Genomic DNA, 57671 nt, shown 5'->3' with positions numbered 1-57671 from the left:
GCCTGGATCGAGTCGACCAGGAGCAGCGAGCCGTGGGCCAGTGTCAGCTCACGGGCGGCGGCGTAGAACTCCGGCGGCACGCTGCGACCCGGGTCGCCCTCGCCCATCACCGGCTCGAGGAACAGCGCCTCGATGAACCACCCGTTGCTCTCGGCGTCCTCGAACACCTGCGTGAGCTGGGCGATGTCGTAGGGCTCGATCGCGATCACCGAGCTCTCGCCGCGGAAGCTCGCCAGCATCTCGGTGTAGGTGGTGCGGCTGGAGTCCGAGAAGAGCGCAGGCTTCTCGGTACGCCCGTGAAAGCTGCCCTTGACGACCACACGCTTGATCTCGTGCCCGGCGTGGCGACCACCGGGGTCGGTCATGGTCTTGGTGTGGATGTCGGCGATCCGCGCGGCCAGCGACACCGACTCGGACCCGGAGTTCAGGCACATGAAGCTGGCGTACGGGCACTCGCCGCGCGTGTGGCCGATCTCGGCCCGCAGCGCCCGGTCGGCGCGGAGCTGGGACAGGCTCGGCGTCATGATGTTCGCCATCGCCTGTGGCTTGGCCATGGCGTTGAGAACCGCCTGCGGGGCGTGGCCGAAGCCGAGCATCCCGTAACCGCCGGTGTCGTAGAGAACCGCGCCGTTGAGGGTGACGACCCAGGGCCCGCGCGCAGCGAGCGCGACGTAGGGGTTGATGCCGTCCTGCGGGTAGAAGTTGACGTAACCGGCCTGCACGGTGGCCACCTGGTCGTCCTCGTCGAGATCGAGGATCGCCCGCAGGTCGGCGGCCTGCCGCACGGACGCGTACTCGAGGACCGCGGCGTCCACGGCGGCGACGAGGTCGGAGTCATGGGCGGCGAAGCGCTCGATCGTGGCATCGTCGAGCCCCACGGTGCGGCGGGCACCGCGATGAGCCCGCAGCGGTGCGAGCCGGTCGATCAGGGCGATGGAAGTGTCGGGGTGCGCCATCGTCGTCCTCCTGTGCGCAGCGAGGGACCACGAGGGTGGGTCCGATCCCAGCATGCGGGACGCCGTCGGCGATTGGTAGTCTCGAAATGCACAAGTTCGTGGCCTATCTCGGCGATCCGCCGAAACGGAGGACCGATGAGGCTGACACCGACCGATGAGCAGCTGCTCTCGATCCTCCGCGAGGACGCGCGCGCCTCCACGGCCGAGATCGCGCGCCGGCTCGAGCTCTCCCGCACCACGGTCCAGAGCAGGATCCAACGCCTCGAGCGGGACGGCGTGATCCAGGGCTACACGGTGCGGGTCGCCGAGGAGGCCGAACGAGATCGGCTACGCGCGCACATCCTCATCACGGTGGGCCCGAAGCAGACGCATGCGGTGGTGCGTGCGCTGCACCAGCTCCCTGAGGTGCGCAGCCTGCACTCGGTCAGCGGCACGCACGACCTGGTCGCGATCGTCGTCGCCACCGGGGTGCAGGACATGGACTGGCTGACCGACCGGATCGGCGCCCTCGACGGCGTCGAGCGCACCACCACCTCGATCATCCTGTCGACCAAGTTCGAGCGCTGACACGGCCGGCGTCAGACCAGGCGCTCAGGCAGGCGGCGCCGGCGGGTCGGTCGGGCGGTTCTGCTCGCGGAATCGCCCGGAGTCGTCGATGGACCGCGGTGGCTGCTGCGGCGGCGGTGGCTGCTGCGGCGGCTGAGGTGGGGGATCGCCCGCCCAGTCGTTCTTCCTGCGCCCGAAGACGAGCAGCAGCACGATCACGATCGCGACGACCGCAGCCGCCGCGATGACGAAGAACGCCAGCGAGCCGTACATGGACATGGGCGATGCCTCCTTGCCTGGCGGACCGCCATCGTAGGCACAGGAGCCGCCCGAGCGCTGGCCCACAGCTCGTTCACCGCCTGGCCATCCGCTCGATGCCCGGCTGCCCTAGGTTCCCGTCGTGCCGACCTCGACGCCCCCACGCTCGCCCGCCGCCCGCCGCCTCGCGGTGACCGCGGTCCTCGCGCTTTCCCTCGCCGCGCTCGCGGCTCCCGGGCTCCTCGACGCGGCCCATGCCGTCGATGCGCCGATCGTCTCCGCTGCCGACGACGCCGCCATCGAGCTCGCCCCCCTCGGTACCTATCGCACCGGCGTCATCGACCAGGGTGCCGCCGAGATCGTCGTCTTCCACGCGGGCACCGATCAGCTGTTCGTGGTCAATGCCGACAACGGCACGGTCGACGTCCTCGACGCCTCCGACCCGAGCGCGCCGGCCCACCTGGGCGAGCTCAGCCCGGTGGGCACCACGGCCGGCGACGGATCGGTGATCGAGATGGGGGCGGTGGCCAACTCCGTGGCCGTGCGCGCCGACGGCCTGATCGCCGTCGCGCTCGAGGCCCCCGACAAGGTCAGCCACGGCTGGGTCGCGTTCTTCGACGCGAACGCGATCGCTGCCGGCGCGCTGGGCGCGGTGCGCGTCGGATCGCTCCCGGACAACGTGGTGATCTCGTCCGACGGCGCCCGCGCCGTGGTCGCCAACGAGGGCGAGCCCGACGAGGACTTCGCGGTCGACCCCGAGGGTTCGATCGCCGTCATCGACCTACCTGCCGCCCTCGGAGCACCCGGTCAGAGCGACGTGCGGATCGCCGACTTCCACGCCTACGAGGCCGAGGGCGCACTGCCCGAGGGGGTGCGGGTGTTCGGCCCCGAGGTCAACACCGAGTTCCCGGTCTCGGCGAACCTCGAGCCCGAGTATGCCGCGATCGACCACACCAGCACGATGGCGTACGTGAGCCTGCAGGAGGCGAACGCGTTCGCCGTCGTCGACCTGGCCTCCGCGACGGTCACCGACATCCTCCCGCTAGGCGCGAAGGACCACTCGCTCCCCGAGAACGCACTCGACGTGAGCGACCGCGACGGACCGGACGGCGAGCCCACCATCACGATCGCCCCGCAGCCCGCACTCGGGCTCTACATGCCGGACACGGTCGCGCCTTACACGGTGGCCGACCAGACCTACCTGGTCACCGCGAACGAGGGTGACGCCCGCGAGTGGGGCGACTACGTCGAGGGCGCGCGCGTGAAGGACCTGGGCGACGACGGCCTCCTGCCGATCTGCGGGGACTCGATCCTGGCCGGCATGACCGGCGACGACCAGCTCGGCCGCCTCAACGTCACCACAGCCGAGGGCCTCAACGCCGACCGCACCTGCTACGAGCAGCTCTACTTCTTCGGCGGCCGCTCGTTCTCGATCTGGAGCACCGACGGCGACCTCGTGTTCGACTCCGGCTCCCAGCTCGAGGAGATCGTGGCCGGCGCTGCACCTGAGTTCTTCAACTCCAACCACTCGGAGTCCAACCTCGAGGGGCGCAGCGACGACAAGGGCCCCGAGCCCGAAGCCGTCACGGTAGGGGAGGTCGACGGTCGCAGCTACGCGTTCGTCGGTTTCGAGCGCGTCGGCGGCATCGCCGTCTTCGACATCACCGACCCCACGGACGTCTTCTGGGTCACCTACATCAACAACCGTGACTTCTCGATCTCGCTCGAGGACGCGGACGATCCCGCAGCGGTGCTCGACGACGCCGGCGACCTCGGCCCGGAGAGCATCGCCTTCATCAGTGCCGCCGACTCCCCCACGGGCGAGCCGATGATCGCCGTCGGCAACGAGGTCTCCGGCACCACGACGCTGTTCGCCATCACGCCCACCGTGACCGAGCCGCCCACCACCACGCCGACCACCGAGCCGACGACGGATCCCACCACGGACCCGACGACCGAACCGACCACGGCACCCAGCACCGATCCGGGTGAGCCGACCTCGGAGCCGACAGGGTCGACGGCGAAGCTCGCCGTGGTCATCGACGGTCCCGTTCGGCCCGGGCAGACGGTGGCGGCGCAGATCTCGGGCGGCGTGGCCGGCGACGAGCTCACCGGGACGATGTACTCCGTCCCGGTCGAGATGGGCACCGTGACCGTGACCGCCGATGGCACCGCCACCCTGTCGTTCCGGGTCCCGGCCGACACCGAGGTGGGCAGCCACCGCCTGGTGGTGGTCGGCGCCGAGTCCGGCACGGCCGAGGTGTCGTTCCAGGTCACCGCCGCCACCGGCGGCGCGGGCGGCGGGCTCGCCGACACCGGCGTGGCCGGCCTCACAGGACTGATCGCGTTCGTTGCGATCGCAGCGGGCGCTGGTGTCCTCCTCGTCCGCCGCGCTCGGGCCTCCCAGGCCTGAGCAGACGAGCGGACTGACCATCAGCCTCACTCTCGCGCTGCGAGAATCTGCTCCCGAAGGATGTCGGCGTGCCCGCAGTGCTGCGCGAGCTCGCGCAGCATGTGGGTGTAGATCGCCCACAAGGCACGCGGACCGCGACCGCTGACCTCATCCTCCAGCGCGAGCTCAGCGGCGAGCTGCCGAGACGTGGCGCACGCGGCCGCGTAGCCCGCCTGAATGCTCTCGATCGTGTCGCTCGTGCGGAGCATGAAGGAGCGGTCGGGTGTGGACGGTGCGCCCAGCTCCTTCAGGCTTCGTCCGGTCAGCGCCTGGTTGAACCAGACGTGCTCGACATAGGTGACGTGCTTGACCAGCCCGAGCAACGTGGTGCGTGACGGCACGAGAGAGCGCCGAGCTTCCTCCTCGGTGAGGCCGTCGAGGCTGCGGTGCAGCATCGCCCGGTGCTCGTCCAACAGCTCGTCGAGCCGCTGCCGCAAGTCGTCGGTCCAGACGCCACTCGCCATGCCGGGCATCTAGCTCTCTCCGACGACCTGGGCCAGCACATCGAGCACGTGGCGGTAGGGCTGCCCGGTCGCTCGGCTCATCCCCATCTCGCAGGTGCGGTTGGCGCTCACGTAGGCATCGACGCCCTCGATCGTGGCGACCTCGCGGGACTCGTCACGGGTCGCACCCTCGGTCAGCTCGGGGTGCAGCATGCCGCGGTCGCCCGCGAAGCCGCAGCAGCCCCAGGCCGCCGGTACGACAGCCTCGCGTGCGGCCGCCTGCGCGAGCGCGACCAGGTCAGGCGTGGCGCCGAGGTGCTCGGTACCGCAGGTCGGGTGGACCACCACGCGGTCCAGACGGCGGTCCTCCGGCACGCTGAGGCGCGGCAGCACCTGCTCTCGCGCCCAGGCGACGGCGTCCATCACCCGCAGCTGAGCGAAGCGCTCGGCATGGGTGCCGGTCAGCACCGCGTCCAGGCCCTCGAGCCCGTGCGTGCAGGAAGCCGCATCCATGACGACGGCGAGCTCACCCTCGCGACTCGCTCGCCACAGCGCGTCGACCACCCGCTCCCCCATGGCACGGTGGCCGTCGGTGAAGCCCTTCGAGGACCACGGCGTGCCGCAGCAGAGCGAGTCGACCCGCTCCGGCATCGTCACCGCCAGCCCCGCTGCCCGGCACAGCGCCAGCAACGACGAGGCCGGCCCGCCGAACAGGGCGCCGGTGCAGCTGGGGAACAGCACGACGTCGGCGACGGCCGGCTCGACCGCCCCGGCCAGCGAGCTGCGCGGCCGGCCCGGGGCGGGCAGATCCCGCCCGACCTCGGGCACGACCTCAGTGGGCAGCACCCGCCTGGCCAGCCGACTCGCGAGGGGAGCGACGCCGTCGGGAAGCGCGTCGGCGACCCCCAGGCCCAGCCGGGCCGCGCCCTCGAACGTGTCCCAACGCCCTGCGACGGCCACGCCGCCACGTTGCGCGAGCGAACCCAGCCCACCGGCGCGGCGGCGCTTCATCACGGCCCCGGTGTCGATCGACACCGGGCACGAGCGCACGCACATCGAGTCGGCGGCGCAGGTCTGCACCGCCTCGTACTCGAAGTCGTCCTGCAGCCCCTTCGCATCCGCGTGCCGCCCCTCGGACTCGGCACGGCGGATCTCACGCATCAGCACGATCCGCTGACGTGGGGTCGTGGTGGTGTTGCGAGAGGGGCATGCGGGCTCGCAGTATCCGCACTCCACGCAGGTGTCCACGGCGATGTCCACGGTGGGGAAGGTCTTCAGGTTGGACACGTGCGCATGCGGGTCCTCGTCGAGGACGACGCCCGGAGCGAGGATCCCGTGAGGGTCGCAGAGTCGCTTCACCTCGCGCATCACCTCGTACAGGTCCTCGCCGTACTGGCGCTTCACGTAGGGCGACATCATCCGGCCGGTACCGTGCTCGGCCTTCAGCGTCCCGCCCTCCCCCAGCACGAGCTCGACCAGGTCCTCGGTGAAGGCCTCGTAGGTGGCGAGCTCGCTCGGGTCGTCGAGATGCGGCGTGATCATGAAGTGAAGGTTGGCATCGCGGGCGTGCCCGAACGTGACGGCCTCGCGATATCCGTACCGCTCGAGCAGCGCGCCGAGCCCGGCCACGCCCACGCGCAGCCGGTCGGCCGGGAACGCGATGTCCTCGAGCAGGTTCGTGGTCCCGGCAGGCCGCGCCGCAGCCACCGCGGCGTACAGCCCCTTGCGCACCGCCCACATCGCCGCACGGTCGCCGGCATCGGTGGTCAGCGCGGTCGGCAGCGCGAGCGGCAGCCCGCCGATCGCCGTCCCCAGCACGGCAGCCGCGTCGCTCAGCTCGGCCTGGGTCGCGGCCTGCGCCTCGACCAGCAGCGCGGTGTGGTTCTCGACGACGATCGCCCGCATCTCGCTCGGCGCGGCCGCGAGCCCCTGCGCCACCCGCAGCGAGGAGGGATCCATCAGCTCGACAGCGACAGCACCCGCCGCGAGCAGCGCGGGCACCGCGGCGGAGGCGGCGTCGATGCCGTCGAAGACCGCGAGCGCGGTCGCCACGTGCGGCAGCGCCGGCACCGTGTCGAGCACGACAGAGGCGACGTAGCCGAGCGTGCCCTCCGAACCCACGAGCAGGTGAGCGAGGATGTCGGCGGGTTCGTCATGGTCCAGGAACGCGTTGAGGCCGTAGCCCATCGTGTTCTTCATCGAGAACTGGTGCTCGATGATGCCGCGCAGCCGGGTGTCCCCACGGAGCCGGTCCCGGATCGCCAGCAGCCCCGCGACCAGCTCGGGCTCGGCGGCAGCCAGCGCGCGCGAGGCGTCGGGGGCCGCGGTGTCCACCACGGTGCCGCTGGGCAGCACGAACCTCATCGAGTGCAGCGTCCGGTAGGCGGTCGCGGTGTGCGAGGAGGTCATGCCCGAGGAGTTGTTCGCGACGACCCCGCCGATCGTGCACGCGATCTCGCTGGCCGGGTCGGGACCGAGCCGGCGGCCGTGGCGGGCCAGCACAGCATTGACGCGGCGAAGCACAGCCCCGGGTTCGCACCGAACGCGAGCACCGCCGTCGAGCACCTCGATCGAGGAGAACGAGTGGCGGGTGTCCACGAGGACACCAGCGGTCCCGGCCTGGCCGGAGAGGCTGGTACCCCCCGAGCGGAAGGTGACCGGCGTACGGGCGCGGTTCGCCGCGACGAGGAGGGCGGTCAGCTCGCCGAGATCGGCGGGCGTCGCCAGCGCGGAGGGTGTCAGCAGGTAGTGCGAGGCATCGTGTGCCGCGGCGATCAGGTCCACGGGGCGCGTGGACCAGCCCTGCGGGGCGACGACGCGGCTGAGCTGATCCAGGTCCGGTGGCACCCTGCGATTCTGCCGCACGACGGCGCTCGGTCAGGTACCCGTGCACGGGCGACCGGCAGCCCATAGGCTCAGGGCATCGCGCGGAAGGAACGTCATGTCGTACGGCCAGCACCCCGACCCGAACACCCCTCCCCCGTACGGGGCGCCGCTGCAGGGCCCCGGGTCGCAGCCGCCTGGCTACGGCGGCCAGGGGCAGTACGACCAGGCGGGCTACGCCCAGCAGCCGAGCTACGGGCAGCCACCGCCCTACGGGCAGCCGGGTCAGTACGGGTACGGCGGCACGCAGTGGAACGGGACGATGCCGCGCCCGGGCTCGGTCACCTCGGGTTCCGTGCTGGCCATCATCGGAGGCGTCATCGCCGTCCTGATCGGCGGGCTGTTCCTCATCGTGGCGGGTATCGAGGACGCCGACGAGGTCCTCGCGCAGGCGGGATTCCCGTCCTCGTGGTTCGTGACGATCGGGGCTGTCGTCGTGGCGGTCGGTCTCGTGGTGCTCGTCCTCGGCATCCTGGCGCTCCGCGGTCAGTGGTGGGCCGCGATCGCGCTGGCGGTCGTGGGCGCGCTGTACATCCTGCTCGCGATCTGGAGCATGATCCAGGGCCAGAGCGGGGTGCTGGTGGGAATGATCTGGATCGCGCTCTCGGTCGGGCTGCTCATGTCGCGGACCTCGCGCGCCTGGTTCCAGGCACAGCGCTGACCTCACCTAGGCTTCCTCGCACAGGTCGAGGGAGGCGCATGAACGCACGGCAGCGGGTCGAGGCGCGCGCCGGCTACCTGATGCTCGTCCCGAGCTTCATCGGGGTCGGGGTGTTCCTGCTGCTGCCGGTGCTCGTGGTGCTGGGACTGAGCCTGACGAAGTACAACCTCATCAGCCCACCGCAGTGGTACGGCCTCGAGAACTACGCCTACATCCTGGGCTGGGACAGGTTCCGCAACTCGCTCCTGGTCACGCTGCTCTTCACCGCGATGACCATCCCGGCCTCGATCACGATCGGGCTGCTGCTCGCCGTCGCGGTGAACCGGCGACTGCCGGGCACCAGCTGGTTGCGGGTGCTGTACGTGCTGCCGTGGGTGTGCGCACCGCTCGCGCTGGGGGTGGTGTGGCGGTGGATCCTCGACCCCACCAACGGCGCCCTCAACGCGATCCTGGGGCGGCGGATCCAGTGGCTGGCGGACGTCGATCTCGCGCTGCCCTCGGTCGCGTTCGTGCAGGTGTGGTCGACGGTGGGCTACATCTCGCTGTTCTTCCTCGCCGGCCTGCAGCAGATCCCCACCTCGGTGTACGAGGCCGCGAAGCTCGACGGCGCCGGCCCCGCCCGCACGCTCTGGTCGATCACGCTGCCGCTGCTGCGGCCCACGATGTTCTTCGTGACGGTCACCTCGATCATCTCCAGCTTCCAGGTGTTCGACTCGGTCTACGCCATGACCGGCGGCGGCCCCCGGTTCACCACCGACGTCATCGCCTCCCGCATCTACGACGAGGCCTTCGTGGCGCTGCGGCTCGGCCGCGCAGGCGCCATGGCTGTCGTGCTGTTCGTGGTGCTGGTGGCGATCACGCTGATCCAGCAGCGCTACTTCCGCAAGCGCATCACCTACGACATGTCATGAGCACCGACCGAGCCCCGACGGCGTCCCGGCAGCCGAGCGCAACGCGCTCGGCGGGTGCCGCGCGCCTGTTCGCCAACGCGCTCACGTACGCGTTCCTGCTCGCGGCGGCGCTGCTGATGGTCGCGCCGTTCGTGTTCTCGGTGCTGACCTCGCTCAAGACCCCGAAGCAGTTCAACACCAGCTCCCCGCTCGCCGCGCCCGACCCGGCCACGGTGGAGAACTACGTCTCGCTGTTCGGCGAGCGGTACGACTTCGTGGTGCCGATCGCGGTGACCGCGCAGGTGGTGCTGGTGCTGGTGCTCGGGCAGATGATGACGTCGATCCTGGCGGCGTACGCGTTCGCGCAGCTGAGGTTCCCTGGGCGGGACGCGATCTTCTGGGTATACGTGTCCACGCTGATGATCCCCGCCGTCGTCACGATCATCCCGCTGTACTCGATGATGACCTCGCTCGGGCTGAAGAACTCGTTCGCCGGGCTCGTGGTGCCGTTCATGTTCGGGTCCCCGTACGCGATCTTCCTGCTGCGTGAGAACTTCCGGTCCACGCCGTCGGACGTGCTCGACGCCGCCCGCATCGACGGCGCCGGCGTGATGCGACGGCTCTGGCAGATCATGGTCCCGATGAACAAGCCGATCCTGGCGACTTTGCTGCTCATCACGGTGGTGAGCCAGTGGAACAACTTCATGTGGCCGCTGGTGATCGCGCCGAAGTCCGAGTGGCACGTGATCACGGTCGCGACGGCGGCCCTGCAGACGCAGTACAACGGCAACTGGACGCTCGTGATGGCCGCGACGACGCTCGCGCTGGCGCCGCTGGTGATCCTGTTCCTCATCTTCCAGAAGCAGATCACCTCCAGCCTCGGGATCACCGGGGTGCGCTGAGCCGCTCGGGGAGGACAGCGGCGAGCGCGATCGCGTCGCGCGGCGCGTGGACCTTGGCGTCGTTGTCGAAGTACACGAGGACCTGCTCGACGCCGTCGTGCGCCGCCCAGCCCCGCACCCGGGCTGCCCAGTCCTCGATCTCGGTGGCCGAGTAGCCGCTGGTGTAGAGCTCGTCGCCGCCGTGGAGCCGCACGTACACGTGATCGGCCGTGACCGCGTCGATCGTGGGCCACTGCCCGGCGCCGTCGGAGACGACGACGGCGACCCCGTGGCGGCGGCACATCGCCAGGAACGCCTCGTCCTCATACGACGAGTGGCGTACCTCGATCGCGTGCCGCAGCGGCCGGTCGGCGCGAGCTGCCCGGGTCCAGGGGGTCTCGGACCAGCGCTCGATCTGGGCCAGCCGGCCACCCCGGGCGAGACGCGCCGCCTCGCGCTCCGTGCGGGGCAGCAACGCGAAGAACGCCTCGAGCCGCTCGGGCTCGAACGCGTCGCGGGCGGGCAGCTGCCACAGGAACGGCCCGGTGAGGTCGCCGAGCAGCAGCGGGCCGCTCGCGAAGAAGGTGCCGAGCGCCTCGCGAGCATCCCGCAGCCTCAACATGTGCGTGATGAAGCGCGGCCCCTTGACCGCCATCACCGTGCCGTCGGCCACCTGCGCGGCCCAGGAGCGCCAGCTGCTGGGGCGTTGCAGCGAGTAGAACGATCCGTTGACCTCGACGGTCGCCATGCGCTCGGACAGGTAGGAGAGCTCGTCACGCTGGCGCAGCCCGGGCGGGTAGAAGACACCGCGCCAGCCCGGGTAGCGCCAGCCCGAGACACCGGTCCGGATGTCGGTCATGGTGTCAGCGCGCGAGGTCGTCGCGCTCGGACTGCGAGTAGGCATCGGCCATCGCCGCCGGGTTGACCGCACGCGCGGCACGCAGGCCTGCGACCTTGGCCGACGTCGCCGCCATCGCCTCACGCGCCTTGCCCCGACCGTAGGTGACCGCGTGCTCGGCGCTCACCCCGATGGAACGACCGACCTCGATCGCGTCCTGGTCGGCGCCCATGTACATGAACTGCCAGCGGTACTGCTCGGTCTGCTGCTCGACCAGGGACTTGATCGCCGCGTGCGTCCACTCCCTGGAGGCGTTCTCATGACCGTCGGTCATGACGGCGACCACGACGGTGCCCGGGCGCTCCTCCTCGGGAAGCGCAGCGAGCTTCGCGCCCGCCTCGGTGATAAGCGTGCCCATCGCGTCCAGCAGCGCCGTGCTGCCGCGCGGCGCGAGGTCGAGCGGCGGCACGTCGCTGAGCGGGATGTCGGAGTAGACGAGGTCGTAGGTGTTGTCGAACTGCGCGAGCGTCACACGGCACTCGCTCGTCGCCGCGCTGCGCGCCTGCTCGTCGATGAAGGCAGCGAACCCGCCCTCGGTGTCGGCCTTGATCGACTGCATCGACCCGGAGCGGTCGAGCAGGAAGTACAGGTGGGTGAGATCGGGACGGGTCATGGCGTCCTCCTTCGTGGTGTGAAGCGCATCGGCTTCGGTGGGTGGGCGGGCGCGCGTGGCGTCCCTGTCTCCAGGTCGTAGCGCGCCCTCTCGACACCGGCCGCGGTGACACGGCCATCGGCGTTGGCGTACGCCGCGAGCGCCGGGGTCCGAGCCAGACGCGGCCCGACGGCGTTCTCGCTCAGCCCGGCCTTCTGGCCGGCGGCACGCAGGCTGTCACCCTCCTCCAGCACGGCCTGCGCCATCGAGGCGTCGAGCAGCTCGGTCAGCCGATCGGCGGCGTCACGCAGCCGCGGCAGCGCGTCCGCAATCCGGTCGGCACCGGCCCGCTCGGCGTCGTCGAGCGCGCCGCGGATCGCCGCGAGGGTGGTGGGGTCGAGGGGCATGACCCACCGTACCGCAGAAACTGCGGCTCCGCACGAAGTGCTGCCAGCGCTCAGGCGGTGGCTTCGTCGGACGGTGCGGGCTCGACCGGGTTCTGGCAGTAGAACAGCGGCCCGTCCCCCTCGCCGTGGTAGGCGTACTCGGTGCCGTCGACCGTGAGGATCAGCCGGGCGCCGGGCACGAGCGCCTGCGTGTACATCTGGTCGGGCTCCGGGCAGCCGATCGAGCCGTCGCTCCAGGTGACCTCCTCGAGCTCACCGGGCGTGATGGCGGCCGGGTCGACGTCGAGCTGCTGCGCCAGATCCGTCACCGCCGCCTCGACGCGCTCGTCCATGTCTCCCGACGGCGACCCGTCAGGCTCCGAGGTCTCGCTCGTCGGGTCCTCGGTCGCCTCGTCCGTGGGTGTGAGCGTGGTGGCGTCGCCCTCGCCCGGCTCCGGGCTCCGGCCCTGATCGGGTTCCTGGCAGGCGGCCAGGCCGAGCATCAGCAGAGCGGCAGCGACCACCCCGCTCGTTCGTCGCGCCCAGGTCGTCATGCTCCACTCTAAGCCGAGATGGCACCCCGCGGGCTCGTCCATGAGTCGCGCCCTCTGCCCCACGAGTGAGCGCGGCCGGGTGTGACGCGCGGCCCGCGCCTGCCACACCCGGCGCACCTCAGGCGGTCGAGAGCGCGAGACCCTCCCGTACCGAGGGCCAGCCCACCAGAGCAGCGCGGACGTCGTCACGGGACTCCGACGCGAGCGCCACCTCGTGGGCGCGCTCGAGCACCTCGTCGATACTCACGCGCACTCCTGTCTCCGCCGATGCCACGGCCGCCTCGACCATCGCGAGGCTCAGCACGTTGTCGGCGGCCTCGCACATCATCGGCGCGCGCTCGCGAATCCCTGCCACGAACGCGGCGAGCGATCCGGCGAGCTCCCGGCCGGGGTCGGCCTCCTGCGGTACCGCGAGATCGCCGCCCGCGTCGTACGACGGCGCATGGTCACCGTCCCAGGTCGCCGCACCCTTCTCGGCCGAGAGCCGCCAGGACCCGTTCCAGGATGTCTCCAGCCCCGGTGCGCACCAGCAGCCGGTGTAGCTGAAGCGGGAGCCGTCGCTCATCTCGAACGTCGCGACCGCCGAGGCGTCGCCGGCGTACCAGCTCCACGGCGGGTTGAAGGACTCGGCATACACGGCGACCGGGTCGGCGTCGAGCACGAACCGAGCGAGGTCGAACTGATGGATCGCCATGTCCACGAGGAGCGGCTGCGGCATCTCCTCACGGAACCCACCGAAGTGCGGTGCCTTGAAGAACTCGCACGCGAGCGAACCGGAGGAGCCCAGCGCACGGGAGTAGGCACGGAGCTGGAACGCCTGCTGGTTGAAGCGGCGGGACTGGCTGACCACGAACCGCCGCCCCGTCACCTGTGTGGCCGCGACCAGGGAGAGCGCCTCGGCCACGGTCTCGGTGACGGGCTTCTCACCCAGCACGTCGAGTCCGGCGAACAGCGCCGCCGTCGTGATCGAGTGGTGCGCGATCGGGATCGCGACATCGACGACGGCGCTCGCCTGCGTCGTGGCCAGCATCTCGCCGAGGTCGGTGCCCACCGCGACATCGCCGTCGGCGAGCCCGCCCGGCGCAGCGGCCAGGGCCGCCCGCGCGACGTCGAGATCGAGGTCGACCAGCCCGACGAGCACGGCGTCAGGGTTAGCCGCGATCGTGCTCAACCACGCCCGGCCCATGCCGCCGGCGCCGACCTGGAGGATGCGTAGCGGCTCGCTCATTCGCCGCTGGCCTGCTCGGCCTCGAGCTCCGCCTGCGCCGCGGCAGCCTCGGGACTCAACGCACCCTCGTAGTCGGCGCCCACGTAGAACTCGCCGGTGCGGTAGCGCAGCAACGTGGGGATCTCGCGCTCGGGACGCAGCGTGACGGCCCACTCGGCGGCGTTCGAGATGACCCTGCGGACGCCCTCGTGGAAGTAGGTCGGGTACTCCTGGTCGCCGGGGCGGAAATAGAAGATCTTCCCGTGGCCCCGCTTGAAGGTGCAGCCGGAACGGAACACCTCGCCGCCGGTGAAGGAGGAGATGAAGACCAGCTCGTCGGGCGTGGGGATGTCGAAGAACTCCCCGTACATCTCGTCCTCGTCGATGATCATCGGGTTGGGGATGCCCTGGGCGATGGGGTGCGTGGGATCCACGGTCCAGACGAGCTCGCGGTCGTGCTCGGCTCGCCAGCGCAGCGTGCAGGTCGTGCCCATCAGCTTCATGAAGAGCTTCGACCAGTGCCCGGAGTGCAGGACGATCAGGCCCATCCCCTCCAGCACGTGCCGGTGCGCGCGCTCGACGACCTCGTCGGAGACCTCGCCGTGCGCGGCGTGGCCCCACCAGATCAGCACGTCGGTGTCGGCGAGCACCTCCTCCGTGAGCCCGTGCTCCGGCTGGTCCATCGTGGTGGTGCGGACCCGGGCGCGCTCGCCGAGGTTCGCCTCGATCCCCTGCGCGATGGCGCCGTGCATGCCGTCCGGGTATCGCTCGGCGACACTCGGCTCCAGCTGCTCGTGGCGGTTCTCGCCCCAGACCAGGATGCGGATCGGATCGGTCATGGTGGTGCTCTCCTCGAGGTGGTGGGTGATGTGGATGATCGGGGTCGGTCGGTGCTCGATGGTTCGCGTGCTCAGGACTTGACGGCGCCTCCTGTGACGCCAGCGGCGACGTAGCGCTGGGCGACGATCAGCAGCGCGATGGCCGGCAACGACGAGAGTACGGCGGTCGCCATGACCGGCGACCAGTCGTTGACGAACCCGCCGATGTAGCTGTACAGGCCCAGCGTGATCGGGCGCATGCTCTCCGTCGTCGTCAGCGTCAGGGCGAACAGGAAGTCGCCCCACGCGAACAGGAACGTGAACAGCGCCGAGGTGATGAGTGCGTTCCTGCTGATGGGCAGCACGACCGCCAGGAACGCGCGAATCGGACCGGCGCCGTCGACATAGGCCGCCTCGATGATCGATGCGGGAATGCCCATCATGAAGGCTCGCATCAAGATGATCGAGAACGGGATCCCTGCTGCGGAGTCGGCCAGGATCAGCCCGCCGTAGGTGTTCAGCAGACCCAGGTCGCTGTAGGCGCTGTACAACGCGTTGGCGACGACGATGCCGGGGACCATCTGCGTGGTGAGCACCGCGAACAGGAGCACGCTCACCCACGTGCCGAAGCGGAAGTGAGCCAGCGCGTAGGCAGCAGGCGCCGCGATGGCGAGGCTGAGCACGACGGCGCCCAGGCTGACGATGAGGCTGGTGAGCAGGTTGCCGCCCTGCTCGGCGATCGCCGTCTCGTAGCCGCGCAGCGAGAAGTCGAACGGGAGCCACGGAGTGGCCGCGGCATTGCCCGCCGGCTGCAGCGAGACGTTGAGCATCCAGTACAGCGGGAACAGCATGATGGCGATGATGACGACACCCAGGATCGTGTGGCCGAGGCGTCGTGGGGGCCGCGAGGTCGCGGCGCGGCGGGCAACGCGCGTGGGCGCCCGCCGGGTGATCGGAACGGCAGTCATGGTGGCCTCCTGCCTCTACTCGTCCACCGCGCGACGATTGACGCGCAGGTAGACGACGGCGAACACGAGCGAGATCACCACGAGGATGTTGCCCAGCGCGGCACCCACCCCGAAGTCGAACTCGCGGAACGACATGTGGTACGAGAACGTCGAGATCGTCTGGGTGGCGTTGGCCGGCCCACCGTTGGTCAGTCCCAGGATGACGTCGAGCACCTTCAAGGTGTAGACGACACCCAGCACCAGGACGACGGTCACCACGCCGCGCAGCTGCGGCCACGTGATGCACCAGAAGGCTCGTGCGCCGGTCGCGCCGTCGAGCGACCCTGCCTCGTAGAGCTCCTCCGGGATCTCCTGCAGACCGCCGTACAGGATGGTCGCGTTGAAGGGGATCCCGAGCCAGATGTTCACCACGATGACGGCGACCAGAGCCAACGAGGTCGACGTCAGCCAGGCGGGCCGGCCGTCGACGAACGGCAGCAGTCCCAGCGTGCGGTTCAGCACGCCGTTGTCGGTGTCGAGGATCCACCGCCACACAGCCGAGGCCGCGATCATCGGGATCAACCACGGCAGCAGCAGCAGCGACCGCAGCACGCCCGAGAGCAGGAAGCGCTTGTGGAAGAACAGCGCGATCAGCAGCCCGATCGTGAACTGCCCGGCGATCGAACCCACCGTGAAGAGCCCGGTGTTGAGCAGCGCCCGGTCGAACACCGGGTCCGAGATCGCGGTCGCGTAGTTCGCCAGGCCGACCCAGGGCGCCTCGCCGGTGTAGAACGTCCGCGTCGTGTACTCCTGGAAGCCCATGACGAGGTTCTTGACCACCGGGTAGCCGAAGAAGAGCAGCATGTAGACGATCGCGGGCACCAGGAACGCGGCCTGGACCACACGGTGCCGCGCGACCGGGCGCCTCCGACGGCGACCGGGCCGCGGCGGGGCCAGCCCGCCGGAGGGACCGGTCGCCGTCGCGACTGAGCGGCTCTCAGCCATTCTGCGCCTGGTCGAGCGCGTCCTCCGGGCTCATGCCACCCACGAGCGCGTTCTGGACGGCTTCGTAGATCGCAGTCGCCTGGGCCGGCCACTCGGCGCCGAGCTTGCCCGTCCGGGAGCGCAGGTCGGGCACCTGGACCGCGAACGACTCGAGGCTCGGCACCTGCGCGATGACATCGGGGGCGAGGGCCGGGTCGGTCGGCACCGTGTTGGTCCCGACGGCGGCCGCGACCACTGCCTCCTCGCCGACCAGGCACTGCACGAACTCGGCTGCCTTCTCCATCCGCGCCTCGTCACCGGTCTGCGGGACGGCCCACGCCTCACCGCCGAACGGAGAGACTGTGGTGCCGCCGGCCTCCGGCACGGGGATCGGGACGATGCCGTAGTTCAGCCCCTCGACCGCCTCGAGGGTGCCGAAGTTCCACGGGCCGTTGATCATCATGGCCGCGTTGCCGCCGGAGAACTGGTCGGCTACGTCCCCCTGGGACCAGGTGACCACCGACTGCGACATCGAGCCTGCGTCGAGCAGGTCCTTCCAGAGCTGGAGCGCTCCGGCGACCTCCGGGGTGGCGATGTCGGCCTCGTCGCCACCGTTGGACCACATGAACGGCAGGAACTGCCACGTGCCCTCGTAGGTGTTGATCGCCGACAGCGCCATGCCGTAGCGGTCACCCTCGGTCAGCGTGGCGGCCGCCGCCTTCAGCTCGTCCCAGGTGGTCGGCGGCTCGACGCCGGCCTCCTCGAGCATCGCCGTGTTGTAGAACAGCGCGATCGTGTTGGTGACCGGCTGCAGCGCGTACAGCTCGCCGTCGTACGTCGACGCCGCGAGCACCTCCTCGGTGATGCCGCCGGGGTCCAGGCCGAACTGCGAGAGCGGCGCCAGTGCACCGCTGTCGGCGATCTGCTGGACCTCGGGGTTGTCGAGCATCAAGACGTCGGGCAACGTGCGGGAGGAGCTCATCTGGAGCACCTTCGCGATGAGGTCATTGCCAGGGACGGTCTCACGGTTGAGACTGACGCCGATCTCGTCGGCGCATCCGTCGAGCACACCCTGCCAGGCCGACTTGTTGGGATCGGTGTTGTAGTAGTCCAGCACGTGCAGCTCGGTGACCCCGCCGTCGCCGGTGCCGCCCCCGCCATCACCTCCTCCGCACGCCGCGAGGAGAAGCAGTGGCGCGGCCGCGGCTGCGGCGATCAGGCCTCGGGACCTGGTGGGCTTCGGCATGTCGAGTTCCTCCCTTTCTTGTCCACGGCTTCGTGGACGCGGCCGCCTCGGGGTCGTTCCCGAGGCGGATCGTTGAAGACTGTCGATACGCATCGATGTTGTGAGGGTGTCGGGGACGGACAAGGGACACCAGCGGTCAGCCGGCGTGACGGACGGAGCCGCGCCGGGTCAGGCGCGCCTCCACCAGACGCAGCTCTGCGGGGATGTCCCCGTCGAGCAGGTCGAACAGCCATGACATCGCCAGTCGCGACACGTCGCGCGGCTGGGTGGACACCGCTGTGGGCGGAACGGGTTGGACCTCGGCCTCGGCGTCGGTGCACAGCGACACCAGGTCGAGGTCGCGGCCGGGGACGAGACCGCGCTGCTGCAGCGCGGCACCGACCTCGTGCGGACTGTGGACGGTGAGCAGCCCGGGGCGGCGGTCGCCGTCGGCGAGAACGCCGTCGAGATAGTCGTCGACACCCGCCCGCGTGTGAGGTGCGCTGATCCAGCGCATCGCGATGCCGCGGCTGCGCGCGCGTGCCTCCGCGCGCTCGCGGAACCGCGGCACGTAGTTCATCTTCTGGGCGACGCGCTCGGCCGACCAGCCCAGCACCGAGATCTCCTGGCACTCGACGTCGGCCAGCTCGTCGACGAGCAGCTCCGCAGCGGTCTCGAAGTCGAAGTCGATGCAGTGCAGGCCGTCGCGGTCGTCGGGCACACCGATGAAGATCACCGGCATCGCCAGCTCGCGGGCGAGCGGCGCCCGCGGGTCGTCGGTGGCGATCTCCATGACGATCGCGGCATCGCACATCGCCCGCCGCTGCACCCGCGCCAACGCCTTCGGGCCTTCCGCGGCCGTCAGCATCAGCACGTCGTAGTCGTGCTTGCGCGCGTTGAGGGCGATCTCCTCGGTGAAGGCCATCAGCCCGCCCGCCGACTCGGGGTCCGGCAACGGCATCATCAGCCCGACCACGTTGGTGCGGTGGCCCGCCAGCGCTCGAGCCCCCGCGTGCGGTTCGTAGGTGAGCTGATCGATCGCGTCGAGGACCAGCTGCCGGGTCGCGGCGGAGATCGGGCGCTTGCCGCTCATCACGTAGGAGACCGTGCTCTGCGAGACGCCGGCGACGCGCGCGACATCCTTGCTCGTCGGCGCCGGGCGGCGGCGAGCTGTCGGCGCAGCATCCTCGTCGATACGCATCGATGGACAGGCTAGCTGTCCTCGAGCTCGCGCGCAATGGATCGGCCTGGGGAGCTACCGCTCGCCCGCTGACGGCTCCGACTCGGTCTCGACCGGCTGCCCGCCCTGGTCGAGGAACTCCTGCGAGGACTCGAACTCCGGGGTCTCGAACGTTTCGCCCGCCAACGGGTCCTCGACGACGTCGACGACCTGGGGATCGCCGGTCGCCGGATCGAACGCCACGGCGCTGTTGCTGAGGGAACGGTAGGAGATGATCTGCGACTCCGACTCGGGAAACTCCCCGTTGGAGGTGGGAGCGAACCCGTCGAGCGTGGTCGAGAGGGCGCCGAAACCACCGCCACGGCGGGCACCCGAGGCCGCTGGCGCTGCCGCCGGCCGCTCGGCCTGCTGCGTCTGCGGGAGCAGCTGGATGAAGCTCGGCATCGCCGCGACCTCGTGCCGGAACGCACGCAGCAACGAGACGCACGCGAGCACCAGGATCACCGAGAACGGGGCGGCCGTGGATATCGCCATCGTCTGCAACGCCGTCAGGGCCACGCTGCCACCGACGACGAGCAGCACCGCGGCGGCGACCCCCTCCAGACAGCCCCAGTAGACCCGGGTCAGCCGCGAGGTCTGGGTGCTGCCTCCGCTGGCGAGCATGTCGATGACGAGCGAGCCGGAGTCGGAGGACGTCACGAAGAACATCACGATGACGAGCATCGCGACGACGCTGAGGATGATCGGCATGATGCCGGGGAAGGACTCGAAGAACTGGAACAGCGCCGTGTCGCTGTTGACGACCATCTCCCCGCTCTCGGGATCCTGCACCAGCATGTCACCGTGCTCGCGCTGCCGCAGGATGGCGGAGTCGCCGAAGATCGTGAACCACAGCAGGCTCGCCATCGTGGGGGCAAGGAGCACACCGACGACGAACTCGCGGATCGTGCGCCCGCGCGAGATCCGGGCGATGAACATGCCGACGAACGGCGCCCAGCTCGTCCACCAGCCCCAGTAGGCGATCGTCCACGCGCCCTCCCAGCCGTCGGTGGCGAACGGGCCGGTGTGGAACATGGTCTGCGGCAGCAACGCAAGGTAGGTGCCGCCGTTCTCGACCATCGCCTTGAGCAGGAAGATCGTGGGCCCCACCAGGAAGACCACGAGAGCGAGCAGCGCGGCGACCGACATGTTGAAGTTCGACAGCCACTTCAGGCCCTTGTGGACACCAGAGACCACGGACCACACCGCGAGCGCGGTGACGACGGCGATGAGCCCGATGATCAGCGGGTTCGACCGCTGCGCCCACCCCATGAACTCCAGGCCGCCCATGATCTGCGTGACGCCGAAGCCGAAGGATGTCGCGACCCCGAACAGCGTGCCGACGATGGCGACCGTGTCCACCACGTGGCCCATCCAGCCCTCGACGCGCTGGCGGCCGATCAGCGGCTCCAGCAGCCACCGCACAGCCAGCGGCCGGCCGCGGCGGAAGGACATGTACGCGAGTCCGAGGCCGACGACGGCGTAGATCGCCCAGGGGTGCAGCCCCCACTGGAGCATCATAAGCCCGACCGACTCCCGGCCCGCGGCGTCGGACTGCGGGGAGTTGCCGAACGCCTCCGGCGGCGCCACGTAGTGGCTGAGCGGCTCCGCCACCCCGAAGAACACCAGGCCGATGCCCATGCCCGCGCTGAACAGCATCAAGAACCACGGCACCGCACCGAACTCGGGCGACTCGCCGTCGCGCCCGAGCCTGATGAGGCCCACGCGGGAGAAGGCGCAGTAGAGCGCGAACACGAGGAAGATGTTGACGGCGATGACGTACCACCAGCCGACACCGTTGGTGATCGCGTCGTTGAGGCGCGTGGTCGCATCCTCCAGCGCGTCACCTGCCACCCGCGAGAAGACGATCGTGGCCGCGATCAGCCCGAAGATCGCGATCGACGCCGGGATGAACACCGGCTTGAAGACCAGCGATCTCTCACGCCGCGGACCGGAGCGATCGTCATCGACAGCGGTCGTCGAGTCGGGCGGCGTTGAGGTCACGGGTCGTCCTTCCCGCCCGGCTGGCGAGCCGAGCAGTCGTCGATCACCTACCCAGCCACCGTAGAGGAATCCGGTCAGCCGTCGCCCTCGACCGGACCACCGACCTCGATGTCGTGCGTCGCCTCAGGCGCTGACGCCCTGAGGGGCAGCGTCCGGGTCGGCGGTGACGTCGTGCTCGGTGTCGCCGGTCAGGTGCGCGCCCCCGACCGGGTGCTCGACCCAGTCGCGGAGCGCGAAGCCGCTGTCGAGGTGACCCTCCAGGGTGACCATGCCCGTGTTGTTCAGGCTGCGGTTCTCGACGGCGGCGGGGTCGTGCGCGAGGGCGATGGCCGCGTAGACCCTGATCGCCGCACCGTGGCTCACCACGGCGACCGTGGCGTCCTCTGGGTGGTTGAGGGCGACGGCGCGCAGCGCCTGCTCGTAGCGGTGCCGGAACTCGTGCCCGGACTCGCCGCCCGGCAGCGTGACGTCGAGCTCACCGCGGGCCCACCGCTCGGCGCAGTCGACGTAGGCGTGGACCGCCTCGGGATCGCGTCGCATCTCGAAGGCGCCGGCGGCGATCTCGTTGAGACCCTCGTGCGCTCGAGGAGTGAGGCCGGTGACGGCGGCGAGAGGCTCCGCCGTCAGATGCGTGCGCACCAGGCCCGAGACGTAGATGCCAGCGATGCGCTCAGCCGCCAGCGCCGTCGGGACCGCCTGGGCCTGGGTCTGGCCCAGGGCGGTCAGCCCGGCACCCGGAGCCGCGGTGTCGAGGGCCCCGAGAACGTTGCTCGGGGTCTGGCCGTGGCGGATCAGGAGCATGCGCATACCTCGACCATAAGCCGCGCGCAGGGTGACCCGGGCGCCGGAGCCCCGTGATGCCGTGGAGCGCTCGAGGAGTTCATCCCAGCGTCGCCTGCCGGCTACCCGGGGGCGTCCGCAAGCGCGATGGACGTGGCCTAGTAGGCCGACCACACGTTGAGGTACTCCTCGAGAGTGAAGCCGCTGCGGTACAGGTAGGAGGCCAGATCGGTGCCGACGTAACGCAGGTGCCAGGGTTCGTACATGTAGCCGGTGATGGCCTCGCCGCCGGAGGGGTAGCGCACGATGAACCCGTACCGATGGGCGTTCTGCGCCACCCAGCGCCCCTCCGCCGTGCTGCCGAAGGACCCCGAGGTGGAGTTCACGTCCACCGCCAGCCCGGTCTGGTGCTCGCTGTGCCCGGGGCGCGCCGAGAACCGGTCGGCGGCCGCAGCTCCGTGCCGCGCCACGTACGAGCGGTAGAGGCTGCTCTGGTGGCTGTAGCTGCGGAACCCGGAGGCGATGAAGATGCTCAGCCCCTGACGTGCCGCGTCGTTGCGCATCGCACTGAATGCGCTGGCGGTGCTCGAGATCAGCCCTGAGCCATAGCTGGAGGGCAGCGGGTACGACTTGTTCACGAGCAGCACGCCCCGGGCGAGTGTGGGCCCAGCCCCCGGGGCGAACCGCGCGGGGTAGCTCAGCAGCCGGCCGGCCGCGTTGGTGGCCCAGACCGTGCTCCAGAAGCCGCCCTGCGCACGGGTCTCGCTGGCGCCGATCCACGTCATACCGCCCCAGCCGTTGCCGATCTGGGACGCAGAGAACGACGCGCAGCCGGCTCGCGCGCTGTACAGCAGCAGGGCACCGGTGGCATCGACAGCGACCAGGTCGGAGCACCCGCTGCGGTCCCAGTCGCTGCCGCCGACCACCCGCGCGATCCGGTTCCACCCCGAGCCCACCTGTACCGGCTTGCCGAAGGAGGCGCTGCCGTTGGTCGGATAGATGCGCAGCACGCCGCGCGCATCGGTCGCCGCGAGCCCGGGCTTGCCACCCACCGAGAACTGCAGGGCGGTGACATGCGTCATCACCTGCCAGCCGTGACCGATCTGACGGGAGGCGGAGAAGGCGCCACTCCCGTTGCCTGGGTAGAACATCAGGCGACCGTCGCCGAACGTCGCGAGCAGGTCAGGGATGCCGTCGAGGTTGAAGTCCACCCCGCCCATCAGCTGCGTGGCGCTCCCGAACCCCCGCCCCACCACCTTCGGGGCGAGGAACCCGCCGGTGCTCGTCCGGCCGTAGAACAACAGCTGGCCGGCGGCGTTGACGAGGTAGAAGGACTGCTGACCGTTGCGCTGGACGTCACCGGCCTGCGTCATGCCGCTGGGGTTGCGCCAGCCCTGGCCGATCTGCTGGGCCGCGAAGAAGCGGATCGCAGGGTTGAGGGGCGCCGACGCGGCCGGGGTCACCGACACGGCGAGCAGCAGCGCTGCCACAGCAAGGACGCTGGTGAGCACACGCCGTGCAGCACGGATCCGTGCGGGCATGACCGGCCTTCCGCCGTGAGTGGACACGAGCACACGAGCTCAGGCGCTCGGCCGCCATGATAACGATTTGCTCGACTACCAGCGCTTGTTCTCGTCCCAGCGGAGCTGGACACCACGGTCGGTCAGGTGCTGCTGGAAGTCGAACCCTTCGAGGAGTTCATCGAACCATCGCCTGCCGGCTACCCGAAGCGCTCGAGCGGCGTCCGTCATTCGAGGAGGACCCACGGCCCGTCCCCGTCGCCTGGAACGTCGTCGCGCGTCCACCACGCGGCCTGGTAGCGGGCGGACTCGTGGACGACGACGTCGCCGGCATCGAAGATCCTCGAGGCCGTCCACGACGAGGCGCCGCCGTTCCCGACCGCGACCTCCTGCCACGGCCCGTCCGGGTCGCCCGGCTGCTGGTTCTGCGTCCACCACGAGGCGACCCAGGTAGCGTTGCCGTCGCTGACGAGATCACCCTCGTCGTAGACCGCGTCGGGCTCCCACACCTGCGGCGCCGGCGTTAGGTCGGGCGGCTCGTGCCCGCATGTCTGTGCGATCGACAGTCGCGAGAAGGTGGCCTCCGAGGAGGTGGCGTAGACCCCGACACCACCGCTGCGAACGACCGTGTCACGGGCCTGCAGGACCTGCACGCCGTTGACGGTCACGGTGATGAGATCGCCGTGGACGGATGCGTCCAGGTCGACCGGTTCCACTAGCGGATCATCGAGCGGCGTCGTCGCCACCGTGACCGGACCGGATCGGTGCGCCTCCCGGATGATGCTGGCGTACCGGGTGCCGTGACTCGTCTTGCCGACGTGTATCCGGTACCCGTACGAGTCCGTGCTATCACGCAAGGACACTCCGGCCGTGCCGACACCGCTCAGGGTGAGCGTCGTCGAGACGTCGTAGTCGCAGGTCTCGGAGAAGCGGGCCGGCAACGTCGAGGCGACCAGGACGTGCGCCCGGCCGCCGGTCGGCACGATGTGAAGCTCACCCGAGTCGACGGACACGTCGCCGCTGATCCCCTGCCAGTGCTCCTGGTCGAGCGCCTCGGCGATCGTCACGTTGTCGAAGATGGCGGCGCGCCGATGCGTGTAGGCAGCGACGCCGCCGTTCGACAGCCGCGTGTCGTCGACGGAGATCGAGGTGTCCCCGACCGTCGCGGTCAGGTGACTGCCCACAGCCGAGATCGTCATGGTGTGCGCGGCACCGGGATCGAGCGGAACGCTCCGCTCTGCGAGGACATCCAGCTCGCCGTTGTAGACCTTGATGATCTGCAGCGTCACGCCCTCCCTCGTGTTGAGCAGGTTCGCGCGATAGTAGTTCCGAGAGTCGCGGTATCTGAAGGCGAGCCCGGTCCGCGTGGTAGCCGAGCCGCCCGCACCCGGTTCCACCTCAGCACTCATGACCAGGTCGGTGGGCACGTCCTGGTGCACGGCGAACGCCTGGATGTCTGCGGTGGAGGTCTGCGCGAGCGCTCCGCCGGCCTGGCTGCCGATCGCCCAGTCGCCCTCGACCGGCGACCAGCTCCCGAAGGAGGCATCGTCGAAGTCGTGGACGGTGCTGGACAGGCTGTCGGCATCGAACTTATCGGTCAGCACGGTCTCGAGGTCGAAGGACTCCTCGAGAGTGATCGTGATGACGTCCTTCGTCCGGGTGAAGGTGACCGGCTCGTTGTTGACGATGACGACGCCGGCGTCCGGGGCGCGCAGTGTGATCGTGCCCGTGAAGGGATCGCCGAGCGAGATCGTGGCGGTCGTGCCGGCCAGCTCCACATTGATGTCCGAGACCGTTCCTGACGCTTCGAGGAGCGGCTCGCGGCCATCGACCAGAGACGTTCCCGACGTCAGCGCGTACCGGGTGAGGTGCCGGTCGTCCCCGCGCTCGATGTAGGCGGTCTCGCCATCGGTCGTGGCGGTGCCGAACGTTCGTGGTGTCGGCGCGTCCTCTCGTGACAGGTAGAAGCGCCCTACCGAGTCCGGCAGCTCGATCTGCATCGCCGTGGCCACCGAGTGATCGACGCCCGGAAGGTCGATGCGGGTCGCTGACACGGTCGGGGCTGGCCCGGCCTCGCCGGGGAAGACGACCGTGTCCACACCGGTCGCACCGGTTGCCGACCAGTCGTAGGAGAGGAAGTCGACGTCCGTCAGCAGCTCGCTGTCCTCCAGCTGGACCGCACCGTGATCGTGGATGTTCGGTGTGAGTCCGGCGCCACCTGCCGCCACGGGCACCAGCTGCACCCCGGCGACCGGGTCGGCGCCCGGCACGGTGTCGAAGCCGACCGTGGCGACCTGGGTGCTCGGGTCCACGACGACTGGGTCACCAGGGAAGTGCCAGAGCTGTCGGTAGTCGTGCGCGGCGGTATCGCCGGTCAAGCTGTCGGAGACGATCCAGAAGCCTGGCTTGACGAAGTAGACGACGCGGTCGTGAGAGACCGGGTCGTAGCCGAGCGCCTCGCCCCGGTAGACGTCGAGCCCGTCGTTGGAGCGCCACAGCCAGGTGGCTCGTGTGACGCCTGCCGCCTGCGGCAGCCCGTCCACCTCGACCGTGTTGTGCGCCTCCGTCGTCTTCCGCATCCAGTCGTTCGTGGGCGTGGCGCTGTACTCGTGCGCGCCGGGGTCGACGATGAGCGGGCGTCCGTATGCCGCCATCACCACGCTGAGGTCGTCGGGGTGTCGGTGCGACGCGGTGTAGCTCGTGTTCTGGTTGTTGATCAGCAGGTATCGGGCGTCCGCATCCCAGCCTGAGCGCTGGACGGCGAAGCTGATGGGATACATCGTGGACCCGAGGGTCGGCTCCGTCCCCTCGGTGCGGCCGGAGGCCACCCATGCGAAGTCGGACCACTCGTTGCGCTCGCCACTGGTCCCGATGGCGTGAATCCCGGCATGGGGAGTCTTCGCGTCCCCGACCAGCGCGGCCTGGAGGTTCGGCATCCGGGTGGCGAAGAGCGAGTCCGCGATCCAGTCGGAGGCTCGGGCGATCGAGCCCGGCAAGCTGCGCCCGTTGAGCTCTGCCATCCTGACGACGCCGTTGAGCAGGTCCGCCGCGTACGCCTGGTAGTTGACGGTCGGCTCGCTGTACACGCTGTCACTCTTGATGTGGCGGCCGACGAACCACTCGACCGACCGTGCCGCGGACGGTTCCCAGACGAAGGACGCCGAGAACTCGGGAAAGTACACCGCCGTGTAGTAGATCGAGCGTGCGATCGACAGGTACTGGTTGTTCCCGCCGTGACGCGGCAGCACGACGGTGAGGCGATCGGTCGTCGCGTGAACGCCGACGAGGTACGAGACGAGGTCCCCGGCGTCGAGGGTCGGCTCAGCCCGGAAGACTGCGAACGCGCTGACGAGCTGGGCCAGCCGCTTCGCCGCCGACAGGTTGCGATTCGTCGGCCAGGTCGTGACATCGGCGAAGAGGTCGAGCGAGATCTGCATCCACGCGGCCGCGTACGCCTGCCGTCGCTGCGGATCGGTCTCGTTCAGGTAGGCGTAGACGAGCGTCGGCATGAAGGACAGGTCCGTCATCAGCACGCGCGCGCCGCCGGGAATCTCCTCGGTGCCTCCCCAGGTGTCCTCCCAGTCGACGTCGATCCGTTGCGCCTCGTCGTCGTAGAAGTCGCGAGTCTCCGCCCCGAAGCGGAAGATCCCGGCGGCGAGCTCGTCCGCCGTCGCGTCACCGGCTCCCCCGCCACTCCGAGCCGGGAACTCGATCCCGGTGCGGCCGGCGTAGAACTCCACGAGCTCCTCGGCGGCTCCCGATTCGTCGCCGTCGGCAAGCCGGGCCGCCACGGCAGCGAGCTCCGGACGGGTGAGATCGAGCATCTCTGAGAGCTGTGCTATGTCATCAGCCGCCGCAGGCATCGACGACAGGCCCGTCATCCCCACCGCCACGGCGACTGCCGCCGTGACGGCACGGGCACGACCGTGATTGCGCTTCATACCGGAAACCTCCATCGGTCCATCAGCCGTTCACCGCGGCTCGAGCGAGTCGTGCGTCGACTATGACGTATCGTTGCGTCAACGGTAGGGCTGTCACGACGACGGCGTCAAGACGTCGACGATCCTCAGATGTGGTGCCCGCGCGGCGCAGGCCGTGGTCAGCTACTGGCGATCGGGCCGACACCCTGCTGCGGACGCCTGTGCCCGCAGGCGACCTGGATGCTCAGACCATCTACCAGCGCTTGTTCTCGTCCCAGCGGAGCTGGACACCACGGTCGGTCAGGTGCTGCTGGAAGTCGGAGACCGCGCCCGGACTCTCGACGACCGCGTGCGGCTCGGTCCCGTTGTCCAGGCAGTAGGAAGCCAGCGCGCCGGCCGCCTCGCCGATGTTCCACTCGACGGGGTGCAGGCGGTAGCAGCCGTTCGTGATCTGGGTGGTGCCGAGGTTCTTGCACGCGGGCAGCAGGTTGCGCACCCGCACGGGGATCATCGAACGCAGCGGGATCTCGAAGGGGTGGGGCAGGCCGCCCTTGCCACGCCCGTCGCCGGTGGTGTGATGGCGGTCGATCCAGAAGTAGTGGCCGACCCCCACCGAGTCGGGATAGCGCTCGGCACCACCCTCGCCGCGATACGTCGTGGAGACCTCCTGCTCCACGATCGTGTGCAGCGCCTGCAGCCGCCGTGACTCGCGGATGTACGGGTACATCGCGAACCCGTCGGCGGTTCCGGCGACGTCGGCACGCAGTCGCAGGCCCGGCCACCCCGTACCGCCGTCCGGGCGGGGAGCGTCCGTCTGCAGCCAGTACAGCAGCGACCGCGACAGCGCCTTCGCCTGGTCCCAGTGGTGTGCGGCATCCGGCATGCCGAACAGCGGTCCGCCGACGTAGTCGTTCATCGGCCAGTTCACGACCACCACGTCGGACCGGTAGAAGCCAGGCCTGAACTGCCGCCGCGCCGCGATCCGGCGGTAGTTCCACAGCTCGTTCCAGGCACCCATGTTGCGGTGGTCGAGGTCGATCACGTCGTCATCGAGGTTGGGCGACAGCGACCACCGCTTTCCGGGCGTGCCATCGGCGCGGACCGGCTGCCCGTGCGCATCGAGGTCGTTGCCCATGCTGAGAATGTTCCGGCCGTCGAGCTGGTGCGGCTTCAGATCTCGCCAGTACTCGTAGTCGGCAGGGCGGTCGATCGTGTGATCCTCGCCGTCGAGATGGTCGATCGCGAAGCACCAGCTGACGCCCTGCATGTCGGTGGGGTCCGCCGTCGGCCACGCGCCCGGCTCGCCGGTCATCTCCTGCGACTCCCGGCCGGAGACGTGCTCGATCCCGCCCAGCGCGAGGAGATCGCCGAGCTCGGTCGCGTCGAGAAAGTACGGCGCTGCAACCACGTGCTCGGCGCCGGCGTCCTCCCCCATCGTGGTCCGGACCGTGACCGAGGTGACACGCTCGCCGTCGACCTCGACCGCGACCGGCTCGGTCTGCATCAGCACCACCAGCCGGTCGGCCGAGCGGTAGGGCTGCAACAGCTCCTCGATCACGTTGACGATCACACGCGGGTCCACACTGATCGGGCTCACCCAGGCGTGCCCGGGATTGAGGTGCGGGTCGGCCTTGGCGGCGTCGGTCAGCGGGAAGTGCGACCGGTAGTAGCCCCGCAGGGCATTCCGGAACTCCCGGTACGAGGCGTTGGCGCCGTCGTCCTCGATGTAGCGGTGCTCGTCCGATGGCACCAGCTGGCTGGTCAGCTGACCCCCGAGCCACCTCGTGGGGTCGGTCATGACGACCCGCTTGCCTGCTCGCAGCGCCGCCAGCGCTGCCGAGACGCCCCCGACCCCGCCTCCGATGATCGCCACGTCTGCCTGGAGTTCCATGAGTCTGTCGCTCTCCGTCGAGTAGGGTCCGGTTGACCTGTCGAGAACCCTAGTACGTTTTCGTAGAATTCTTGCTGAGATTTCGGCGCCGAGTCGACGGCGGCGGGCGGAGACCAAGGAGGGCACAGATGGCTGGACCGGTGCGTCGGCGCAAGAAGCCCTCCCTGGCGGAGGTCGCCAGGATCGCCGGCGTCTCGATCTCGACCGTGTCCAAGGTCGCCAACGGTGGCGTCGACGTCTCCGACGCCACACGCGAGCGAGTGGAACGGATCCTCGCCGAGCGTGGATACGTGGCGACCCGCAAGCGGCGCGGATCGCTCATCCCGGTCGAGCTGATCACGCGCGACATGTACAACCCGCTCACACTCGATGTCTTGCGCGGCATCATCGACGCCGCGGCTTCGACCGGTCTCGACATCTCGGTGTCGCGCTACCCCGACAACGCACCCGATCACCGCTGGATCGACGAGATCCACGCCGCCGGCAGGCGTGGCGTGATCGCGCTCACCTCGATTCTCGACGACGACGAGCGGGCCAGGTTCCGCTCTCACGGCCTCGAGGTCGTTGCCATCGACCCGCTCAACCGACCCGACGAGTCGACGACCAGCGTCGGCGCGACGAACTGGGCCGGTGGACTGCAGGCCACCGAGCACCTTCTGGGGCTGGGCCACACGAAGATCGCCATGCTGACGGGCTTCCCGGAGGCGATGGCGAGCCGCGCCCGGGTCTCGGGCTTCCGGGCAGCCATGGGGACCGCAGGCATCGAGCTCGACGAGTCCATGGTGCTGGACGGCGATTTCACCTACGACTCCGGCCTCGAGCTGGGCACCGAGCTGCTCCGCCGATCCGACCGCCCGACCGCTGTCTTCGCCGCCTCCGATCTGCCAGCGCTCGGCGTGATCGAGGCGGCGCGGCGGCGCGGGCTGCGCGTGCCTGAGGACCTCAGCGTCGTCGGCTTCGACGACCTCATCATGGCCCAGGTGTCCGCGCCACCGTTGACCACGGTGCGGCAGCCGCTCGACCAGATGGGAGCGGTCGCGGTCCAGATGATCGCTGCGCTCATCGCCGATGGCCCACCGGATCACGCCCTTCACACCGAGCTGGCCACGCGGCTGGTGGTGCGGGGCTCGACGGCGCCGCCGGCGGCCTGACGAAGCGTCACGACCCGGCCCGCACGCCGGCACGGCGGGCATCGCGATTGTCGTCGTACACGGGCGCCCAGGAGCCCCGAAAATTCTTGCGAACTTCTCTAGACAGTTTCGTGCCGCCACATTAGTGTCGTGTCTGCGGCCCACGCGCTGCCCCCGGACATCGAGGTCGGGGATGACGACGGCGTCCCGAGAGGACCTACACATGACACGACCCATCACGCGCCGCGCCCTGCTGGCAGCCGTCCCCGCTGCCGGTCTTGCCGGACTGACTCTGGCCTCCTGCAGCGCCGACGGCGACAGCACCGATGGCGCACCCGACGGCCCGGTCGAGCTGCGCATGACCGTGTGGTCGGCCAACGACGGCCACCACGCGATCTTCAACCAGATCGCCGATGCCTACATCGAGGCCAACCCCGACAAGGTCAGCGCCGTCTCCTTCGAGGCGCTCACCGACGGGTACGTCGACGCCCTCACCACCCAGATCGCGGGCAACGAGGCACCCGACATGGCTTGGGCGATGGAGTCGTTCGCCGCCCAGTTCGTCGCGGCTGGTGTGTTCACCAACCTCACCCCCACCTTCGAGGCCGCCGACGGCTACGAGTACGACGACCTGATCCCCGGCGCCATCGGGCTGTGGAGCTCCGATGACGGCTTGCACGGCTACCCGTTCTCCAACAGCCCGTTCGGGATCTACGTCAACAATGACCTGCTCGCTGCGGCCGGCCAGCCCGATCCGCGTGACCTGATCGCCAGCGGTGACTGGACGTGGGACACCCTGATGGAGCTGTCGGCCGCCACAGCGGCGAGCCAGGGCGTGGCTGGGTTCCAACCACCTGCCGACGCCGCGACCGCCTGGAACGACGCCCTCGCCCCCATGTGGCTGTCCTGGGGGGCCAGCGCCTGGTCCGAGGACGGCTCGACGGCGACCTTCACCTCTGCCGAGATGGTCGAGTTCTTCACCTGGTACCACGACCAGGTCTACGGGAAGCTGGCGATCATCGCCCCCGGCGAGGAGTACGACTTCGCGACCGGGCAGATCGCCACGCGGATGTCGCAGCTGTCTGCCTCGACCGGGCTCGCCGAGGCCGGCTTCGCCTGGGACTTCCTGCCGCTGCCCGAGGGCCCAGCCGGGACGGTCCCGGTCGTGGGTCAGGGCGGTGTCGGGGTGCTCACGCAGGGCCCGAACCCCGTGATCGCGGCTGACTTCCTGGCGTTCTTCACCAACCCCGACAACTCCAGACTGCTCGCGCAGTTCTTCCCGCCGCCGCGCACCTCCCTGCTGAACCTGGAGACCCTCGCCGCAGCGGCTCCGGCTCTGACGCAGACGCAGCTGCAGGGCACGATCATCGACCAGGCCTCGGCCGCCGTGACCAAGCCGGGCAACCCGAAGATGAGCGAGATCAGCGACCCGGTGCGCATCGCGCTCGACGCTTTGTGGACCGCCGACGCCGATGTCGAGGCTGCACTGGGCGCTGCCAACGACGCCGCTCAGGCCCTCCTCGGCGCCTGACGCGTGAGCACCCAGGCCTCACGGCTGCCAGGTGGTGGTACCCACCGCCGCCCGGCACCGGGCGGTGGCACCAGCAAGCGTCTGGCGCGCATCGACGCCGCGATCGGCATGGCGTTCGTCGCACCGGTCCTCATCGGAGCGATCGTGCTCGGGCTGGTGCCGTTCGGCTACGTGGTCTGGTACGCCCTGCACGACTGGCAGCCGCTGACTGGACAGTTCACCTGGGTGGGGAGTGAGAACTTCACGAGGCTGCTGACCGACGGCGACGTGTGGGGATCGCTGCTGACGACCTTCAAGTTCGCCGCGCTGCTGATGGTCCTCAACGTCACCCTTGCCATGGGGCTCGCGATCCTGCTCAACCAGAAGCTCCCCGGAACCGCGACGTTCCGCACCTTCTTCTTCTCACCGGTGATCGTCTCGACGGTGGCGTGGGTGCTCATCTGGAACTTCCTGGTCGCCAAGAACGGCGGCATCAACGGCGTCCTGGCGATGCTCGGCATCACCGGGCCGAACTGGCTGCGTGACGCCTCCCTGGCGCTGCCGACCGTCGTCGTGATCCAGGTCTTCAAGGGTGTCGGCATGAACATGATCCTGTTCCTGGCCGCGCTGCAGAACGTGCCCGCGGAGCTGAAGGAGGCGGCGCGAATCGACGGTGCCCGCGCCACCCGCGTGTTCCGGTCGATCACGCTGCCGCTGATGACGCCGACGATCCTGCTCGTGACGATGCTGACGATGGTCGGTGCGATGGACGTGTTCGCGCCGATCCAGATCCTCACCGAGGGCGGACCAGGTCGCTCGACCACGGTGATCTCCTACCTCCTGTACCGCACGGCGTTCGTGCAGCAGGACTTCGGCTACGCCTCTGCTATCGGCGTGCTGCTGTTCTTCGTGATGCTCGGGCTCGCCGTGCTGCAGTGGAGCACCAGGAAGAGGTGGGTGCACGATGAGGTCTGAGACATCGCACGGCACCCGCCGGATCGTCTCGCGCGTCGTCCTGTACGTGCTGCTGATCGCGCTGAGTATCCCGTTCGTCTACCCGCTGCTGTGGATGGTGCTGTCCTCCTTCAAGCCGGCCAACGAGATCTTCGCCATCCCACCGACGCTGTTACCGACCGAGTGGACGCTCGAAGGCGTCTCGAAGATCTTCACGGTGATGCCGTTCGCGAGGCAGTATCTGAACTCGCTCTACATCGCCGCCATCGTCACCGTGGGCTCGGTGCTGGTCGGGTCGCTCGCCGGGTATGCGTTCGCGCGCATCAGGTTCCCGCTCTCGGGCAAGGTGTTCCTCGTGCTGATGTCCGGCATGTTCATCCCTGGCGAGGTCGCCATCATCCCGATCTTCCGGTGGGTAGCTGAACTGGGCTGGATGAACACGCACTGGCCGCTGATCCTCATCCCGATCTTCGGCCCCGGCGCCGTGGTCAGCGTCTTCATCTTCCGTCAGTTCTTCCTCTCGCTCCCTGGGGAGCTGGAGGAGGCGGGCCGGCTCGACGGTCTCGGCCGGCTCGGCATCTTCGCCCGCGTCGCGATGCCGTTGGCCGGTCCAGCCGTCTCCGCTGTGGCGATCATGAAGTTCCTGGCCGCCTTCAACATGTACTTCGAGCCACTGATCTTCCTGCGCAGCGAAGAGCTGTTCCCCGTCAGCCTGGCCCTGACGCGCTACCAGGACGGATACGGCGAGCCGATCTACAACACCCAGATCGGCGCCACCGCGCTCACGGTGATCCCCGTGATCATCGTGTTCCTGTTCGCCCAACGACAGTTCGTGGAAGGCCTGTCGCGGACCGGTCTGAAGGGCTGATCGCCCCGACGACCCGCCGCCATCCGAAGACCGCGCCCGGCGCCGCACCGACCGGCCGTCGCTGGGTGGCGCACGCCCCCATGCCGGTCGTCCACCGAAGGAGTCAACGATGACCACCGAGCGAACCGACCGCCCACCCCTGGGGCTGCCGCCGCTGTCCCGACGCAGATTCATCGGCGGCGTGACCGCTGCCTCGGCTGCGGCACTTCTCGCGCAGCTGGGTACGGCCGCACCCTCGTTCGCCACCTCTGAGGGCACCGTCCTGCCACTGGTCGAGGCCCTGCCCGACGGCGCCCCGGACCGGGCCCTGTTCGCCGAGAACGAGCAGGTGTTCGCCGCGTACCTGATGATCCTGTCGCCGCTGGCCAACAGCGTCGTCGACGACGACGAGGACCTGTTCGGTTGGATGGAGGACGGCTGGCAGCGTCTGCCCAACCAGCCCTTCAACGCGCGCATCATGGAGCACGTCGCCACGCTGTCCTGGTTCTACTCCCACGAACGCGTCTGGAACCCCTACTACCTGGATCCGAACCTCCTCAGGCGCCTCGACGCCGCACTCGGCTACTACCTGTCGCTGCAGCACGACGACGGCTCCTACCCTGAGTACTCGCCCACGGAGCACCACCTGTCCCCGACTGGGTTCGGCACGGTCGCGCAGTCGGCGGTGCTCCGCGACCTCCTCAGCGTCGACGCGTTGCCCGAGCGTCGTGGCGAGATCGAGACCGCGCTGCGCGCGAGCAGCGCGTGGCTCGTCGACCTCGACCGCCCGCACTGGAACCTGCCCGTGCGGTTCGTCAACCAGGTGGTCGCCGGCCTGGCGGGAGTGGCGCAGGCGGCCACCGTGATGAACGACGCCGCGATGGCGGCCTCGCTCTCGGACCGGATGGCGGCGCTGCTCGAGCACGGGCAGGCACCTGCCGGATTCTTCAACGAGCCGTTGACCCCCGACGCCGGGTACAACTTCACGGTGATGCTCCCTGACGTCGGGCACATCTACGAGCAGACCCAGGACCCTTCGGCCGTCGAGCTCGCGAGGCGGTTCGCCGAGTGGTTCGGGTACATCGTGGTGATGGAGCCGGGCCAGCCGCAGGGCTTCGTGCTGTCGGCGACGAGCGGTCGGGGGGTGCTGCCGACATTCACCACCACCCCCGAGGACGATCTCGACCGGAGCGCGCTCGGGCGAGCGCTGCTCGAGCAGGTCCCCGCGCTCGGGGCGTTCTACGCGACGGCGGAGGAGAAACAGGCCGGCCGGGCAGCCTGGGCACTGGACCCCGAGCCGGTGCAGCCACGCGAGAAGCAGGACTCCTCCGCGCGCCTCTACATGCACGTGCCGGTCGCTCCCGACGGCGTGAGCACCGCCGAGCGCGACGCTCGTGTGGCCGACCTTCCGTACCTTCGTGAGGACGCTTTCACCCAGCTGCGGCGGGGCACACTCGATCAGCAGTACGCGTTCGTCCGCCGCCCGGGCTGCTACACCGCTGCTGCGTACGGTGTCCGCCCGTACGCGAGCCAACGAATGGGCACCAACGCGTTCTGGCACCCGGAGGCGGGCATGTTCGTGCTCTCGCTCAACACCTCGGGCCCCGACGACTGGACCACCGTGGACGACGTCGCCGGCACAGCCACCTCGCGCAGCGAGGTCACGGCAGCGCACCACGCCGGCGACGACACCTCGGGAGCGGCGATCACCGCCGACGACCTCACGGGTTTCGCAGGCGTGTTCACCACGCGTTACACGACCGCTGACGCCGCCGTCACCACCGACGTCAGCCACTGGCAGGACGGTCTGCGGCGCTCGATGGCCACCACGGGAGCCTCACGTGAGCGCATCCCGCTGATCATCGGCCCCGAGGACGAGGTCGCCTTCCTCGACGGCACACCTGCCCCCTACGACGAGCAGACGATCACGGTCGCCTCAGGTCTCACCGTGACCAGGGGCGACGTCCGGCTCGTCATCAGCTGGGGCGAGGAGTGGGAGGCCACGTACGCGCCGACCTCCACCTCGTTCCTGGGCGGCACCCGCTCGCAACGGATCCTCACCGTCAGCTTCGTCGGTGAGCTGACCACCGAGCTCACGGCGGTCGATCTCGCCGAGGTGGCGGGCGAGCGGGTCGCGTTCGGGGTGACGTCGCACACCGTCGAGCGCGACGGCGCCCACCACACCGCGCTCCACGTGATCAACCTCGACCAGGAGCCCGTCGACATCCGGGTGGTGAGCGCGTCGGGCAGGGAGACGTTCCGTGGACTGGCTCCCGGGGCCAGCGGCTACCGCCTGTTCCGGAACGAGCGGCGGCTACCGGCACCCGGTGTCGCGGTCGCCACCACGCGCGGCAGCGGCCGGGTCCGGGCAGCGACGCGGCGCTTCGAGGTCTAGACCTCCCGGGTCCCGGCGGGAGCTGGAGCCTGGCGTGATCCCGCCCGACGTCCGCGGACGGCGGGCGGGGTCACGGTGCCAGCAGCCCGCCGTCGAGCCCTCGCACCCCGGCCGCCCAGGCATCGAACGAGGACAGCCCCGGCGGGTACCGCCGAGCGAGGTTCTCGTCGAGGTCGATACCCCAGCCGGGGCTGTCGTTGGGCGTCAGCCATCCGTTCACCGGGGCCAACGTGCCGGGGAAGATCTCGTGCGTCAGCTCGTCGAAGACATGACACTCCTGGATCCCGAAGGCCGGGCTGGTGACATCGAGCGCCACACTCGCCGCCACCCCCACCGGGGAGGTGTCGCCCGGAGCGTGCCACGCCGTCCGCACGCCCACCAGCTCCGCGGCGGCCGCGAGCTTGCGCGCCGGCGTCACGCCGCCGATCGCGGACACGTGCGAGCGGATGAGGTCGACGCCGCCGCCCAGGATCAGGCGCGCGGCATCGGTGACCGAGGTCGTCAGCTCGCCCACCGCCAACGGCACCGGTGACGCCGCGCGCACCTGGGGCAGCGCGTCCCAGTGCTCGGGCGGCAGCACGTCCTCGAGGAAGAACAGCCGGTACGGCTCCAGGGAGCGTGCGAGCGTCACCGCCTGCTTCGGGGTCAGCCGCGAGTGCACGTCGTGCAGCAGCTCGACCTCGTCGCCCAGCTCCTCGCGTGCTGCCTCGAACAGACGTGGCACCAGCGAGAGGTACTCCGAGACGCGCCATCCGCGCGCGTAGGGCACACCATCGATCGTGTCGCCGTCGAGCACCGCGCTTCCGTAGGTCCCGGCGCCGGGCTGGGAGACCTGCACCCGCACGTGGCGCCAGCCCGCCTCGACCTTGCTGCGGGCGTCGGCCACCGCCCCGGGGATGTCCCGGCCCGCGCTGTGCACGTACGTGTCGGCGGCGGCGCGCACCTTGCCGCCCAGAAGCTCGTGGACGGGCTGTCCGGCCCGCTTGCCGGCGATGTCCCAGAGCGCCTCGTCGAGGCCGGAGATCGCGTTGTTGCCGACGGGACCCTCACGCCAGTACGACGAGAACTTGGCCAGCCGGACGAGGTCGCCGATGTCCCCCGGATACCGGCCGACGACCAGTCGCGCGAGGTGCTCCTCGACGTAGGTGACGACCGCCTTCCAGCGCTGGGTGAAGGTCGCGCAGCCGAGTCCGTACAGGCCCGGGTCGGTCGTGTCGATGCGCACGACCACGATCGGCACGCCATACGGCGCGGTGACGATCGCGCGGACGCCGGTGATGCGTACGTCGGCGGGGACGTCCCACGGCTGCGCGAAGGTGGGGACGGCGTCGGTCTCGGTCATCGTGGCTCCTGGGCACTCGGTCGCGATCAGTCGATCAGGGCGGGGTCGGGTTCGTCGTAGGTGTGGCGTGGTCGGAACCCGAGCCTCACCTCGGCGCGGGTGGTGTCGATGAGCGCCGCTCGTCCGAGGAAGGAGCGGCGGCGGGGCACATGAGGGGCGTAGGCGTCGAGCAGGGACTCGGTGTCCTCCTCGCGGAAGGTGTCCACGGCGGAGAGCCCGATCACGTGCGCACCGGTGAGCGGTGCCGTCAGGGCATGCAGCACGGCGCGTGCCGCATCGCGTCGGTCGAGGTAGGACCAGCCCTCGCGTACCTGCCGGTGCCGATGCGGACGCGACAGCTCGCGGACCCGTGAGGGCAGGGAGGTGAGCGGGAAGCGGAGCGCGATGACCGTCATGCCCCAGTGGCTCGCTGCCATCTCGGCGCTCAGCTCGTCGCTGGCCTTCGACAGCGAGTACCAGTCGTCGAGGTCCCGCGGGATCTCCTCGTCGATCGGGTAGTACGCGGGGAGCCGCTGATGATGGTTGGCCGGGACGCCGAACGCGTTGATGCTGCTCGCGAGGACGCAGCGGTGCACGCCCAGCTCGCCCGCGCGGCTGAGCACGTTGAACGTCGCGCCGGTGTTGGTGCGGTAGCCCGGGTAGGGCTCAGCGAGCCCTTCGCCCGGGATCGCCGCCATGTGGACGACGGCCTCGACACCGTCGAGCGCCGCCGCGACAGCGTCGGGATCGGTCGCGTCACCGGTGATGACGACGTCGGCGGGGCTGGGGCGGCGCCACGTGCTGGAGAGTGCCGTCACGTGGGTGCCGTAGAGCTGAAGCAGGCCGACGACGTCTCCTCCGATCGAGCCGCCGGCACCGGTGACGAGGACGCGCCCCGGCAGCGGGTGCGCCAGCTGATCCGGCACCGCGTCCGGCCACACGAGGCCGGGGACCTGGTCGTGCACGGGCGACCCTTCGTCGTGGGCAGAAACTTTTCGTAGAACTTGCGTCGAAAGTCTAGACGGACGACCCGGCGCCCCGCTACCGTTGACACAACGTTACGTCAGCGTCAGAGGGAGATCCCCGCTGACCAGCCACCGACGAAGGAGTCGAGATGAACCGCACCCCCGCCCTGCCACCGCTGTCGCGTCGAGCCCTGCTCGGACTGGGCACCCTCGGACTGGCCACCGGTGCCGCCACGCTCTGGCCGGCGCCCTCGGCCCGGGCGACGTCCGGCGGCACGGTGCTCCCGCTGGTCGACCCGCTGCCGGCGGGCGCCCCCGACCGCTCGCTGTTCGCTCCCCACGAGCAGGTGTTCGCCTCCTATCTGATGATCGTCGCCCCGCTGGCCAACAGCGTGCGAGACCTCGACCCGAACTACGGCTGGATGGAGGATGGCTGGTGGCGTACCCCCAACGACCCCCTCAACTCCCGGATCATGGAGCACGTCGCCACCCTCGCCTGGTTCCTCACGCACGAGCGGGACTGGAACCCGTACTACCTCGATGAGCGCCTCGAGGCCCGGCTGGACGCGGCGCTCGGCTACTACCTGAGCCTGCAGGGGCCACGTGGTGCGTGGCCGGTGACATACGAGTCGGAATCGCTGGCCACGACGGGGTTCGGTCTGGTGTCCCTCTCCCTCACCTACCGCGATCTGGCGTCTCACGACTTGCTGGCGGACCGCCGCACCGAGATGGCGACGGCGATGCGAGCGGCCGCCGACTGGCTGATGGACTTGTCCTACGACCACTGGGCCGTCCCGCTGCGGGTCCACAACCAGCTGGTCGGCGGACTCGCCGGCGTGGGCCATGCGGCCACGGTCCTCGAGGACCCGGCGATCGCTGCCGACCTCGCTGACCGCACCGCCTACCTGATCGAGCACGGGCAGGCACCCGCCGGCTACTTCCACGAGCCGCTCGGATTCGACCATGGCTACAACTTCACCGTGGCGCTTCCCGATCTCGGCGACCTCTACCAGCAGACCGGCGACCCCGCCCTGGTCGAGCACGTCAGCCGCTGGGCCGACTTCGCGCAGTATGTGCTGCTGCCCGAGCCAGGTCTGCCCGGCTACGTCACGTTCGGTGCCGCCAGCATGCGCAACTCCACCTCGACGATGACCATCACGGCCGCCGACGATGCCGATCGGGCAGCCCTTGGGCGCGCCTTCCTCCCCGAGGTACCGCTGCTGGCCGCCTTCCATGCACCGGCCGAGGACAAGGCAGCTTCTCGAGCGGCCTGGGCCGCGAGCACCGATCCCGTGCGGCCCAGAGCCAAGGGCGACACGTCGCCGCGCCTCTACGCGCACGTGCCGAACGCTCCCGACAACCTCGGTCAGAGCGGGCGCGAGGCGATCATCGCCTCGCTACGCCCGGTAGCCGAGGATGCGTTCACCGAGTACCGCGAAGGCACGATCGACCAGCAGCTGCTGTTCGTGCGGCGTCCCGGCTACTACCTCGCGACGCTTCTCGGCCATCGCGGCAGCACTCGGACTCGGTCTGGTCCCGGCATGCTCTGGCACCCGACTGCCGGCAGCGTCATCGCCTCCTTCAACAACGCCGCCGACGACCACTGGACCACGATGACGGCGTCGGGCCTCGACGTCGCGCTCACCGATCTCGTGGCCACGTTCCACGACGGGACCGATGCGTCGGCGCCCACGATCGACCCCGACGAGCTCGGCCAGATCACGGGCGCCTTCACCGGGCACTACGTCGCCGCCGACGGCGCCGTCACGACAGACGTGACCCATCTGCACGACGCTGTGGTCCGCGCCGTCTCCGTGGCGGAGTCGTCGACCGAGATGGTGCCGCTGCTACTGAAGGACGGCGACGTCCTCGAGCTGTCGGACGGCACCACCGGGACGCCGGGCACCGCGCTCTCGACCACCGCGACCTGGTTCGCCGTGACTCGTGGCTCGATCCGCGTGCAGGTCAGCTGGGGCGAGGCGCTGGCAGCCTCCCTCGCGCCGACCAGCCGCGTCTACCTGGGCGCTCTGCGACACCACGTCCTCGCCATCGAGCACAGCGGCATGATCACGGTGGAGGTGACCACGATCGACCTCGGCGAGATGCCTGCTCGAGTGCCGTTCTCCGTGACCTCCCATTCCGTGCTCCGGGCAGGCGCCTGGCACACGGTGGTCCATGCCGTCAACCTCGACACGGAGCCGATCGACCTCCGGGTCGTCACGGCCGCCGGCACCCGCACGTTCCGCGAGGTCGCACCAGGTCAGGGCGCCATCGGCACGTTCCGCAACGATCGGCTGGTACCCGCTCCCGGTGTCGCCGTCGCGACAACCCGCGGGCCCGGCCGACCGCGAGTGGCGACACAGACCTTCGACCTGTGAGACCCGAGCAGGTGCCTGACTACCGCTCACGGCTGCTCGCCTGCTGGCGCGGGAAGGCCGTGGGCGGGACGCTGGGTCAGACGTTCGAGGGACTGGAGGGACCGCTCGACGCCGACTTCTACCACCCGGTGCCGAGCGGGATGGTTCCCAACGACGACCTCGATCTCCAGGTCCTGTATGCCTGCGTGCTGGCGGCCGACCAGCAACCTGCTGTCGGCCGGATGCAGCTGGCGCAGGCGTGGGCCGACCACGTGCGATTCCCGTGGAACGAGTACGGCGTCGGGATGCGGAATCTCGCCGAGGGTCTGCTGCCACCGCAGACCGGTTCCTACGACAACTGGTTCACGTGCGGCGAGGGTGCGGCGATCCGGTCCGAGCTGTGGGCCTGCCTCGCCCCCGGCGATCCCGATCTCGCCGCTGCCTACGCCTACGAGGACGCCTGTTTCGATCATGCCGGCGACGGCATCGTCGCGGCGCAGCTCCTCGCCCGCATGGAGGCGCTCGCCTTCGTCGAGCACGACACCGGCGCTCGGGGCATCGAGCGGATCCTCGATCTCGCACTGGCGGCGACCGACCCCGAGAGCGGCATCGCCCACGTGGTCCGCGACGTGCGGAGCTGGCACGCCGAGGGCATGGACTGGCGCGCGGTCCGGGAGCGAGTCGTGCACGCCTATGCGGGCGACGACTTCACCGACGTGCGGCCGAACACCGGCTTCGTAGTGCTGGGCCTGCTCGCAGGGCGCGACTTCTCGGAGCGAATCCTCATCACGAACAACTGCGGGTTCGACACCGACTCGACCACCGCCTCGGTCGGCGCGCTCCTCGCGATCCTGGACCCGTCGTCGATCCCTCAGCGGTGGCTCGACCCGATCGGGGACGACCTCGTGCTCAACCCGGAGATCCGGGGCATCACCGCGCCCCCGACCATCGCCGCCTTCGCGGATCTCGTGTCCGAGCTGCGCGAGCGGATCGGTGGCGCGCCTCCCACGCGGGGAGCGCTCGAGAGCCGCTCCGCCCCGCGCGGGCTTGCCGTCACCCGGGCCTGGGTCAGCACCGACCGTGAGTCCTGGCAGGGACGTGACCTGACCGGGCTGCCGCCCCAGGGAGCGGCACTCCCGGACTTCGGCGTGCCGGGCGAGCCGATCGAGCTGCCGGGCACCTGGGTGCGGATGCCGCGAGCAGACTTCGTGAGCCCGATCCAGCTGCTCACGTACCCGCTCGACGGTCGCGGCTCCGAGCACATCCGCCTGGTCGTCAACTGCACCGAGCACCTCCGGGTCTGGCTCGACGGCGAGTGCCTGTTCGGGTCACAGGGAAGCCAGTACCTGTTCCCGTCTCCGCACAGCACCCCGCTGGGGCAGTTCGTCGACATCGACCTGCCACCCGGCCCTCACGAGCTGACGCTCGCGATCCGACGGCCGCCCCGCCACCGCGACGCCGCCGAGTGGGTCGTCGCGGTGGCCGAGCGGCCGTCGATGCTGTGGGTACCGTTCGCGCTGCGGGCCACCACGACCCCGATCGGGTCGTGAGCCTCGGTCCCGAGCCCGACCGACACCCGGTCGGGGTGCGGTAGGCGTCGGACGTCAGGCGATCCTCACGTGCAGCTCGTCACACTCGCGACAGTGCTGCCGAGCACGACCGGTGCCCGGTCGTTGCCGACGCAGGACAGCGCCCCGGTGATCGAGACGTCGGCGAGCACGACGTCGGCGCTCGCCGCGGCGATGTGCACCGCTCCGGCGATCTCGACGTCTTGCCACCACTGCACTGAGCTCGCGCCCGTGCTCGTCAGCGGACCGGTCAGCGTGGTATCGGTCACGACCACGCGAGCATCGCCGGTGAGCGCCACGGGACCAGTCAGCGCCGACTCGGAGACGACGAGGGTACCGCCGTCGGCCACGGACACCGGTCCTCGGACATCGGCATCCGTGACACACGCCGATTCGCCCGCACCGACCGACAGCGGGCCCGGCCGCGCACCCGTGATCTCCACCTCGCACGGCACATCGCTCAGCACGATCTCGAGCACCGGCGCGTCATCACCGGCCTCGCGGCTGGCCACGCTCGTGCCGTGCGCCTGGGTATCCCCGGCTGCCTGCAGCAGCCCGAGCCCCAGCTCGGCTCCGGCGGCCCCCTGGACCAGCTCGGTGACGTCGACCACCAGCTCGGTCCGGCTCGGCGGAGCCACGAAGGTGCCAACCGGATCCGGCTCGACGGTCGGCCGCGTGTCCCAGGTCAGGCCTGCCTCCGTCCAGTCCGTGGCCGTGGCATGGACGGCGATCTCCATCGAGCGGTCGGCGGCCACGTTCGCCCAGACGTGCAGGCTGGCCGACACCAGGTTCTCGGCCGGGACGTCGGTCAGGTCGAAGGCGAGGTACGACTCGCGCGTGTAGCCAGCAGCGCCACGCCCGTCCTTGACGACCATCGACGACAGGTGACCGTAGCTCTCATCGGACCACTCGCCGTCGCGGACATAGCCGTCGCGGGACGCGGGGATCCTCATCATGGTCGGATCGACGACCTCCACGGTGAGCCGGGCGAAGGCGAGATGTCCGTCGTCGTGCCGGTAGCGGGCGGTCAGCAACGCGGTGCCGGCGGCCAGAGCCAGCACGCGGCCGTCCTCGGTGACCGCGGCGATCGTGGGATCGGTGCTGGTGAGCGAGACATCCATCGCATCGAGCGGCTGCGTCGAGCCGTCGCTGAAGGCGGTCTCGATGCTCAGCTGCGCGACGTCCTGAAGGTCGAGCGACAGGTGCTCCGCTCCCAGCTCGAGCGACTCGAGCACCACCTCCGGCTCAGGTGGTTCCGGCCATGCCTGCGAGCCGGAGTACACACGCAGCTCGGACAGCGAGTTCCACGCGTTCGAGGAGTTCCCGTAACCGATCACCCGGACATAGCGCGCCTGCACCGGTGCGAGGTCATGCCGTTCGATCTCCAGGGTGGTGCCCGAGCTCACCGCCGGGGTCGCGGCGCTCCAGGTGACGCCATCGAGCGACGTCACCACCTGGGCGTCGTACACCCGCTGGTCACCGAGACTCCAGGCCAGCCCGACGCCGTCGACAGTACGAGGCTCATCGAAGTTCGCCTGGATCCAGTGCCCATCGCCCTGCGCCGACCAGAAGGTGCTCAGGTCATGGTCGGTGGCGCGTTCTGCCGGGTTGGTCCCCACCACGCTCGCGACGACGTCGGCGGCGAAGGGATCGGCGAACGCCACCGTGTAACCGGCAGCGCACACCTCGGCGCCGTCCGCGACGCACACCTCGGCCTCGCCCGGCAGCGCATCGACCTGGTCGATGGTGACCGCCGTGCCGGCCGCGGCCGTCGCGCTCACCACGGGCAGGCCCGCGCCACCCGGTCGGTCGAGCAGGTACGTGCGGCCCTCTGGTGAGAAGCCCTCGACCGTCTCGCCGTCCACCTGCAGGTCGCTCAGCTCGGCGGCACCTGCGGGCTCGACGTCCCAGTCCGCCAGGTCGGTCACCGTAGGCAACGGTCCGGCCTCGCCGGTCGGGAGCGGCTCGAGGAGCACGCTGAGCCGGAACTGCGCCGTCGGGTCGGCGGTGACGACGAGCTTGCGCACCCCGGCGTTCGCCGTCTGCCCGTCCGGGTTCGGTGAGGTCGGCAACGGCACGGCGTCCATGACCGAGAACTGTGCACCGGCCGGGGCGTCGAGCAGCCGGGCCAGCATCGTGCGCCCATTGAGCTCGAGCGTGGCGCTCTGCCCGTCCGCAGCGACCTCGATCTGCGCGTTGGTGTGCATGAACCACCACGGGTCCACCGGCGAGGTCGCCGTCAGCTCGTCCTGCACGATGAAGCGGCTGCGGCCGTCGATCATCGCCACGCCCCGCTCCCAGCTCGTGACGCCCTGCGAGGCGTACGCCTCCGAGAGGTCGGCCACGGCGAAGCTGCCGTCCGGGCCGCCGCCGGTCGCGATGATGCTGCCCGTCGCGCTGGTGGACTGGCCCGTCGTCGCGTCCGGGTTGATGACGAGCGTGTTCTGACCCTCCGGGCGCTTGCGGTAGTAGGTCCAGCGCCGCCCCTCAGGGCCGGTCTCCCAGTAGCCGGGCTGGCTGTAGTGCTCCGGGCCGAGGTCCATCGCCCACCGGGTCCCGGAGGCGTCGATGACGAACGTGCCCATGTCGAGGTCGCCGTGGTTGGCGGCGTTGTTGCCCGCACGGAAACCGAAGAAGTTCGCCGTCTGGCTGTCCCACGCGCTGCGTGAGAGATAGGTCGTCGTCGCCACGAACTCGCGGTCCAGCGGCAGCTCCGCCTCATTCGGCGGGACCGGAGTCACCAGGCCCTGCCACATCAGGTGCAACGGCGGCAGCGTGCGCGGCGCCTGTGCAGCGCCCGCCTCGCCCCACCAGGCGTACGCCGGCTGACCGTAGTGATCGGCCAACCAGTGAGTCGCAGGCGACCCGGTGTGGTTGCCCGTCGAGGCATCGGCGTAGTTGAACTGCAGCCCGGTCGGCCCGGTCATCGCCATCGCGAAGTCGACCGTGCGGTCCAGGCCCGGCACCTCGGTGATCCCGAAGTCGTCACCGACCGCGGTCTCCAGCGAGGACATCGCCGAGACCAGGAACCGGGTCGCGTACCCCCAGTACACGATCCCCTCGGGGTAGCCGCCGTCCGGCCCGTACTCCGCGAGCGCGGTGGGCAGGGAGTCAAAGGCATGGTGCAGCGCCTCGTTGGCGAGCTCGGGTTCCTCGTCGCCGATGGCCAACGCGGCCATGATCATCCCGCTGTTGCAGACGACGTTCCAGTTGTGGGTCGCCGTCGTCCAGGAGGCGCCGTTCTCGTGCTGCGCGATCGCCGGCTCGAGGCCGAAGGTGACCATGGCCTCGCGCACCACCGACCGCTGCGTGGCATCCATCCAGTCGTGGAGCCAGTCGTAGCCCACGGCGAAAGCGTTCAGCAGCTCGGCCACCGACAGGAAGCTCTCAGGGTTCCAGTCGGGGAACGCGGCGACCGATGCCATCTCGGCATAGGCGCGCTCGGCGTAGGCCTCGACGTCGGAGAGCCGGTAGGCCAGCCCCAGCACGTACAGGCGGGTCTGGACCTCCCGGGTCTCCAGCAGCAGCGTGCGGCCGTTGCCGAACTCGTACTCGACGAGCGGTGCGTCGAGGTACTCGTCGGCCTGCAGCAGCAGGTCGTCGTAGAGATCGGACGTGAGGTCGTCGGCGGCGATCCGGGAGGAGATCCCGATGAGCGCGGGGTCATCGACCATCAGCCGCGGGTGTGAGCTCGTGATCAGTGCGGCGATGTCCTCAGGCGGTGTCAGCACCGGCTCGGCCTCCGTCTGGATCTGGATGGGCGGTGCGGCGCTCGCGGGTGCGAGCGAGGTCAGGACGAGGCCGGCACCGAGGGCTGCGGCAAGTGCGGCAGCGCCACGCGGGCGGCGGGTCGACGCTGTGGTGCGGGAACGGGCGCGCTGGATCGTCATCGATCCTCCTGGTGCGAGAGGTGAGCAGGCAGAGTCAGGTGAGTGCTGGTGAGGCGTGCGGGCGGCGTCGGTCGGCACCGCACGCTGGCGCGTCGGGGCACGGTGGGCCGACGGCGTTCTCCGCCGACCCACCGGCCGGCAGGTCCAGTGACCGGCGTCGTTCGATCAGCCGTTCAGCTCGGCCCAGGCCTCCTCGTACTCGGCCTTGATCGTGGTACCGACGGCGCTCATGTAGGCCTCGACGGCGGGGCCCCAGTCGGTGACCGGCTGGTTGCCGAGCAGGATCTCGCCCTGGGTCGCGCTGAGCGCCTGCTGGGCGCTGGCCGCGTTGCTGACGGCGGTCTCGGAGTACAGGCCGACCGTCGGGTTGGGGATCGTGTACTGCAGGCCGGTCTCCTGGTGGTCGAACTGGTCGTGCACGGCCTGCTCGTTCTGCGACTCCCAGATCACGGGCGAGTTCTCAGTGATGTACCGCACCGGCAGCGTGGCCTGGTTGACGCCCGCGGAGGTGAGCACCGGGTCCGGTCCGTCGAGGTTGTACGTCTCGCCCTCGACGCCGAACCGGCGGGTGATGTACTCCGAGCTCCCGAAGGGCGCCGCCAGCCAGTCCAGCACCCGAAGGATCTCGAGCAGACGCTCGGGGTCGTCCTGCTTGGCGATCGCGCTGAAGTGCGACGACGGGTTGCCGGCGGTGCGGACCATCGTGCCGCCCGCCTCACGAGCCGGCGAGAGCATGCCGGTGAGCCGGAAGCCGTCGATGCTGGCGCCCTGGATGTAGAACTTCGGCCAGCCCGCGTAACCGCCGATCTGGAAGGCGGTGATGCCGGCCATCATCCACTCGTTGCGCTGGGTGTTCTGAGCGGCGTTGCCGTCAGGGTGGACCACGCCGGCCTCGGCGAGGGCGACCGCGTCGGCGAGCGCCTGCTCGTACTCGGGCCGGGTGCCGTTGTGGGTGAAGACGCCCGAGTCGTCGACCGACCACGCGTTCGCGATGCCGTTGACCTCGAGCATCTGCGAGAACGGCGTCTGGCCGAACGCCCACCGACCGGCACGCTCGTCGGTCAGCGCCTTCGCCATCTCGATGAACTCCTCGAGCGACTCCGGCTGCAGCGACAGGCCGTGCTCCTCGAGGATGTCGGCCCGCGTGTAGAGCACGGTGCCGATGAGCGAGCGTGGCACCGGGACGCCCCAGATCTTCCCGTCGTAGACCGAGCCGAGCCATGAAGGCGTGGGCAGCGCGGCCAGGTTCGGGTAGTCCAGCACGGCATCACCGGAGAGGTGCTCGGTGAGGTCGGTGAACTTCGCGGCGAGCATCGCCGGCATCTGCTGGTGCTGCCCCTGAACCGCCACCAGGTCAGGCAGGTCGTTGCCGGCGATGGTGGTGGCGAACCGGGCGCTGTAGTCGGCCGAGGGGGTGTACTCCAGGTCGAGCTCGGCACCCAGGGCCTCGTTGAGGTTCTGCCAGAGCGCGTTGCTCCCCATCTCCGGTGCCACCGGGTCGTAGGTGAAGGTGAGCGCGCGGATCGCCTGGCCGGAGGTGGCTGGCGCGCCGCCGGTGACAGCGGTCGGCGGGGCGGGGTAGCTGAAGTACCCAGGTGAGACGTCCGGGTTGCTGGAGCCGAGGTCCGGGGGGAAGCCCTCGAACGCCTGGTAGGTGGGCAGCAGCCCGGCAGTCGCGCCACCACCGCCGGTGGTCGAGCCGCCGCCCGGCGTGCTGCCTCCGGGCGAGGAGCAGGCCGCGACGAGGCCCATCGCGCCGAGCGCACCGGAGACGCCGAGGAACGAGCGCCGTGAGAGGGAGACAGACATGGAGAACCTTCCGCTACATCGAGGACAGGGGGATGGCCCTGACGATCAGCCCTTGACGGCGCCGATCATCAGACCCTTGGTGAAGTGCTTCTGCAGGAACGGGTAGACGAGCAGGATCGGAACGATGGAGATGACGAGGATGGCCATCTGGATCGACAGCTGCGGGGGCAGGCTGTCGGACCCGGATCCCACATCGTCGACGCCCATGGGTGTCTCGTTGACGACGTAGGTGCGCAGCACCAGCTGCAGCGGCCACTTCTCCGGCGAGCTGATGTAGAGCAGCGCGCTGAAGAAGGCGTTCCAGTACCCGACCGCGTAGAACAGGCCGATGACCGCGATGACGGCCTTCGACAGCGGCAGCACGATCCTCGCCAGGATGGTGAGGTCGTTAGCACCGTCGATGCGGGCCGACTCGGTGAGCTCGGCGGGGATGTCGAGGAAGAACTCCCGCATCACGATGACGTTGAAGGCGTTGATCAGCACCGGCAGTACCAGCGCCAGCAGGTTGTCCAGCAGACCTAGCTGCTTGACGACCAGGTACATCGGGATCATCCCCGGGCTGAACAGCATCGTGAACAGCACCGCGAGCAGGATCGGCCGTGAGCCCAGCGAGCCGGGCCGCGACAACGCGTAGGCGAGGGCGGCCGTGCACACCAGGGACAGCAACGACCCGACTGCGGTGATGAGGATGCTGACCGCCAGTGCCCGGGTGACGACACCGCCCGAGAGGATGGCCTGGTAAGAGGCGAGCGTCGGCTCCCGGACCCAGAAGACGAAGCCGCCGTTGGCGGTGACCTCCTGCTGGGTGGCCAGGGAGGTGGAGACCACCGCGACGAACGGCAGGATGACGGCGGCGCACCCGAGCCCGAGGATGAGGCCGCGGAGCGCCATCAGCACCCGGTTCGGCTTGCCCATCCAGGCCGGCCGGCCGGCGTTCGGCGGACGCCGCGGCGTGCGTGGCTTCGAGGTGAGACCCAGCGGGGAGACGGTAGTCACTTCTGATACACCCCCCGCTCGCCGAACATGTGCGCGAGCTTGTTCGCGCCCAGCACCAGCAGCACCGAGATCACACCCTTCGTCAGGCCGACCGCCGCGGCCTGCCCCCAGTTCCCACCGACGATGCCGTGGTTGTAGACGTAGGTGTCCAGCACCTCGCTCGCGGTCGCTCCGACAGCTCCTTGCTGCAGGATGATCTGCTCGAAGCCCACGGTGAGCGCGTCACCCAGACGCAGGATCAGCAGCAGGATGAACACCGACCGGATCGCCGGCAGCGTCACGTGCCACATCCGGCGCACCGCACCGGCGCCGTCCATCGCGGCCGCCTCGTACTGCGAGGTGTCGACCCGGCTGATCGCGGCGAGGAAGATGATCGTGCCCCATCCGGTGTCCTTCCAGATCACCTGTGAGGTGATGAGGACCTTGAAGAGCTCCGGCACGCCGATGATCGAGAAGGTCTCCAGGTCCTGCGCCCGCAGGAAGGCGTTGATCATGCCGGCGTTGCCCAGCACCTGCTGGAAGATCGCGACCACGATCACCCACGACAGGAAGTGGGGCATGTAGAGGATCGACTGCACGGTTCGCTTCAGCCGCTCCGAGATCACCTCGTTGAGCAGCAGTGCGAGGGCCAGTGGCAGCGGGAACACGAACAGCACCTGGATCAGCGTGATGATCAACGTGTTCGTCAACGCGTTCACGAAGACGGGGTCACCAGAGAAGATCACCCGGAAGTTGTCCCACCCCACCCAGGGGCTCTCAGCGATCGTGAGGAACGGCTGATAGCCCTTGAAGGCGATCACGTTGCCCAGCAGCGGCACATAGTGGAAGAGCAGCACCACCACCACGCCGGGCGCAGCCAGCAGCAGCAGCAGGCGGTCACGCCGCCACCGCGCCAACGGCTTCACCGAACGCCTGACGGGAGCGCGCGGTGCCGGCGGCCGCTCCCGGCTGGCCGGCAGCGGCCGCTCAGCGAGCCGCGACACCGGCGAGGTCCTCGCTCGCGAGCGGGTATGGCCGAGGGGGCTCTCCGGTCAGCACCGTGGCGGCCACCGCGTGCAGCCGGTCGACGGCGGTGCGGTTGAGTGCACGCGAGCTCGCTCGCGCTCCCTCCTCGTCGGCAAGCAGCCGCTCGACCGCCGCGGCGGTTCCCGCGGCGCCGTCGCGCTCGATCTCGACGACGGCGTCACCCGCGCCGAGGTCGGCGTACATCTCCCCCTTGATCGTGTCGGTCGGCTGCCTCAGGTAGAGCGTCGGGGTGCCGTGGACCGAAGCCAGGATCGGTGAGTGGCACTCCATCGAGACCACCGCCCTGGCCCTGGCGTAGACGGCGTTCGCCTCCTCGAGCGGCCAGTAGCGGCCGAGCACCAGAACCTGCTCCACGACATCGGCCGGCAGCCTCGGCGCGAGCTCACGCTGCGCCAGCTCGACGGCGTAGCTCATCTCCGGCACCACGACCGCGGGCTGCCCGGTCGCGCGGACCCAGGCGGCGATCCCCGCGGCGAGCGCGTCGAGGTCGGGCCCCACGGTGCCGGCATTGATCGCATACCGCCGGTCGAACTCGCGGGTGCGCGCTGTCCCGTAGATGTCGGGGTAGGGGGTGTAGCGCAACCGGGGCACGAAGCACCCGAACGCCCCGGCAGTGAGGTCGAGCTCGGCGACGAAGGCGTCGGCGGCGGCATCGTCGCGGTGGGTGTAGGCGAAGGTGCCGTCGGGCCCGAACTCGAGCGAACCGGCGGTGACACCCTGCGCGCGCAGGAACTCCAGCGTGATCGAGTCTCGCGCGAAGATGAACTCCGCACCGGCCAGCGTCTCGCGGGTGCGCGGCTCGAGGTACGTCGGGGGCAGGTCCCGCGTCATCGTCCGCAGCTGGTCCAGCGGTCCCCAGGCAGGCGGGCACAGAGGATCGACCGTGACACCCGCGTACCCGTACGGTCGACCGGTGCGCGCCCGCCAGGCGAGCATCAGATCATCGCGGAAGGCGCCGGCACCCGAACCGTGCACGAGCACGTCGGCGTCGTCCCAGGCTGCCAGCAGCTCCGGCGTGTTCGGCACGCCGTCGTCGTCGATGTCTCCGCGGACGATCTCGATCGTCGGGTTGGCTCGCCGCAGCATCGCCTCCTCCCGCTCACCCAGACGCTGCGCCCACAGGATGATGCGCGCTTGCGGGGCTGCGCCGAGGAGGGCCGTGATCAGGCCCGGCGAGTGGGCGACGTCGCCGATGTTGACGTTGGCCCAGGACGAGCGGAGCAGAACGGTGCGGGTACTGGCGTGACTCAACGGTGGATCCTCCATGGCGGCGGCGGTGCCTGACGGTCGGCTTCGATGCTGACGTATCGTTGCGTCAACTGTGCACGACATCACACCCTGGCGTCAAGCCCCGTGACCAGACTGTGACGTGACGTCACGTCACCGCGGCTCAGACGGTCAGCTCGGCTGGCCACTCGTTGGCGGCGCGCTGCTCCCCCGCATGATCACCTGGGGCGCCGGGTCGTGGAGGATGCCCGCACGCGGCGGTCGCCCGTCGAGCGCGGTGGCGATCTCCTCCACCGCGCGCGTGCCGAGCTCGGCCATCGGTAGCTTCACGGTGCTCAACGTCGGCCGGACGTTGTCCGCGATCTCGGCGTCGTGGATCGCGATCACCGAGAGATCCTCGGGGATCTGGAGGCCGGCGTCGTGCGCCGCGGCGAGCAGCCCGATGCCGGAGATCACGTTGTTCACCACGACCGCCGTCGGGCGTGGCCGCTGGGCGAGCGCCATGACCAGACCCTTGCTGCCGGCCTCGAAGCCGAACTCGGTCGCGACCAGCGCCCGGGCCGTCAGACCCGCTTCCCGCATCTGCGTCACGTAGCCGTCGTAGCGTGCGGTCGTCACGAACGCGCGCCCACCCCCGACGTACGCGATCTCCCGGTGCCCGAGCTCGATGAGGTGCGCCGTGGCGATCCTGCCGGCCCCGACGTCGTCGACGGCAAGCCACCGACCATCAGGAGCGTGCCGCCCCTCGAGCGTGACGACCGGTGTCTGCTGCGTGCGCAGGAGTCGCATCACGGTCTCGTCGATGATGCCGTCGTGCCGCAGCAGGATGCCGTCGATCGATCCGCGGCCGAGCAGTCGCGCCAGGAAGTGACTGCCCGACTGCATCCAGATGGTGTCACCGAGCACCACGGCCCACCCCCGCGCCTCCGCGGCGTCGTAGATCCCGTGGAACATGTCCCGGTACACGGGGTTGTCGACCTTCTCCACGACCACAGCGATCGTGCCCGCCCGCTGCCGTCGCAGCGACCGCGCGGCGTCGTTGGGCACGTAGCCGACCTCGGTGAGCACCGCCTCGACCCGCTCGCGCGTCTCGTCGCTCATCCGCGTGTGGGACGTGCCGTTCACCACGGCAGAGACCACCGACACGGAGACGCCGGCTCGACGGGCGATGTCCTTCTGGGTCACCATTCGGGTCATGCTAGGCGTCGACGCGGCGCCAGGCGGAGACACGGCGCTCACCGCCCGACGGCGTACCCCTGCATCCCGCGTGCGTTGGCCGCGGCGCGGAGCATGCCGTCCCCGCGAATCCCCGCGGCGCTGATCCGCCCCAGCGACCAGGGACCGGCGACCGTGACCTCGTGACCGCGGCGCCGCAGCTCGGCGATCACGCCCTCCCCCAGTCGCTCCTCGACGCGGATCCCGCGCGGCTCGGCCACCCGCGGCGCGAACGAGCTCGGCACGTGCGTCGTGTGCCACGACGGCGCGTCGATCGCCGCCTGCAGGTCCTCACCCCCGGTGAGGTGTCGCAGCAGGAAGGGCACCGTCCACTGGTCCTGCTGGTCGCCGCCCGGGGTGCCGAACGCGAACGCGGGCGAGCCGTCGTCGCGCAGCACCATCCCGGGGCTCAGCGTGGTGCGCGGCCGCGCGCCCGGCACCAGCGAGGCGGGCAAGCCCTCCTCGAGCCAGAACATCTGTGCCCGGGTGCCGAGCGCGAAGCCCAGCTCGGGGATGGTCGGCGAGCTCTGCAGCCACGCGCCCGACGGCGTCGCCGCCACGACGTTGCCCCAGCGGTCCACGACGTCGAGATGGCACGTGTCGCCGCGCGGCACGGTCGGCTCGCCCTGTCCCGGCTGCACAGGTGAGGCCAGCCCGTCGGCCCAGGCTCCGCCGTCGGCCATCGCACGGGTCACCGCCTGCGCGAGGCGCGGCTCGCGGCCGCCCGGGGAGCCGGGCCGCAGGGTGCCGTCGGCGGTCTCGCCGACCATCCGAGCGCGCTCGACGGCGTAGCTCGGGTCGAGCAGGTCGCGCACCAGGCCGCTCTGGCCCTGCTCGCCGTACCAGGCCTCCCGGTCGGCGAGCGCGAGCTTCGCCACCTCGACGGCGGTGTGGACGAGGTCGGCCGAGCCCGGCTCGAGCTCGTGCGCGCCCAGCGTCTCGAGCATCTGGAGCTGCTGCAGCAGCACCGGCCCTTGCCCCCAGGCCGCGGTCTTGAGCACGCGATGGCCGAGCACGTCGACGGCGGCGGGTTCCTCCTCGGTCGCGGTCCAGGCATCGAGGTCAGCAGCCGTGAGGAACCCCGCGTGCGCGCCGGCGCCATCCCAGGCCGGCGTGCGAGCGAACTCCTCGATCGCCTCGGCCACGAAGCCCGAGTAGAAGGCTCGGCGAGAGGCCTCGATCTGCTGCTCGCGGCTGCCGCCGGCTGCCTCTCCCTCGGCGACCAGCCGCTCGAGCGTGGCGGCCAGCGCCGGGTTCCGGAACCGCGCGCCGCCGGCGGGGACCGCGCCGTCGGGCAGGTAGAGCGCAGCCGAGCCGTGCCAGTGCTCACGGAAGGTCTCGGCGAGCGTGCCGATCGTGGCGGCGGCGGTGGGCAGCAGCGGGTAACCGTCGTGGGCGTAGCCGATCGCATACCGGGCGACGTCGCGCAGCGGGAGCGTTCCGTACCGGCTGAGCAGGTGCAGCCAGGCACCCCACGACCCGGGCACGGTCGCGGCCAGCAGCCCGGCGCCGGGGATCTCGGTGACACCGAGACCGGCGAACGCCTGCAGCGTGGCTGCCGCTGGTGCCACGCCCTGCCCGCACACCACGAAGCTGCGCCCCGTTCCGGCCTCGTGGGCGATGACCGGTACCTCGCCCGCCAGCCCGTTGAGGTGCGGCTCGACCACGTGCAGGGTGAGGCCGGTGGCCACGGCGGCGTCGTAGGCGTTGCCGCCCGCCTCCAGCACCGCCATCCCGCTCGCCGATGCCAGCCAGTGCGTGGAGGCCACCATGCCGAACGTGCCGATCAGCTCGGGGCGGGTGGTGAACGTCATCGCCCCAGTATCCAGGTGCCGTTGCCTCGCCCATGTCGCAGGTCCGTGGCAGGCTGGGTCAATGACACACCACAACGACAGCCCCGACGCCGCTTTCACCGTTCCCGGCCTCTCGATCGAGGAGGGCCACCGCGTGGGCGAGCTGCTCCAGCTGCGGCTGCACGCGCTGAACGACCTTCAGCTGACCCTCAAGCACGCGCACTGGAACGTGGTCGGCCCCGACTTCATCGGCGTCCACGAGATGCTCGATCCCCAGATCGACGCCGTGCGCGAGATGGTCGACGAGACCGCGGAGCGCATGGCCACCATGGGCGTCTCGCCCAACGGCACCCCCGGCGCCCTGGTCGCGTCCCGCACGTGGGACGACTACTCGATCGGGCGCGCGAGCACGGTCGAGCACCTGGCGGCCCTGGACCTCGTCTACACGGGCGTGATCTCCGACATGCGCACGGTCCAGAAGGAGGTCGGCGAGATCGACCCCATCACCGAGGACATGCTCGTCGGCCAGGTACGGCAGCTGGAGCTGTTCCAGTGGTTCGTGCGCGCGCACCTGGAGAACAGCGGCGGCCGGCTCGCCAACGCCGGCGCCCACTCCGAGTCCGCGGCTGCCGCCGCTGCGCACGACGAGCTCGGCACCGACTGACCGCGCGATCGGCGGGGCGGACATGAGCGACGTCGAGAAGGTGCTGACACTGATGCGCGCAGCACGCTTCTGCATGATCACGACACGGGATGGTGACGAGCTGCGCTCGCGCCCGATGACACCCCAGCAGGTCACCGACACCGGGAACCTGTGGTGCTTCGTCTCCTCCGACAGCGACCAGGCGCGGCAGATCGCGCTGGCGCCGCGCGTCAACGCCTCGTTCGACGACGGCTCATCGTGGGTGTCGTTGTCGGGCACAGCCGAAGTGGTGCGCGACGAGGCCAAGATTGACGAGCTCTGGGATCGCGCCGCCGAGGCGTGGTTCCCCGAGGGCCGCGAGTCCGCCGATCTGGCGCTGCTGCACGTGCGGGGCACCAGCGCGGAGTACTGGGACACCCCGGGCGGAGCCATCGCCGCGGCGGTGGCGTTCGTCCAGTCCGCCATCACCGGCGAGCGCCCCGACGTCGGCGAGAACGACGCGGTCGACCTGCCGGGGTCGGGCTCGCACTGACGACGAAGGTCAGGGCTCCGGTCGCGATGCGGACGGACCCGAACCACCGCGGCGCACGGGCGGCGGCTGCGACTACGGTGGTCCCACCATCGTGAACAAGGGGATCTCAACCATGACTGCACGCGCCCAACGACGCCTCATGATGCTCGTCGCTGCGAGCGCACTGCTCGCCGCCGCGGCCTGCTCGCCGGGATCCGGAGATTCCGACGACGACACAGGCGGCTCCGCGGGCGGCGACGCCACCACCGTCACCTTCCGGCTCTGGGACGAGGCCGCAGCCGCCTCCTACGAGGCGTCCTTCGATGCCTTCACCGAGCAGCACCCGGAGATCGAGGTCGAGATCGAGACCGTGCCGTGGGCGAACTACTGGGAGCAGCTGCCGCTCGACATCCAGGCCGGCGAGATGGCCGACATCTTCTGGACCAACACCTCGAACTACGGCATCTACGCCGACAACGGGAACCTGCTCAACATCTCCGAGGTGCTCGGCGAGGACCACGACGAGTGGAGCGCCGGCTCGGCTGACCTCTACACGCGCGACGGCTCGCTGTGGGGCGTGCCGCAGCTGACCGACTCGATCGCGCTGTTCTACAACGCCACCCTGCTCGACGCGGCCGGGATCGACCCGAACGAGCTCGCCTGGAGCCCGAACCCCGACGAGGACACTCTGCTGCCGGCGCTGCAGCAGCTCACCACCGACGCTGCCGGCGTGACCGCGGCCGAGGAGGGGTTCGACCCCGAGAGCGTCGAGGTCTACGGGTTCAACGCCCAGAACGACCTGCAGGCGATCTACATCGACTTCCTCGCGCAGAACGGTGCGCAGTTCCAGGATGGCGACCAGTACGCGTTCAACAGCCCCGAGGGTGTGGCTGCGTTCCAGTACCTCGTGGACCTGATCAACACGCACCACGTGGCGCCGCCGGCTGCCGACACCAACGCCAACGGGGATCTGTCACGCGAGTACTTCGTGCAGGGCAAGCTCGCGCTGTTCCAGTCCGGTCAGTACTCGCTCCCGGCGATGGCCGACATCGGCGACAGCTTCGAGTGGGGCATCGCGCCGATGGTCGCAGGCCCCGAGGGCCGCATCGGCGTGGTCCACTCGGTGGCCGCGCTCGGCAACGCCGCCACGGAGCACCCGGAGGAGGTTGCCGAGGTGCTCGCGTGGATCGGGTCCGCCGAAGGCCAGATGTTCCTCGCCGAGGACGGCTCGGCCTTCCCGGCCGCCGTCGACGCGCAGCAGGCGTTCACCGACTACTGGACCGAGCAGGGCGTGGACACCGCCGCGTTCGTGGAGCAGGCCGCGGGTCAGACCACCCCGGCGCCGGTCGGCCCGAGCTCCAACGCCGGCCTGACGGCGATCGGGCCGTACCTCGGCGACATGTTCCTCGGTGCCATCACGGTCGAGGAGGCGCTGCAGCAGGCGCAGGACGCCGGCAACGAGGCGATCATCGCGCAGTAGCGGCGGCCCGCTGTCGCCGACTTCGTCGCAGATCGTCGGGTTCGCTGGGTGTTCCCAACGAACCCGACGATCTGCAGCGAACTCGGGCGTTGATCGGCACGGTGACGCCGGCGCGAGGCTGACGAGGCGCTCGCGACGCGCTGACGCCGATCCGGTCAGAGCCGCTCGCGCAGCCAGGCGATGTCGGTCCCCTGCTCGAGGTAGGCGCCGGGGGTCTCGACCAGGGAAGGTGCGTCGGCGTCGCGGATCACCGCGAGCAGGTCGTCGGCAAGGATGTGTCCCTGGCCGAGGTTGGCGTGACGGTCGGCGTTCGAGCCGAACGGGTCGCGGCTGTCGTTGACGTGCACCACGTCGACACGGCCGGTGGCTGCCGTGATGCGGTCCACGAGCCCCACGAGCGGCTCGCCGCTGGCGAACGCGTGGCAGGTGTCGAGGCAGAACCCGACGTTCTCCTCGCCGGCCGCACGCACGGCCTCCCACAGCGCAGCGATCCGATCGACGCCTCGCGCCATCGCACCCTCGCCGCCGGCGGTGTTCTCGATCAGCACGGCGGTGGGGCGCTCGAGCTTCTCCAAGCACTTGCGCCAGTTGTCGAATCCCACCTCGAGGGCGTCATCGGCGCCGACATGGCCGCCGTGCACCACCAGGCCGATCGCCCCGATCTCGGCCGCGGCGTTGACCTGCTTCTGCAGCAACGTGCGGCTGGGGATCCGGATGCGGTTGTTGGTGCTGGCGACGTTGATCCGGTAGGGCGCGTGCACCACCAGCTGCAGGTCGGCCTCGGCCGCCGCCTCCCGCAGCGCCCGCGCACCCCCCGGGTAGAGCACCTCGGGGTCCTTCCACGCCTGCGGCGCACCCAGGAAGATCTGGGCGACATCGGCACCTCGCGCCTTCGCGCCGGCGATGGGGTCCTCTGACTCGACGTGTGATCCGATCCGCATGACGCCAGGCTACGACCCGCCACCGACGTCCCGTCCCCGGTGAGTGCGCACACGCCCGGTGAGTGCGCACCGAGCACGGTGCGAGCTCACCGTTGATGTGCGCACTCACGAGGCAAGGCCGCACGGGGAGGCGAGCGACGCCGTCGGGAATGGATCCCGCCTCACTCGTGTTAAGTAG

44 protein-coding genes (1 of these 44 cut by a window edge) are annotated in these 57671 nt (G+C 70.1%); 15 read left to right on the top strand and 29 right to left on the bottom strand.

The window, feature by feature from the left end; all coding sequences use genetic code 11:
- Positions 1-956: the 5' portion of an aminotransferase class III-fold pyridoxal phosphate-dependent enzyme gene (locus GPA03_RS14860; RefSeq protein WP_206673582.1), read on the bottom strand. The gene continues 568 nt to the left of window position 1, outside the view; 956 of the gene's 1524 nt are visible here — the first part of the coding sequence; it begins with the start codon at positions 954-956; the stop codon falls past the left edge of the window.
- Between the two features lie 135 nt (positions 957-1091).
- On the opposite strand from GPA03_RS14860, the gene GPA03_RS14855 reads away from it, so the two are divergent.
- Positions 1092-1523 (top strand): Lrp/AsnC family transcriptional regulator, encoded by a 432-nt coding sequence (locus tag GPA03_RS14855; protein ID WP_156252809.1) that lies wholly within the window; start codon positions 1092-1094, stop codon positions 1521-1523.
- Between the two features lie 24 nt (positions 1524-1547).
- Here GPA03_RS14855 and GPA03_RS14850 read toward each other — a convergent pair whose 3' ends face one another.
- The gene (locus tag GPA03_RS14850; RefSeq protein WP_156252808.1) at positions 1548-1781 is read right to left on the bottom strand and encodes a hypothetical protein; all 234 of its coding nucleotides are present in this window, start codon (positions 1779-1781) and stop codon (positions 1548-1550) included.
- Positions 1782-1902: 121 nt separating this feature from the next.
- Here GPA03_RS14850 and GPA03_RS14845 point away from each other — a divergent pair, with 121 nt between their 5' ends.
- A complete protein-coding gene (locus GPA03_RS14845; protein WP_194239527.1) occupies positions 1903-4173 on the top strand; it encodes a choice-of-anchor I family protein in 2271 nt (756 codons plus the stop codon).
- 26 nt (positions 4174-4199) lie between these two features.
- On the opposite strand, the gene GPA03_RS14840 is transcribed toward GPA03_RS14845, so the two are convergent.
- Both GPA03_RS14840 and GPA03_RS14835 read right to left on the bottom strand, forming a co-directional pair.
- Complete coding sequence (locus GPA03_RS14840) at positions 4200-4676, bottom strand: DinB family protein (RefSeq protein ID WP_421958422.1); 477 nt, start codon at positions 4674-4676, stop codon at positions 4200-4202.
- Positions 4677-4685: 9 nt separating this feature from the next.
- Positions 4686-7502, bottom strand: a complete 2817-nt coding sequence (locus GPA03_RS14835) for an FAD-binding and (Fe-S)-binding domain-containing protein (RefSeq protein ID WP_156252806.1) — start codon at positions 7500-7502, stop codon at positions 4686-4688.
- A 94-nt stretch (positions 7503-7596) separates the two neighbouring features.
- On the opposite strand from GPA03_RS14835, the gene GPA03_RS14830 reads away from it, so the two are divergent.
- The 3 genes from GPA03_RS14830 to GPA03_RS14820 are packed head-to-tail and all read left to right on the top strand — an operon-like array spanning position 7597 to position 9991.
- Positions 7597-8199 (top strand): hypothetical protein, encoded by a 603-nt coding sequence (locus GPA03_RS14830; protein WP_156252805.1) that lies wholly within the window; start codon positions 7597-7599, stop codon positions 8197-8199.
- Positions 8200-8237: 38 nt separating this feature from the next.
- Positions 8238-9110 (top strand): carbohydrate ABC transporter permease, encoded by an 873-nt coding sequence (locus GPA03_RS14825; RefSeq protein ID WP_156252804.1) that lies wholly within the window; start codon positions 8238-8240, stop codon positions 9108-9110.
- Entirely contained in the window at positions 9107-9991 is an 885-nt protein-coding gene (locus tag GPA03_RS14820) for a carbohydrate ABC transporter permease (RefSeq protein WP_156252803.1), read from the top strand. The genes GPA03_RS14825 and GPA03_RS14820 overlap by 4 nt, the downstream gene beginning before the upstream one ends.
- Here the strand turns inward: GPA03_RS14820 and GPA03_RS14815 are convergent.
- The 15 genes from GPA03_RS14815 to GPA03_RS14745 all read right to left on the bottom strand — a co-directional run bounded on the left by GPA03_RS14815 (position 9975) and on the right by GPA03_RS14745 (position 28915).
- Positions 9975-10829: a DUF72 domain-containing protein gene (locus GPA03_RS14815; RefSeq protein ID WP_156252802.1), complete on the bottom strand. Its 855-nt coding sequence runs from the start codon at positions 10827-10829 to the stop codon at positions 9975-9977. The two genes, GPA03_RS14820 and GPA03_RS14815, sit on opposite strands and share 17 nt — an antisense overlap.
- A gap of 4 nt (positions 10830-10833) precedes the next feature.
- The gene (locus tag GPA03_RS14810) at positions 10834-11481 is read right to left on the bottom strand and encodes a vWA domain-containing protein (RefSeq protein ID WP_156252801.1); all 648 of its coding nucleotides are present in this window, start codon (positions 11479-11481) and stop codon (positions 10834-10836) included.
- Positions 11478-11867, bottom strand: coding sequence for a hypothetical protein (locus GPA03_RS14805; RefSeq protein WP_206673581.1), 390 nt, complete (start codon positions 11865-11867; stop codon positions 11478-11480). Before GPA03_RS14805 ends, GPA03_RS14810 begins: the two co-directional genes overlap by 4 nt.
- 50 nt (positions 11868-11917) lie before the next feature.
- Positions 11918-12400 (bottom strand): hypothetical protein, encoded by a 483-nt coding sequence (locus GPA03_RS14800; protein ID WP_156252800.1) that lies wholly within the window; start codon positions 12398-12400, stop codon positions 11918-11920.
- A gap of 118 nt (positions 12401-12518) precedes the next feature.
- Entirely contained in the window at positions 12519-13628 is a 1110-nt protein-coding gene (locus tag GPA03_RS14795; RefSeq protein WP_156252799.1) for a Gfo/Idh/MocA family protein, read from the bottom strand.
- A complete protein-coding gene (locus tag GPA03_RS14790) occupies positions 13625-14446 on the bottom strand; it encodes a ThuA domain-containing protein (protein WP_156252798.1) in 822 nt (273 codons plus the stop codon). The genes GPA03_RS14795 and GPA03_RS14790 overlap by 4 nt, the downstream gene beginning before the upstream one ends.
- Positions 14447-14517: 71 nt before the next feature.
- Positions 14518-15393, bottom strand: a complete 876-nt coding sequence (locus GPA03_RS14785; protein ID WP_156252797.1) for a carbohydrate ABC transporter permease — start codon at positions 15391-15393, stop codon at positions 14518-14520.
- Between the two features lie 15 nt (positions 15394-15408).
- Positions 15409-16377 (bottom strand): carbohydrate ABC transporter permease, encoded by a 969-nt coding sequence (locus GPA03_RS14780; protein WP_156252796.1) that lies wholly within the window; start codon positions 16375-16377, stop codon positions 15409-15411.
- Complete coding sequence (locus GPA03_RS14775) at positions 16370-17602, bottom strand: sugar ABC transporter substrate-binding protein (protein ID WP_156252795.1); 1233 nt, start codon at positions 17600-17602, stop codon at positions 16370-16372. Before GPA03_RS14775 ends, GPA03_RS14780 begins: the two co-directional genes overlap by 8 nt.
- A 136-nt stretch (positions 17603-17738) precedes the next feature.
- Positions 17739-18782 (bottom strand): LacI family DNA-binding transcriptional regulator, encoded by a 1044-nt coding sequence (locus GPA03_RS14770; RefSeq protein WP_156252794.1) that lies wholly within the window; start codon positions 18780-18782, stop codon positions 17739-17741.
- A 54-nt stretch (positions 18783-18836) separates the two neighbouring features.
- On the bottom strand, positions 18837-20804 hold the full coding sequence (locus GPA03_RS14765; protein ID WP_206673580.1) for a BCCT family transporter: 1968 nt from the start codon (positions 20802-20804) through the stop codon (positions 18837-18839).
- 123 nt (positions 20805-20927) lie between these two features.
- A complete protein-coding gene (locus tag GPA03_RS14760) occupies positions 20928-21611 on the bottom strand; it encodes a histidine phosphatase family protein (protein ID WP_156252793.1) in 684 nt (227 codons plus the stop codon).
- A 131-nt stretch (positions 21612-21742) separates the two neighbouring features.
- Entirely contained in the window at positions 21743-23125 is a 1383-nt protein-coding gene (locus tag GPA03_RS22905; RefSeq protein ID WP_156252792.1) for a D-alanyl-D-alanine carboxypeptidase family protein, read from the bottom strand.
- Positions 23126-23331: 206 nt separating this feature from the next.
- Positions 23332-27045 (bottom strand): heparinase II/III domain-containing protein, encoded by a 3714-nt coding sequence (locus GPA03_RS14750; RefSeq protein ID WP_162458387.1) that lies wholly within the window; start codon positions 27043-27045, stop codon positions 23332-23334.
- A gap of 232 nt (positions 27046-27277) precedes the next feature.
- Complete coding sequence (locus GPA03_RS14745; RefSeq protein WP_156252790.1) at positions 27278-28915, bottom strand: FAD-dependent oxidoreductase; 1638 nt, start codon at positions 28913-28915, stop codon at positions 27278-27280.
- Between the two features lie 128 nt (positions 28916-29043).
- Here GPA03_RS14745 and GPA03_RS14740 point away from each other — a divergent pair, with 128 nt between their 5' ends.
- The 5 genes from GPA03_RS14740 (at position 29044) to GPA03_RS14720 (ending at position 35751) form a co-directional block, all read left to right on the top strand.
- On the top strand, positions 29044-30066 hold the full coding sequence (locus GPA03_RS14740; protein ID WP_156252789.1) for a LacI family DNA-binding transcriptional regulator: 1023 nt from the start codon (positions 29044-29046) through the stop codon (positions 30064-30066).
- Positions 30067-30268: 202 nt separating this feature from the next.
- The gene (locus tag GPA03_RS14735) at positions 30269-31576 is read left to right on the top strand and encodes an ABC transporter substrate-binding protein (protein ID WP_156252788.1); all 1308 of its coding nucleotides are present in this window, start codon (positions 30269-30271) and stop codon (positions 31574-31576) included.
- Between the two features lie 3 nt (positions 31577-31579).
- Positions 31580-32530: a carbohydrate ABC transporter permease gene (locus tag GPA03_RS14730; protein ID WP_241681317.1), complete on the top strand. Its 951-nt coding sequence runs from the start codon at positions 31580-31582 to the stop codon at positions 32528-32530.
- Entirely contained in the window at positions 32520-33377 is an 858-nt protein-coding gene (locus GPA03_RS14725; RefSeq protein ID WP_156252787.1) for a carbohydrate ABC transporter permease, read from the top strand. The genes GPA03_RS14730 and GPA03_RS14725 overlap by 11 nt, the downstream gene beginning before the upstream one ends.
- A 109-nt stretch (positions 33378-33486) precedes the next feature.
- Positions 33487-35751 carry a hypothetical protein gene (locus tag GPA03_RS14720; protein WP_156252786.1) on the top strand — a complete coding sequence of 755 codons (2265 nt, stop codon included), beginning with the start codon at positions 33487-33489 and terminating at the stop codon, positions 35749-35751.
- 70 nt (positions 35752-35821) lie between these two features.
- Here GPA03_RS14720 and GPA03_RS14715 read toward each other — a convergent pair whose 3' ends face one another.
- A complete protein-coding gene (locus GPA03_RS14715) occupies positions 35822-37093 on the bottom strand; it encodes an enolase C-terminal domain-like protein (RefSeq protein WP_156252785.1) in 1272 nt (423 codons plus the stop codon).
- Between the two features lie 26 nt (positions 37094-37119).
- Positions 37120-38037 carry an NAD-dependent epimerase/dehydratase family protein gene (locus GPA03_RS14710; protein ID WP_241681316.1) on the bottom strand — a complete coding sequence of 306 codons (918 nt, stop codon included), beginning with the start codon at positions 38035-38037 and terminating at the stop codon, positions 37120-37122.
- A 149-nt stretch (positions 38038-38186) separates the two neighbouring features.
- On the opposite strand from GPA03_RS14710, the gene GPA03_RS14705 reads away from it, so the two are divergent.
- Together GPA03_RS14705 and GPA03_RS14700 are read left to right on the top strand one after the other, a co-directional pair.
- Positions 38187-40415 (top strand): hypothetical protein, encoded by a 2229-nt coding sequence (locus GPA03_RS14705; RefSeq protein ID WP_156252784.1) that lies wholly within the window; start codon positions 38187-38189, stop codon positions 40413-40415.
- Complete coding sequence (locus GPA03_RS14700) at positions 40412-41944, top strand: ADP-ribosylglycohydrolase family protein (RefSeq protein ID WP_156252783.1); 1533 nt, start codon at positions 40412-40414, stop codon at positions 41942-41944. Before GPA03_RS14705 ends, GPA03_RS14700 begins: the two co-directional genes overlap by 4 nt.
- A gap of 65 nt (positions 41945-42009) precedes the next feature.
- Here GPA03_RS14700 and GPA03_RS14695 read toward each other — a convergent pair whose 3' ends face one another.
- From GPA03_RS14695 to GPA03_RS14665, 7 genes are all read right to left on the bottom strand, one after another.
- A complete protein-coding gene (locus tag GPA03_RS14695; protein ID WP_156252782.1) occupies positions 42010-45852 on the bottom strand; it encodes a CBM96 family carbohydrate-binding protein in 3843 nt (1280 codons plus the stop codon).
- Positions 45853-46017: 165 nt separating this feature from the next.
- Positions 46018-47661 (bottom strand): substrate-binding domain-containing protein, encoded by a 1644-nt coding sequence (locus GPA03_RS14690; protein ID WP_156252929.1) that lies wholly within the window; start codon positions 47659-47661, stop codon positions 46018-46020.
- 45 nt (positions 47662-47706) lie between these two features.
- Complete coding sequence (locus tag GPA03_RS14685) at positions 47707-48657, bottom strand: carbohydrate ABC transporter permease (protein ID WP_241681315.1); 951 nt, start codon at positions 48655-48657, stop codon at positions 47707-47709.
- The gene (locus tag GPA03_RS14680; protein ID WP_156252781.1) at positions 48654-49640 is read right to left on the bottom strand and encodes an ABC transporter permease; all 987 of its coding nucleotides are present in this window, start codon (positions 49638-49640) and stop codon (positions 48654-48656) included. Before GPA03_RS14680 ends, GPA03_RS14685 begins: the two co-directional genes overlap by 4 nt.
- Positions 49624-50934 carry a polysaccharide pyruvyl transferase family protein gene (locus GPA03_RS14675; protein WP_162458386.1) on the bottom strand — a complete coding sequence of 437 codons (1311 nt, stop codon included), beginning with the start codon at positions 50932-50934 and terminating at the stop codon, positions 49624-49626. The genes GPA03_RS14680 and GPA03_RS14675 overlap by 17 nt, the downstream gene beginning before the upstream one ends.
- A gap of 147 nt (positions 50935-51081) precedes the next feature.
- Positions 51082-52098, bottom strand: coding sequence for a LacI family DNA-binding transcriptional regulator (locus tag GPA03_RS14670; protein ID WP_162458385.1), 1017 nt, complete (start codon positions 52096-52098; stop codon positions 51082-51084).
- 47 nt (positions 52099-52145) lie between these two features.
- Entirely contained in the window at positions 52146-53939 is a 1794-nt protein-coding gene (locus GPA03_RS14665) for a gamma-glutamyltransferase family protein (RefSeq protein ID WP_156252778.1), read from the bottom strand.
- Positions 53940-54000: 61 nt separating this feature from the next.
- Here GPA03_RS14665 and GPA03_RS14660 point away from each other — a divergent pair, with 61 nt between their 5' ends.
- The 3 genes from GPA03_RS14660 (at position 54001) to GPA03_RS14650 (ending at position 56552) form a co-directional block, all read left to right on the top strand.
- Positions 54001-54582, top strand: a complete 582-nt coding sequence (locus tag GPA03_RS14660; RefSeq protein ID WP_156252777.1) for a Dps family protein — start codon at positions 54001-54003, stop codon at positions 54580-54582.
- Between the two features lie 22 nt (positions 54583-54604).
- Complete coding sequence (locus GPA03_RS14655) at positions 54605-55093, top strand: pyridoxamine 5'-phosphate oxidase family protein (protein ID WP_156252776.1); 489 nt, start codon at positions 54605-54607, stop codon at positions 55091-55093.
- 112 nt (positions 55094-55205) lie between these two features.
- On the top strand, positions 55206-56552 hold the full coding sequence (locus GPA03_RS14650; RefSeq protein ID WP_156252775.1) for an ABC transporter substrate-binding protein: 1347 nt from the start codon (positions 55206-55208) through the stop codon (positions 56550-56552).
- Between the two features lie 155 nt (positions 56553-56707).
- On the opposite strand, the gene GPA03_RS14645 is transcribed toward GPA03_RS14650, so the two are convergent.
- On the bottom strand, positions 56708-57493 hold the full coding sequence (locus GPA03_RS14645) for a deoxyribonuclease IV (protein ID WP_156252774.1): 786 nt from the start codon (positions 57491-57493) through the stop codon (positions 56708-56710).
- Positions 57494-57671 lie beyond the last annotated feature (178 nt).

The sequence above is a fragment of the Pseudactinotalea terrae genome, assembly GCF_009733845.1.
In the GTDB taxonomy this organism is placed as follows: Bacteria; Actinomycetota; Actinomycetes; order Actinomycetales; family Beutenbergiaceae; genus Pseudactinotalea; species Pseudactinotalea terrae.
This window is presented reverse-complemented; position numbering and strand designations above follow the sequence as displayed.

Excerpts from the sequence above, each read along its gene's own strand:
- GPA03_RS14795 (WP_156252799.1), bottom strand. The coding sequence starts at position 13,628 with ATGAGCGAGCCGCTACGCATCCTCCAGGTCGGCGCCGGCGGCATGGGC.
- GPA03_RS14690 (WP_156252929.1), bottom strand. The coding sequence starts at position 47,661 with ATGTCTGTCTCCCTCTCACGGCGCTCGTTCCTCGGCGTCTCCGGTGCG.
- GPA03_RS22905 (WP_156252792.1), bottom strand. The coding sequence starts at position 23,125 with ATGCCCGCACGGATCCGTGCTGCACGGCGTGTGCTCACCAGCGTCCTT.
- GPA03_RS14825 (WP_156252804.1), top strand. The coding sequence starts at position 8,238 with ATGAACGCACGGCAGCGGGTCGAGGCGCGCGCCGGCTACCTGATGCTC.
- GPA03_RS14695 (WP_156252782.1), bottom strand. The coding sequence starts at position 45,852 with ATGACGATCCAGCGCGCCCGTTCCCGCACCACAGCGTCGACCCGCCGC.
- GPA03_RS14815 (WP_156252802.1), bottom strand. The coding sequence starts at position 10,829 with ATGACCGACATCCGGACCGGTGTCTCGGGCTGGCGCTACCCGGGCTGG.
- GPA03_RS14775 (WP_156252795.1), bottom strand. The coding sequence starts at position 17,602 with ATGCCGAAGCCCACCAGGTCCCGAGGCCTGATCGCCGCAGCCGCGGCC.
- GPA03_RS14805 (WP_206673581.1), bottom strand. The coding sequence starts at position 11,867 with ATGCCCCTCGACCCCACCACCCTCGCGGCGATCCGCGGCGCGCTCGAC.
- GPA03_RS14740 (WP_156252789.1), top strand. The coding sequence starts at position 29,044 with ATGGCTGGACCGGTGCGTCGGCGCAAGAAGCCCTCCCTGGCGGAGGTC.
- GPA03_RS14660 (WP_156252777.1), top strand. The coding sequence starts at position 54,001 with ATGACACACCACAACGACAGCCCCGACGCCGCTTTCACCGTTCCCGGC.
- GPA03_RS14705 (WP_156252784.1), top strand. The coding sequence starts at position 38,187 with ATGAACCGCACCCCCGCCCTGCCACCGCTGTCGCGTCGAGCCCTGCTC.
- GPA03_RS14750 (WP_162458387.1), bottom strand. The coding sequence starts at position 27,045 with ATGAAGCGCAATCACGGTCGTGCCCGTGCCGTCACGGCGGCAGTCGCC.
- GPA03_RS14725 (WP_156252787.1), top strand. The coding sequence starts at position 32,520 with ATGAGGTCTGAGACATCGCACGGCACCCGCCGGATCGTCTCGCGCGTC.
- GPA03_RS14720 (WP_156252786.1), top strand. The coding sequence starts at position 33,487 with ATGACCACCGAGCGAACCGACCGCCCACCCCTGGGGCTGCCGCCGCTG.
- GPA03_RS14800 (WP_156252800.1), bottom strand. The coding sequence starts at position 12,400 with ATGACGACCTGGGCGCGACGAACGAGCGGGGTGGTCGCTGCCGCTCTG.
- GPA03_RS14830 (WP_156252805.1), top strand. The coding sequence starts at position 7,597 with ATGTCGTACGGCCAGCACCCCGACCCGAACACCCCTCCCCCGTACGGG.
- GPA03_RS14665 (WP_156252778.1), bottom strand. The coding sequence starts at position 53,939 with ATGACGTTCACCACCCGCCCCGAGCTGATCGGCACGTTCGGCATGGTG.
- GPA03_RS14840 (WP_421958422.1), bottom strand. The coding sequence starts at position 4,676 with ATGGCGAGTGGCGTCTGGACCGACGACTTGCGGCAGCGGCTCGACGAG.
- GPA03_RS14760 (WP_156252793.1), bottom strand. The coding sequence starts at position 21,611 with ATGCGCATGCTCCTGATCCGCCACGGCCAGACCCCGAGCAACGTTCTC.
- GPA03_RS14655 (WP_156252776.1), top strand. The coding sequence starts at position 54,605 with ATGAGCGACGTCGAGAAGGTGCTGACACTGATGCGCGCAGCACGCTTC.
- GPA03_RS14790 (WP_156252798.1), bottom strand. The coding sequence starts at position 14,446 with ATGACCGATCCGATCCGCATCCTGGTCTGGGGCGAGAACCGCCACGAG.
- GPA03_RS14715 (WP_156252785.1), bottom strand. The coding sequence starts at position 37,093 with ATGACCGAGACCGACGCCGTCCCCACCTTCGCGCAGCCGTGGGACGTC.
- GPA03_RS14850 (WP_156252808.1), bottom strand. The coding sequence starts at position 1,781 with ATGTCCATGTACGGCTCGCTGGCGTTCTTCGTCATCGCGGCGGCTGCG.
- GPA03_RS14670 (WP_162458385.1), bottom strand. The coding sequence starts at position 52,098 with ATGGTGACCCAGAAGGACATCGCCCGTCGAGCCGGCGTCTCCGTGTCG.
- GPA03_RS14735 (WP_156252788.1), top strand. The coding sequence starts at position 30,269 with ATGACACGACCCATCACGCGCCGCGCCCTGCTGGCAGCCGTCCCCGCT.
- GPA03_RS14820 (WP_156252803.1), top strand. The coding sequence starts at position 9,107 with ATGAGCACCGACCGAGCCCCGACGGCGTCCCGGCAGCCGAGCGCAACG.
- GPA03_RS14780 (WP_156252796.1), bottom strand. The coding sequence starts at position 16,377 with ATGGCTGAGAGCCGCTCAGTCGCGACGGCGACCGGTCCCTCCGGCGGG.
- GPA03_RS14810 (WP_156252801.1), bottom strand. The coding sequence starts at position 11,481 with ATGACCCGTCCCGATCTCACCCACCTGTACTTCCTGCTCGACCGCTCC.
- GPA03_RS14855 (WP_156252809.1), top strand. The coding sequence starts at position 1,092 with ATGAGGCTGACACCGACCGATGAGCAGCTGCTCTCGATCCTCCGCGAG.
- GPA03_RS14650 (WP_156252775.1), top strand. The coding sequence starts at position 55,206 with ATGACTGCACGCGCCCAACGACGCCTCATGATGCTCGTCGCTGCGAGC.
- GPA03_RS14770 (WP_156252794.1), bottom strand. The coding sequence starts at position 18,782 with ATGCGTATCGACGAGGATGCTGCGCCGACAGCTCGCCGCCGCCCGGCG.
- GPA03_RS14745 (WP_156252790.1), bottom strand. The coding sequence starts at position 28,915 with ATGGAACTCCAGGCAGACGTGGCGATCATCGGAGGCGGGGTCGGGGGC.
- GPA03_RS14785 (WP_156252797.1), bottom strand. The coding sequence starts at position 15,393 with ATGACTGCCGTTCCGATCACCCGGCGGGCGCCCACGCGCGTTGCCCGC.
- GPA03_RS14645 (WP_156252774.1), bottom strand. The coding sequence starts at position 57,493 with ATGCGGATCGGATCACACGTCGAGTCAGAGGACCCCATCGCCGGCGCG.